Annotated in this window: 49 protein-coding genes (1 of these 49 running past the window's edge); 30 read left to right on the top strand and 19 right to left on the bottom strand. The window is 62.2% G+C overall.

Features of this window, described 5'->3' with window-relative positions; genetic code table 11:
- The 4 genes from AC1RJY_RS03130 to AC1RJY_RS03115 all read right to left on the bottom strand — a co-directional run.
- Positions 1 to 618 carry the 5' portion of an ABC transporter permease gene (locus tag AC1RJY_RS03130; protein WP_011774739.1) on the bottom strand. It extends 243 nt beyond the left edge of the window, so 618 of the gene's 861 nt are visible here — the first part of the coding sequence; its start codon is at positions 616 to 618; its stop codon lies beyond the left edge, outside the window.
- A complete protein-coding gene (locus AC1RJY_RS03125) occupies positions 602 to 1,606 on the bottom strand; it encodes an ABC transporter ATP-binding protein (RefSeq protein WP_498601291.1) in 1,005 nt (334 codons plus the stop codon). Before AC1RJY_RS03125 ends, AC1RJY_RS03130 begins: the two co-directional genes overlap by 17 nt.
- Complete coding sequence (locus AC1RJY_RS03120; protein WP_498601289.1) at positions 1,603 to 2,715, bottom strand: LolA family protein; 1,113 nt, start codon at positions 2,713 to 2,715, stop codon at positions 1,603 to 1,605. Before AC1RJY_RS03120 ends, AC1RJY_RS03125 begins: the two co-directional genes overlap by 4 nt.
- Before the next feature lie 113 nt (positions 2,716 to 2,828).
- Positions 2,829 to 3,737 carry an N-acetylglucosamine kinase gene (locus tag AC1RJY_RS03115; RefSeq protein WP_498601288.1) on the bottom strand — a complete coding sequence of 303 codons (909 nt, stop codon included), beginning with the start codon at positions 3,735 to 3,737 and terminating at the stop codon, positions 2,829 to 2,831.
- Between the two features lie 300 nt (positions 3,738 to 4,037).
- Here AC1RJY_RS03115 and AC1RJY_RS03110 point away from each other — a divergent pair, with 300 nt between their 5' ends.
- Positions 4,038 to 4,769, top strand: a complete 732-nt coding sequence (locus AC1RJY_RS03110) for a GntR family transcriptional regulator (protein WP_210063833.1) — start codon at positions 4,038 to 4,040, stop codon at positions 4,767 to 4,769.
- 173 nt (positions 4,770 to 4,942) lie between these two features.
- Here the strand turns inward: AC1RJY_RS03110 and AC1RJY_RS03105 are convergent, their stop codons facing one another.
- From AC1RJY_RS03105 to kynA, 3 genes are read right to left on the bottom strand one after another with little or no spacing between them, the layout of a single operon-like run.
- Positions 4,943 to 5,824, bottom strand: a complete 882-nt coding sequence (locus AC1RJY_RS03105) for a PaaX family transcriptional regulator (protein WP_498601287.1) — start codon at positions 5,822 to 5,824, stop codon at positions 4,943 to 4,945.
- 7 nt (positions 5,825 to 5,831) lie between these two features.
- Entirely contained in the window at positions 5,832 to 7,070 is a 1,239-nt protein-coding gene (kynU, locus tag AC1RJY_RS03100; RefSeq protein ID WP_498601286.1) for a kynureninase, read from the bottom strand.
- A gap of 46 nt (positions 7,071 to 7,116) precedes the next feature.
- Positions 7,117 to 7,986 carry a tryptophan 2,3-dioxygenase gene (gene kynA, locus AC1RJY_RS03095; RefSeq protein WP_498601284.1) on the bottom strand — a complete coding sequence of 290 codons (870 nt, stop codon included), beginning with the start codon at positions 7,984 to 7,986 and terminating at the stop codon, positions 7,117 to 7,119.
- A 108-nt stretch (positions 7,987 to 8,094) separates the two neighbouring features.
- Between kynA and AC1RJY_RS03090 the strand changes: the two genes are divergently transcribed.
- The 5 genes from AC1RJY_RS03090 (at position 8,095) to AC1RJY_RS03070 (ending at position 12,072) form a co-directional block, all read left to right on the top strand.
- Positions 8,095 to 8,613: an HAD domain-containing protein gene (locus AC1RJY_RS03090; protein WP_498601282.1), complete on the top strand. Its 519-nt coding sequence runs from the start codon at positions 8,095 to 8,097 to the stop codon at positions 8,611 to 8,613.
- Between the two features lie 181 nt (positions 8,614 to 8,794).
- On the top strand, positions 8,795 to 10,003 hold the full coding sequence (locus tag AC1RJY_RS03085; RefSeq protein WP_011774748.1) for an inorganic phosphate transporter: 1,209 nt from the start codon (positions 8,795 to 8,797) through the stop codon (positions 10,001 to 10,003).
- Positions 10,000 to 10,221 carry a hypothetical protein gene (locus tag AC1RJY_RS03080; protein ID WP_011774749.1) on the top strand — a complete coding sequence of 74 codons (222 nt, stop codon included), beginning with the start codon at positions 10,000 to 10,002 and terminating at the stop codon, positions 10,219 to 10,221. Before AC1RJY_RS03085 ends, AC1RJY_RS03080 begins: the two co-directional genes overlap by 4 nt.
- A 96-nt stretch (positions 10,222 to 10,317) precedes the next feature.
- Positions 10,318 to 11,502, top strand: coding sequence for a hypothetical protein (locus AC1RJY_RS03075; RefSeq protein WP_498601280.1), 1,185 nt, complete (start codon positions 10,318 to 10,320; stop codon positions 11,500 to 11,502).
- Positions 11,503 to 11,529: 27 nt separating this feature from the next.
- Positions 11,530 to 12,072: a dihydrofolate reductase family protein gene (locus tag AC1RJY_RS03070; protein ID WP_011774751.1), complete on the top strand. Its 543-nt coding sequence runs from the start codon at positions 11,530 to 11,532 to the stop codon at positions 12,070 to 12,072.
- Positions 12,073 to 12,091: 19 nt separating this feature from the next.
- On the opposite strand, the gene AC1RJY_RS03065 is transcribed toward AC1RJY_RS03070, so the two are convergent.
- Positions 12,092 to 12,556 carry a hotdog fold thioesterase gene (locus AC1RJY_RS03065; protein WP_081589172.1) on the bottom strand — a complete coding sequence of 155 codons (465 nt, stop codon included), beginning with the start codon at positions 12,554 to 12,556 and terminating at the stop codon, positions 12,092 to 12,094.
- Between the two features lie 160 nt (positions 12,557 to 12,716).
- Between AC1RJY_RS03065 and polA the strand changes: the two genes are divergently transcribed.
- The 4 genes from polA (at position 12,717) to rpsA (ending at position 19,421) form a co-directional block, all read left to right on the top strand.
- Entirely contained in the window at positions 12,717 to 15,359 is a 2,643-nt protein-coding gene (gene polA, locus AC1RJY_RS03060) for a DNA polymerase I (RefSeq protein ID WP_498601680.1), read from the top strand.
- Between the two features lie 84 nt (positions 15,360 to 15,443).
- Positions 15,444 to 16,757, top strand: a complete 1,314-nt coding sequence (locus AC1RJY_RS03055; protein WP_011774754.1) for a GNAT family N-acetyltransferase — start codon at positions 15,444 to 15,446, stop codon at positions 16,755 to 16,757.
- Positions 16,758 to 16,807: 50 nt separating this feature from the next.
- Positions 16,808 to 17,761, top strand: a complete 954-nt coding sequence (locus AC1RJY_RS03050; protein ID WP_498601278.1) for a polysaccharide deacetylase family protein — start codon at positions 16,808 to 16,810, stop codon at positions 17,759 to 17,761.
- A gap of 184 nt (positions 17,762 to 17,945) precedes the next feature.
- Positions 17,946 to 19,421 carry a 30S ribosomal protein S1 gene (gene rpsA / locus AC1RJY_RS03045; protein WP_011774756.1) on the top strand — a complete coding sequence of 492 codons (1,476 nt, stop codon included), beginning with the start codon at positions 17,946 to 17,948 and terminating at the stop codon, positions 19,419 to 19,421.
- 95 nt (positions 19,422 to 19,516) lie between these two features.
- Here the strand turns inward: rpsA and AC1RJY_RS03040 are convergent, their stop codons facing one another.
- Positions 19,517 to 20,206 carry an IMPACT family protein gene (locus AC1RJY_RS03040; RefSeq protein ID WP_011774757.1) on the bottom strand — a complete coding sequence of 230 codons (690 nt, stop codon included), beginning with the start codon at positions 20,204 to 20,206 and terminating at the stop codon, positions 19,517 to 19,519.
- Positions 20,207 to 20,228: 22 nt separating this feature from the next.
- Here AC1RJY_RS03040 and coaE point away from each other — a divergent pair, with 22 nt between their 5' ends.
- The 4 genes from coaE (at position 20,229) to AC1RJY_RS03020 (ending at position 26,172) form a co-directional block, all read left to right on the top strand.
- Entirely contained in the window at positions 20,229 to 21,467 is a 1,239-nt protein-coding gene (gene coaE, locus AC1RJY_RS03035) for a dephospho-CoA kinase (RefSeq protein ID WP_498601277.1), read from the top strand.
- Positions 21,468 to 21,496: 29 nt separating this feature from the next.
- Positions 21,497 to 23,596 (top strand): excinuclease ABC subunit UvrB, encoded by a 2,100-nt coding sequence (uvrB, locus tag AC1RJY_RS03030; RefSeq protein WP_011774759.1) that lies wholly within the window; start codon positions 21,497 to 21,499, stop codon positions 23,594 to 23,596.
- A 168-nt stretch (positions 23,597 to 23,764) separates the two neighbouring features.
- Positions 23,765 to 24,790: a TerC family protein gene (locus tag AC1RJY_RS03025; RefSeq protein ID WP_011774760.1), complete on the top strand. Its 1,026-nt coding sequence runs from the start codon at positions 23,765 to 23,767 to the stop codon at positions 24,788 to 24,790.
- Between the two features lie 29 nt (positions 24,791 to 24,819).
- Entirely contained in the window at positions 24,820 to 26,172 is a 1,353-nt protein-coding gene (locus AC1RJY_RS03020) for an MFS transporter (protein WP_498601276.1), read from the top strand.
- Here AC1RJY_RS03020 and AC1RJY_RS03015 read toward each other — a convergent pair.
- Genes AC1RJY_RS03015 through AC1RJY_RS03000 form a run of 4 tightly spaced genes read right to left on the bottom strand, consistent with a single transcriptional unit; the run spans position 26,169 to position 31,984 of the window.
- On the bottom strand, positions 26,169 to 27,512 hold the full coding sequence (locus AC1RJY_RS03015; RefSeq protein WP_498601274.1) for an alpha/beta fold hydrolase: 1,344 nt from the start codon (positions 27,510 to 27,512) through the stop codon (positions 26,169 to 26,171). The genes AC1RJY_RS03020 and AC1RJY_RS03015 overlap by 4 nt on opposite strands.
- Entirely contained in the window at positions 27,505 to 28,017 is a 513-nt protein-coding gene (locus AC1RJY_RS03010) for a GNAT family N-acetyltransferase (RefSeq protein ID WP_498601272.1), read from the bottom strand. The genes AC1RJY_RS03015 and AC1RJY_RS03010 overlap by 8 nt, the downstream gene beginning before the upstream one ends.
- 32 nt (positions 28,018 to 28,049) lie before the next feature.
- Positions 28,050 to 29,438 (bottom strand): CoA transferase, encoded by a 1,389-nt coding sequence (locus AC1RJY_RS03005; RefSeq protein ID WP_498601270.1) that lies wholly within the window; start codon positions 29,436 to 29,438, stop codon positions 28,050 to 28,052.
- An 11-nt stretch (positions 29,439 to 29,449) separates the two neighbouring features.
- Positions 29,450 to 31,984: a DEAD/DEAH box helicase gene (locus AC1RJY_RS03000; RefSeq protein WP_498601268.1), complete on the bottom strand. Its 2,535-nt coding sequence runs from the start codon at positions 31,982 to 31,984 to the stop codon at positions 29,450 to 29,452.
- A 71-nt stretch (positions 31,985 to 32,055) separates the two neighbouring features.
- Here AC1RJY_RS03000 and AC1RJY_RS02995 point away from each other — a divergent pair, with 71 nt between their 5' ends.
- The 15 genes from AC1RJY_RS02995 to AC1RJY_RS02925 all read left to right on the top strand — a co-directional run bounded on the left by AC1RJY_RS02995 (position 32,056) and on the right by AC1RJY_RS02925 (position 48,041).
- Entirely contained in the window at positions 32,056 to 32,835 is a 780-nt protein-coding gene (locus AC1RJY_RS02995; protein WP_498601267.1) for a trans-aconitate 2-methyltransferase, read from the top strand.
- Between the two features lie 157 nt (positions 32,836 to 32,992).
- A complete protein-coding gene (locus AC1RJY_RS02990) occupies positions 32,993 to 33,373 on the top strand; it encodes a GntR family transcriptional regulator (RefSeq protein ID WP_011774767.1) in 381 nt (126 codons plus the stop codon).
- Positions 33,374 to 33,438: 65 nt separating this feature from the next.
- Entirely contained in the window at positions 33,439 to 36,366 is a 2,928-nt protein-coding gene (uvrA, locus tag AC1RJY_RS02985) for an excinuclease ABC subunit UvrA (protein ID WP_011774768.1), read from the top strand.
- A gap of 113 nt (positions 36,367 to 36,479) precedes the next feature.
- Positions 36,480 to 37,196: an HAD hydrolase-like protein gene (locus AC1RJY_RS02980; RefSeq protein ID WP_498601266.1), complete on the top strand. Its 717-nt coding sequence runs from the start codon at positions 36,480 to 36,482 to the stop codon at positions 37,194 to 37,196.
- The gene (locus AC1RJY_RS02975) at positions 37,183 to 37,851 is read left to right on the top strand and encodes a lysophospholipid acyltransferase family protein (RefSeq protein WP_011774770.1); all 669 of its coding nucleotides are present in this window, start codon (positions 37,183 to 37,185) and stop codon (positions 37,849 to 37,851) included. The genes AC1RJY_RS02980 and AC1RJY_RS02975 overlap by 14 nt, the downstream gene beginning before the upstream one ends.
- 57 nt (positions 37,852 to 37,908) lie before the next feature.
- Entirely contained in the window at positions 37,909 to 39,924 is a 2,016-nt protein-coding gene (gene uvrC / locus AC1RJY_RS02970; RefSeq protein WP_011774771.1) for an excinuclease ABC subunit UvrC, read from the top strand.
- A 131-nt stretch (positions 39,925 to 40,055) separates the two neighbouring features.
- On the top strand, positions 40,056 to 40,979 hold the full coding sequence (rapZ, locus tag AC1RJY_RS02965; RefSeq protein WP_011774772.1) for an RNase adapter RapZ: 924 nt from the start codon (positions 40,056 to 40,058) through the stop codon (positions 40,977 to 40,979).
- Complete coding sequence (locus tag AC1RJY_RS02960) at positions 40,979 to 41,995, top strand: gluconeogenesis factor YvcK family protein (RefSeq protein ID WP_011774773.1); 1,017 nt, start codon at positions 40,979 to 40,981, stop codon at positions 41,993 to 41,995. The genes rapZ and AC1RJY_RS02960 overlap by 1 nt, the downstream gene beginning before the upstream one ends.
- Before the next feature lie 9 nt (positions 41,996 to 42,004).
- Complete coding sequence (gene whiA, locus AC1RJY_RS02955) at positions 42,005 to 42,985, top strand: DNA-binding protein WhiA (protein WP_011774774.1); 981 nt, start codon at positions 42,005 to 42,007, stop codon at positions 42,983 to 42,985.
- 173 nt (positions 42,986 to 43,158) lie between these two features.
- Entirely contained in the window at positions 43,159 to 43,782 is a 624-nt protein-coding gene (locus tag AC1RJY_RS02950) for a superoxide dismutase (RefSeq protein ID WP_043470256.1), read from the top strand.
- A gap of 271 nt (positions 43,783 to 44,053) precedes the next feature.
- Positions 44,054 to 45,064: a type I glyceraldehyde-3-phosphate dehydrogenase gene (gap, locus tag AC1RJY_RS02945; protein WP_014921872.1), complete on the top strand. Its 1,011-nt coding sequence runs from the start codon at positions 44,054 to 44,056 to the stop codon at positions 45,062 to 45,064.
- Between the two features lie 9 nt (positions 45,065 to 45,073).
- Positions 45,074 to 46,300: a phosphoglycerate kinase gene (locus AC1RJY_RS02940; protein WP_011774777.1), complete on the top strand. Its 1,227-nt coding sequence runs from the start codon at positions 45,074 to 45,076 to the stop codon at positions 46,298 to 46,300.
- Positions 46,301 to 46,374: 74 nt separating this feature from the next.
- On the top strand, positions 46,375 to 47,190 hold the full coding sequence (gene tpiA / locus AC1RJY_RS02935; protein WP_011774778.1) for a triose-phosphate isomerase: 816 nt from the start codon (positions 46,375 to 46,377) through the stop codon (positions 47,188 to 47,190).
- Between the two features lie 36 nt (positions 47,191 to 47,226).
- Positions 47,227 to 47,484, top strand: a complete 258-nt coding sequence (gene secG, locus AC1RJY_RS02930; protein ID WP_011774779.1) for a preprotein translocase subunit SecG — start codon at positions 47,227 to 47,229, stop codon at positions 47,482 to 47,484.
- A gap of 161 nt (positions 47,485 to 47,645) precedes the next feature.
- On the top strand, positions 47,646 to 48,041 hold the full coding sequence (locus tag AC1RJY_RS02925; protein WP_081589140.1) for an RNA polymerase-binding protein RbpA: 396 nt from the start codon (positions 47,646 to 47,648) through the stop codon (positions 48,039 to 48,041).
- On the opposite strand, the gene pgl is transcribed toward AC1RJY_RS02925, so the two are convergent.
- Genes pgl through tkt form a run of 6 tightly spaced genes read right to left on the bottom strand, consistent with a single transcriptional unit; the run spans position 47,994 to position 56,227 of the window.
- Positions 47,994 to 48,812 (bottom strand): 6-phosphogluconolactonase, encoded by an 819-nt coding sequence (gene pgl, locus AC1RJY_RS02920; RefSeq protein WP_498601262.1) that lies wholly within the window; start codon positions 48,810 to 48,812, stop codon positions 47,994 to 47,996. The two genes, AC1RJY_RS02925 and pgl, sit on opposite strands and share 48 nt — an antisense overlap.
- Positions 48,802 to 49,743 (bottom strand): glucose-6-phosphate dehydrogenase assembly protein OpcA, encoded by a 942-nt coding sequence (locus AC1RJY_RS02915; RefSeq protein WP_011774781.1) that lies wholly within the window; start codon positions 49,741 to 49,743, stop codon positions 48,802 to 48,804. Before AC1RJY_RS02915 ends, pgl begins: the two co-directional genes overlap by 11 nt.
- Positions 49,740 to 51,296 (bottom strand): glucose-6-phosphate dehydrogenase, encoded by a 1,557-nt coding sequence (gene zwf, locus AC1RJY_RS02910; protein WP_011774782.1) that lies wholly within the window; start codon positions 51,294 to 51,296, stop codon positions 49,740 to 49,742. Before zwf ends, AC1RJY_RS02915 begins: the two co-directional genes overlap by 4 nt.
- 15 nt (positions 51,297 to 51,311) lie before the next feature.
- On the bottom strand, positions 51,312 to 52,943 hold the full coding sequence (locus AC1RJY_RS02905) for a phosphoglucose isomerase-related protein (protein ID WP_011774783.1): 1,632 nt from the start codon (positions 52,941 to 52,943) through the stop codon (positions 51,312 to 51,314).
- A 6-nt stretch (positions 52,944 to 52,949) separates the two neighbouring features.
- Positions 52,950 to 54,068 carry a transaldolase gene (gene tal, locus AC1RJY_RS02900; protein ID WP_377673177.1) on the bottom strand — a complete coding sequence of 373 codons (1,119 nt, stop codon included), beginning with the start codon at positions 54,066 to 54,068 and terminating at the stop codon, positions 52,950 to 52,952.
- Positions 54,069 to 54,100: 32 nt separating this feature from the next.
- Positions 54,101 to 56,227: a transketolase gene (gene tkt / locus AC1RJY_RS02895; protein WP_498601259.1), complete on the bottom strand. Its 2,127-nt coding sequence runs from the start codon at positions 56,225 to 56,227 to the stop codon at positions 54,101 to 54,103.
- Between the two features lie 428 nt (positions 56,228 to 56,655).
- Between tkt and AC1RJY_RS02890 the strand changes: the two genes are divergently transcribed.
- The gene (locus tag AC1RJY_RS02890; protein ID WP_011774786.1) at positions 56,656 to 57,618 is read left to right on the top strand and encodes a heme o synthase; all 963 of its coding nucleotides are present in this window, start codon (positions 56,656 to 56,658) and stop codon (positions 57,616 to 57,618) included.
- The last annotated feature ends 53 nt before the right edge of the window (positions 57,619 to 57,671 follow it).

Raw genomic sequence — 57,671 nt, 5'->3', positions numbered from 1 at the left:
CGGAACGTCAGTGAAGGTTGAGATCAGCAGGCCGATCGCGGACAGGCCGAGCAGGGACACCGTAATGTAGGCGGCGATCAGCAGGGATCTCAACACCGACTCGCCAACGCTGATGGTGTTCCCGGACAGCAACGTCACCGGACCCACAGGAAAAAGTACGACGCCGGCCAAGGCGCCCGAGGCTGCTACGGTGGCTGTCGCAGCGAAACAGAAGGCAACGGCCCCGGCGTACTTCACCAGCAGCAAGCGAATGCGCCCGGCGGGAGCAAGGAGCAGGTACCGCAAGGTTCCCAGGTTCGCCTCCCCGGCGATCGTATCCCCGGCCACCACTCCGACAGTGAGTGGCAGGAACAAAGGAACACACACCACCAGGGCAGTGACCGCGACGAAGAGGCCGTTCTGGGTGATGCGGTCCAGAAACAAAGGCCCCCGGCCGGGAGTTGCAGGCCGGGCCGACAACTTGACTGCCACGGCAATCAGAATGGGCACCGCAGCGAGGGCGAGCAGCATGGCCCACGTGCGGAGCCTGCGGAACAGCACGGACAACTCCGAGCCCAATAGCGCCCATCCAACTCCAGCACGCTGAGGTGGTGCAGCAGTTTCAGCCGACAACGTCAAAACCCTCCCCGGTCAAGGACACGAAACGCTCTTCCAGGCTTGCGTTCTCCACGGTGAAGCCGCGGACCCGGACGCCGTCAGCAACCAATGCGGCCACGATCGCCTCGGGTTCATGTCCGTTGATGCCGGTACCCACCACCGCCGCGTTACCCCACGGGCTGCCGGTGCCTGGTGCTTCGCCGGGAACCAGGCCAAGGCGCGTCAACACACGGGACGCCAGTTCGACGTCGGGCGTTTGCACCACAACGTGTGCCTGCCCGGCAGACCGGAGCTCCTCCAGCGGCCCTTGGGCCACAAGTCGACCGGCGCTCATCACGCCCACATGGGTACACATCTGCTCCACCTCGGCGAGCAGGTGGCTGGAGACGAATACAGTGGTCCCGCCCGCAGCGAGGGAGCGAACCAGGCTGCGGACTTCACGGGTACCTTGGGGATCCAGGCCGTTGGTTGGTTCGTCGAGGACCAGCAACTCCCGCGGCCGGAGCATGGCGTTGGCCAGTCCGAGGCGCTGCTTCATGCCCAACGAGTAGGCACGGACCTTCTTGCCGGCTGCGTGGCTGAGTCCTACGCGTTCAAGGGCGTCCTGAACGCGCTGCCGCCTGGTGGAAGACGACGCATGACGGTCGGCGGCATCCAGGCGCATCAAGTTACCCGTGCCTGAGAGGAAAGGATAGAAGCCGGGGCCCTCCACTAACGCCCCGACATCAGGGAGTACAGAAGCCAAAGCCAGTGGCATCTCCCGGCCAAGAACGCGGATGTCTCCGCTGTCCGCCGAAGCCAAGCCCAGCAGCAATCGGATGGTGGTGGTCTTCCCCGATCCATTCGGACCCAGGAAGCCGAACACGGAGCCGCGGGGAACCGCCAGGTCGATTCCGTCGACGGCGGACCGGTGACCGAAGCGCTTCACCAACGCGCGCGTTTCTATGGCGAGATCAGACGAGCGGACGGGAGTCGCACCATGAGCGGCGGCTGTCCGGGGTTCGTTCACTGGGCGGCAGCGGCTGACTGAAGCCGTTCCAAAGGAACCATACCCGCATAGACGCGGCCGTCGTCGAGAATCAGCACGCTCAGTAGCGACGTCGTCAACGCCCGGCCACCGTCAACAGGCTGCAGGGTTTGGGAGAGCTCGGGATTGGACGTGAATTCTGCGGGGGCAGAACCAGCGGGCAACGCGACCACGGAATCCCAACCCATACCCGTGACTGTGGCCCCCCTCGCCGGCGCATCGGGGGAGGGCGCATCGGGGGCGGGCGCATCGGGTGCCGGGACAGGGGCATCGGCGGGGGGCTTCACCGGCAGTACCTTCTCAGTGACCGTTGCTCCCGGTGGCGGGGTGAAGTCAAACAACGCAGTATCCGGCGTGGACAGGTCCAGCTGGGTGTATTCCAGTGAATACGCTGGTTCGGACTGGCCTTTGGCCCGCACCTCGACACCCAGCGGCAGACCGGTTTCGGAGTCGACGTCGATGGTCACCGAATCAACCAGGGTTTCAGTACTGCGGGGGTTAAGAGTCAAAGAGTAAGCGCTGCGGCCAGCCACCGTTGAGGCCTCAGCAACGGTCACCTCCGTGCTGGCATCAATGGCTGCAATGAAACGGCTGGCCATGGCCTCCGGCGTCGGCATGTCCGGACGGGTCGGCTTGGCGGGAAGGGACTTCAGTTCCGCCAGGGACGGAACCGGCACGGTCAGATGCGTGGCGCTGTTGTCCCTTGAGTTGTAGAACCAGGCGACTCCGCCGTTGACTACCACGTCACGCTCGGCCATCTGGTCCAGGATTTGTACCCGCGCCCGCAGGGGCCCGTCTACATACACCCTGGCCGTGTGGGAGCCCGTCAGGAACTCAAGGGCAGAGGCGGCGCCCGAAATGATGCCCGGACCTGATGCGGGGACTTCCGGAAGCCCCAACTCCGCGGTCTGCTCCACCGTGCCGGACAACGCCCGCACCTCGGTGCGCGCCACCATGGCCAGAATCTCTTCAGCGGTCTTTAGCGGAAGGGAAACGGTAGCGCCGGCTTGCACTGAACCGAAGAGGACAGCCATTGCAAAGGCAAGGGGAATGAAGAGAGCTGGCAGCCACCGCTGCCTGGCCCGCGCCACTGCTACCAACCACCGCTCGTGAGAGGCATGAATCCAGACTACTCCGGTTGGGTGCGGCGATCACCTGCCCGTATCGGTCCTGAATAAGCCGGCCCAGTCCTGCATTAGCCGGCTCAGTCCTGAATCAGGCGACGGGCCAATTCCACCGCTCCACGGACCGGAGGCTGCGCCAGGATCCGGATCGTGGACGGATCCTCCAAGGAAACCTTGCGGGCCACCGCCCCGGCGAGTTGGCTCTGATTCACCAACAATGCACCAGCCATGACCAACGGCAGGTCCAGTCCCAGCTCGCCCATGACCTGCCGGGCAAGCGTGGCCAGCGAATGCGCGGCCTCCGCCTGGATGCGCAATGCCGCGGGATCGCCCTCCGCGGCCAGGTCCAGGACAAGCGGAGCCAAACCGGCCCAATGGTCGGGTTCGGGTTTGGCGTAGAAGGCGTCCATGAGCTGCAAAGCGTCCACGCTCGCCGTCGCTGCCATCACTGCCTTGACCAGGGTGCCGGGTTCCAGCCCGGCATAGTACTCCCGGAGCGCCTCACGGACGGCATCCCGCACCACCGAGTAACCGCCGCCCTCGTCGCCCAGCAGGTACCCGTAGCCTCCGCTGCGGGCCTCCCGTCCGTCACGGCTCCGGCCCCACGCCACCGAGCCGGTGCCCGCAACCAAGACGGCTCCGGCGTCGAGACCTGATGCTGCCAGCACAATGCGGGTGTCATGGACGACGTCGATCCTGGCACCGGGAAAATGCTCCGTGAGCAAGGCGGACAGGACTGCCCGGCTTGCCGGGGTATCCGCTCCGGCGGCTCCTGCACAAACGGCCTCGATTCCGCCGCCCACACTCGCCGCGATCCGGCGCAGCACGGCGTCGGCACCCTGGTGCCCCACGGAGGACAGGTTTGCGCTGGCTTCGGTAATTTCGACGCCGGAGCCTCCTTGGGAGCCCGCATCGCCTCGCGCTGCATCGGAGCGGACGGCGTGCGTCTTGGAGCCACCGATGTGAAGGCCCAGAACGGCGGGCGTCACAGGATTCCCGCCGGTTCAGTGGTCTTTTGCGATGACGCGTGTGTGGTCTCAACGTCAGGCCACTCGCGGCCGTTTCGCCGGAACTGCTGTGTTTTCTCCAACTGGCGTCCCTTCGTTTCGGATGCGAACCTTCGGATAAACATAAACCCGAGGATAGCCAGTACTCCGAACACTGCGTGCAGGATCGGCATCTTTGTCCTTGGTTGTGTGGAAAAGTATGGTCTTCGGGAGTGTTTCCGAGATTGGTTTAGACCAACGTGACAAGATTGGCATAGACCAATGATGTTGTCTAGAAGTAGGATGTCCAATATGCCCAGTGATGTCGCGCATGCAACCCCCAAGTACTACGTCCTCAAGACCGAGGTACTCCGGCTGATGGCGGGTCTTCAGCCAGGCACGCTCATTCCTACCGAGCGTGCCCTGGCCGAAAAGTACGGGACATCCAGGACCACCGTCAGGCAGGCCATCAGCGAGCTGGTGGCTGAGGGGAAACTGGGCCGCATCCAAGGTCACGGCACCTTCGTAGCACCGCCAAAGGTGACGCACGTCCGGCAGCTGACCTCATTTTCTGATGACGCCCGTACCCAAGGCATGCGGCCGGACTCCACCCTGGTTGCCCTCAACGTGGTTGGTTCCGATGCTGAGATTGCCGCCCGCTTAGGGCTCGATCAAGGCGAGCCGGTGACCCGGCTTGAGCGCATCCGTTTGATAGAGGGAGAACCGCTGGCGCATGAGGTCGCCTGGCTTCCCGGCAAGCTGCCGCGGTTCAAGTCCAACCTGGCCAAGGCGGGGTCGCTCTATGCCGTCCTGGCTGACGTCTACGGGGTCCATATAGCCGACGTTGAGGACACGGTGGAGACAGCACTTGCCGGTCCGGCCGATGTCAGGCTGCTGGGAATCGAGATGGGAGCACCACTGTTGGTGGTCCACCGCTTGGCCCGGGATGCGGCGGGAGCGCCGGTGGAATGGACTCGCAGCGCATTTCGCGGTGACAGGTTCCGGTTCGTGTCGCGCGTAAAGTCAGGGAGCTAAAGTGGCCAACTCATCCTCGGGCGGGTCGGTCATCGACCCCGTGGCCCACTTGGCGGGCGCGTTCGGGAACGTCCCGTAGGTCTTCGCAGCGGCAGTTGGGCTTCAAAACACCCATCGAAGATCTTGGGGAGCCGTATTGGTGGGGCGTCGCAGCCAGAAACGGGGTATAGCCATCAGGAGACGGCCACCCCGGCAGTTTCCTGAAGAATGCTCCGGACAAACTGCCCGCTCGGTTCCGCGTACGCCGCAACTATCCGACTGAACAAGGCTGTACCTTCGGCCCCGGGCCAGTCCGAGGGCAGGAAAGCCGACGGCAACCCGGGGTCGAGGTACGGGATGATCCGCCATCGGTCGATGCACTGGACGTACGCAGCAAAGGCCTCCGGGGAAGGCTCCACCGCTGTACCGCCGTTCGCGGGAGCGTCGGCGCCGTTTCCGCTGACCCATCCGTGCTCGCGGATAAAGTCCCTGTGCAGTTCGGCCACCGCGTCCAAGTCCCACCACTTGGACGCCGCATCCTGAAGGCTGCCGCCCACAAGCGGAGTCTCCGTCACGAAAATGGTGGCCATGGACCGCAGATCGAGATCGGCAAGAATTTCTTCCACCTCAACCCGCAGCGAATCAGGGCAGATCCACAGTCCGGCAGCCACCGTACCGCAACCGATCCAGTGGAGCCTGCGCCGTAATTGATGCCGCTTCTCGCGCTCTGTCTCCGGAATGGAAAAGGAGATCAGGCACCAAGGGTCCGACGCTGACATGCTCCGGGGGTTGTAGATCCGGCGGTCGCCGCGGGCCAGCATGGTCGCCGCGCCCTCGGTGAGCGTAAAGCCGGGGACGCCGTCCCGGGCCTCTTGCAACACCACGTCCTTCTTGCGGAGCCGCCCCAAGGCCGTCCGGGTTACTGTCCCGGACGTGCCTAAGGCTTCCATGAGAGTCACGATGTCCTTGGCGGACATCCACCCCCCGGCGTCACGCAGATAGAGGCCGATGACGGTGCGCAGCAGCGACGTTGTACTCCCGGGACGGGAGTCCATATCGTCAAGGACGGCACTCATTTCCGGCTCACTGGAGTTCCGAGAGGGCGTCGCGGATGGCTGCGACTCCCAGCTCAACCTCGGCAAAGCTTGTGCTCAGCGGTGAAAGGCCAATGCGCAAGCCGTGGGGTGGACGGAAGTCGGGGATGACACCTTTTTCCCACAGCTTGGCCGTGACATCGGCAAAGAGCGGGTGGTCCACCGTAATGTGCGAGCCACGCTGGGCGGGATTGCGAGGACTCACGATTTCGGCACCAAGCGGCACCAGGAGCTCCTCGGAAAGCGCGATTGCATATTCGGTCAGCTTGATCGACTTCTCGCGGACGGCGTCCATTCCCACTGTGGCGATCAGTTCCACCATGTCTTTGAGGGGCTGCATGGCCAGCACCGGAGGCGTTCCCGTGATGAACCTGCGCATGCCCTGTGCGGGTTTGTAGGACTCCGTCATTCCGAATGGGTTGTCTGCACCCATCCAACCCCAGATGGGCTGCTGCAAACGGTCCTGCTGCGAGGCGTTGACGTAGGCGAAGGCGGGCGATCCGGGTCCGCCGTTGAGGTACTTGTAGGTGCACCCGACGGCAAGGTCAACACCCCATTCGTCCAGCTCCAAAGGCACGGAGCCAACCGAGTGGCAGAGGTCCCAGAGCATGAGGGCTCCGGCTTGGTGCACCTTGGCGGTAATTCCCTTGGCATCGGCCAGGAACCCGGAGCGGTAGGCCACATGGCTCAGGACAACGACGGCGGTCCGCTCACCCAACAGCCCGTCCAGGTCTTCCGCGCACACGCCGCTGGCAGGGTTCGCAGCAATCCATTTGATGTTCGCCCCGCGCTCCTTGGCGATGCCCTCAATGATGAACCGGTCAGTGGGGAAGTTGTCGCGGTCGATGATGATTTCGTCGCGACCCGGCTGGGCATCCACTGCGGCGCGGATCATTTTGTACAGCATCACCGAAGTGGAGTCACCCACTGTGGTCTGTCCCGGCGCAGCACCCAAGGCCACTTCGCCGATGCGGTCGCCCACCACGGTGGGCTCGTCCATCCATTGCTCGTCCCAGCCACGGATGAGGCGGCTGCCCCAGGCATCGTGAACGAAAGACGCCAGATTCGCGGAGGTGACCTTCAGCGGGCGTCCGAGGGAGTTGCCGTCCAGATATGAGACGAGCTGATCGGCGTCGGGCGTGTAGAAGGCATCACGCTGGGCGGCGAGGGGATCAGCGGCGTCCAATTCGGCCGACGTTGGCCGTTGGGTTTGCTGTGCTGTGGTCATGGTTGCTCCTGCGGAAGTATTGGGCGGCAGCGGCCCGGTGATGTTGTTAGTTGCCGATCTCGGTGCGAACGGCGTAGAGCTCCGGGAAGAACGTGAGGTCCAAGGCGCGCTTCAGGAAGTCCACGCCGGACGATCCGCCGGTACCTACCTTGAAGCCGATGGTGCGCTGGACTGTCCGGAGGTGGCGGAAGCGCCAGGCCTGGAAGTTGTCCTCAATGTCCACCAGGTCCTCGCAGGCTTCATAGAGGCCCCACGGGGTATCGTCCGATTCGTAGATCTTCTGGAAGATGGGAACCAGGTCTTTGCGGAACGTCCACGGCTCGCTCGTGTCCCGGTCCAGAATGTCGGCAGCAATGTCATAACCGGCGCGGGCCAGAACCCTAAGGAAGGCGTCGTACAACGTGGGCTCCTCCAGAAGCGTGCTGAGCAACGCGTGAGCCTCCGGTTCGCTCTCGAAGACGCGCAGCATTCCACGGTTCTTGTTGCCGAGCAGGAATTCAACGCCGCGGTACTGGTAGGACTGGAAGCCGGATGAGCTCCCCAGGAAACCACGGAACTGCGCGTACTCGCGGGGTGTGAGCGTTCCTAGTACGGACCATTGCTCGGTCATGGTGCGTTGGATGGCCTTGACCCTGGCGATGCACTTGAGTGCCTTGCCAAGGTTGTCCGCGTCGAAAAGCCGGCGGGCTTCCAGCAGCTCATGCAGGACAAGCTTCAGCCAAAGCTCGCTGGTCTGGTGCTGGATGATGAACAGCAGTTCATCGTGGTGTTCGGGTTCGCTGAGGGGGTGCTGGGAGCTGAGCAGACGGTCAAGGTCCAGGTACCCGCCGTAGGACATCGCATGCCGGAAATCGGTGCGGACGGTGTCCTCGATGTCACGAACACTTTGGGCGGAATGGACTGTGGGCTTTTCCATGGTTTGAGGGTATCACTTCCATGACGAACGTCAAGAGTATGATTTTTCCGGCCGCGCCAAGCTGTTGTCCCGTAGGCTAAGCCACAGTCGTGGGGAAGGGGGAGTGTCATGGATTCCATCCAAGGCGCTGTCGCGCCGGTGTCTGTTTACCTGGACGTCGACGGCGTGGTGAACCCCTTCAGCCCTCTGGGTACCACCGACTGGGGTGGCGAATGGGCCATCGCCGATGCCGGGATCCTGGATGTCGCCTTTGCGCCGGAAGCCATAGCCGAACTGAATGAGTTAGCGGCCCATCCTGCTGCACGTTTTGTCTGGCTTACTACCTGGGAACGCCTGGCCCCTGAGTTCTTGTGCCCCGCGATCGGGCTGAACGGACACGATTGGCCCGTGCTTTCCAGCCAAGGTTGGGACGAGGGCCCGGAATGGTGGAAGCTGGTGGCCCTTCAACGGGATCTGGCAACTGTCGGCAGCGAACGAATCGTCTGGCTCGACGATCAGCTCAGCCAAGAGTCAGATGCCCGATCCTGGGCCGAGTACCAGCAGGATCGTGTGCTTTGCATCTCACCGGATCCCCGCAAAGGTCTGTCCCGTCGCGACCTCGCTGCTGTGAGGGCGTATTTAGGCTGAACCGGAACCCGCGCACGTTTGTCCGCTCACCGGTTGGCACGTAGGATTCTTAAGGTTTCAAGCCCGCCAGAGTGAATCCCGCAAGCCACTTCAGTTGAACAATGGCTGAACTATGCTGTGGATGGCAGGTATGGGGAAGTGAAACTGCTGAACGTCGTCGACTCTGCAGATTGGGCAACAGGTGGATATCACCTTCATGGTCGCGCTGGTAATAGCGTTGGCCCTATTCTTTGACTTCACCAACGGGTTCCACGACACTGCCAATGCGATGGCTACGCCTATCGCTACGGGGGCGATCAAGCCCAAAACGGCCGTCGCCCTGGCCGCCGTGCTCAACCTCGTCGGCGCGTTCCTCTCCACGGAAGTGGCAAAGACCATCTCCGGCGGACTGATCCGCGAAGGCTCGGACGGCATCCACATCACCCCGGACATTATCTTCGCCGGACTCATGGGGGCCGTTCTCTGGAACATGATCACCTGGCTCAAAGGCCTGCCGTCGAGTTCCTCGCACGCCCTCTTCGGCGGCCTCATCGGAGCAGCAGTGGTGGGCATCGGCTTCCACTCCATCAACTTCGAGACCGTGCTGCAGAAGGTGATCCTGCCCGCCATCTTCGCGCCGCTCATCGCAGGCCTTGTAGCGTACATCTGTACCCGCCTGGCCTATGCCCTTACCTCCCGGCACGATCCCGAAACCGGTGACAAGCTCACGCAGAAACGCGGCGGCTTCCGCACCGGACAGATATTCACCTCCAGCCTGGTGGCCCTCGCGCACGGAACCAACGACGCCCAGAAGACCATGGGCATCATCACCCTGGTCCTCATCGCAGGAGGTACGCAGGCTCCGGGCAGCGGTCCGCAGTTCTGGGTTATCGCTGCCTGTGCTTTCGCCATCGCGATCGGCACCTACGCCGGTGGCTGGCGCATCATCCGCACCATGGGCTCGGGCCTCACTGAAGTCAAGCCGGCCCAGGGATTCTCCGCCGAAACCAGCACGGCCTCGGCCATCCTGGCCTCATCCCACTTGGGCTTCGCCCTTTCCACCACACAGGTTGCCTCGGGCTCTGTCATCGGTTCAGGACTCGGCCGCAAGGGAACCTCTGTCCGCTGGGGCACGGCCGGCAAGATTGCCCTCGGTTGGTTGTTCACCCTCCCGGCCTCTGCCATCGTGGGAGCACTGACGGCCCTCCTGGTCAGCATCGGCGTTGTTGGCGTCGTCATCGCCGCCGTGGTGGGAACCGCGGCAGTCCTGTTCATGTTCGTGGTGTCACGCAAGTCCCATGTGGGCCACCACAACGCCGTCGAGGTCGAAGAAGCCGGCCACGCGGTGCGCTTCCGCAAGAAGAAAAAGTCCCGAAAGACCACCACCCCCAGCGAGGATGTGCAGCGATGAAATGGTTGGAATTGCTGCAGGTGGCCGGAGTCACTCTCTTGGCCGCTGTCACTTTGGTGGTGCTGTATTCCCTGGGCGTACGTCTCACGGCGATCGCCGGTGATGCCCAACAGAAATCGCCCGCCTTGGTGCGTTCACTGGCCTATATCTGCTTTGGTTTCTGCGCGCTGGGCGTCCTGTTCGGCATCTACCTGATCGTGCCCTACTTCGGAAAGTAGCTGCCTTTCTGGTCGTCAGCTCTGTTCGGGAGAATAATCAGCACTGTAGTTATGCACATAGCTGCGTGATTGAGAACCGCCAAAGGTGGGGCTGTCATGAAGAGCCGATCCCGGGAGCATCTCATCGGACTGGTGCTGTGCCCTGTCCTGATGCTGGGACTTTCGGCATGCCTTCCGCCTTCAACTGACGGTCTCTCGCCTGGCTCGAACCCCGCTTCGCCCCCTGCGGCCCCCGAGGCAAATGCCAGCGCATCTCCGAACAGCACCACAGCAAATAGCACCTCATCAAACAGCGCGTCCCAGGACACCCCGGCACAGGACACCTCGGCGTCGGCCCCCACAACACAGGAGGCCTCGACGCAAACGCAACCCGCCGGCGTCGACCCCACCGGAAGTTCCAGCATCTCCCAACAACCCGGGGAAAGCACGGGTCCCGTGGCAGCTCCCCAGGAGCCCACCGTGGTGAGCTGGCTACCCACTGGACCCATCGGGTCCGGCGATCCTGTCCCGGGCCAGCGGTACCTCCTGCTCCAGCAACTCCAGTGCGATGCCTTGGCCGAGCACGTGGAAGGCGCATCGGATGCCGCGCTCTGGCTGGCGGGCGCCGCCGTCTGCCGCGCCCTTCAGACCGGAAGCCAAGAGGACTGGCAGCGGGCGTCCATCGCCGTAGCCACCACTCCAAGGGTGTCCCAAAGGCAGTGCCTTGAATTCAGGGTGGCTGCCACGTTGACTTCTGTGGTGGCGCAGCACCGCCGCAGTCCCGGCAGTGTTTTCACGGCGGATCCGGCACCGGGAGAAGCGTGCCCCCGGCAATTGCTCGGGCTGACCGTAGTGGACGAGGACTTGCGACCCCTCATCGGCAGGCCCCGCGCCTCGGGTCCCAGGACAGGCGGCACCATTGTGCGCTTGGACGGCTACTACGTACGGGTAGGAGCTGTCCTGTTCGACGGCGTCCCTGCAGTCCCGGACATTGTGGCCGGGGGAGGGGACTACCAGGCGTTGTACCTGCGAATGCCGCCCGCCGATGGCAGGGACACCCTCCAGATTTCCATCACGGACACGGTGGAGGTGGCCGGGACGGTGACATTCTTCTACGACGATCCCGCCGTTTCCAGCAGCACCCCTCATCCATCGGAAGCCGCGGGCACGCCACCGGATAATGAGTCGGACAATGAGCCGGCCAACGGGCCGCCAAGTGAACCGCCCAACAACAGTCTCTCTCGACGGACAGGGCAAGACGCGCCCTCCCTGGGCAAGCGGACCCGTCCGTCCACTGACTAGTCCGGGGTCATGTCTTAGTCTGGGGCCATGTCGATTTTCCAGTACTACGTAGCTTCAACTGTTGATGGCTTCATCGCATCACCGGATGACGACCTTGGCTGGCTCCTGCAGTTCGACCGAGTCGAGGGCGTGAACGAGAGCATCGAGTCCTTCATGGCCGGTGTCGGCTGCATCGCCATGGGGGGCGAAACCTACCGATGGCTTATGGAACATGAACCCGGGAAGTGGCCGTATCCGGGCACCCCATGCTGGGTCTTCACCCACCACGAGTACTCCGCACCGGCCGGCTCGGATATCACTTTCGTCCGCGGTGACGTTCGTGAGTTCGCACCGGACCTGCTCAAGGACGCTGGAGACAAGAACGTTTGGCTCGTGGGTGGGGGCGACCTCGTGGCCCAATTCGCTAATGCCGGTCTGCTGCACGAGATGATTGTCACCATCATTCCCGTGGTGCTGGGCGCAGGAAAGCGGCTGTTGCCGCTCAACGGCCCCACGGCGCCGCTCGAGTTGGTTTCGTCCAAGATCCTTGGCGGGGCGGCGGCCGAACTGCACTACCGGCTTCCCCGGTAGTCACGTCATCTGGCTGGAGTCAGTGGCGATTGTCCCGGATCATATTGGTGATCCGGGCTGTTGAGAGCCTTCGCCCTTTGTCATCCGTAATGACAATCTCGTGGGTGGCCAGGGTGCCGCCCAGGTGGATGGCCGTGCAGGTGCCCGTTACGGTGCCGCTGGCGACGGATCGGTGATGGGTTGCGCCGACTTCAATGCCCACAGCGTGGCGTCCCTTGCCGGCGTGCAGCGAAGCAGCAAACGATCCCAGTGTCTCCGCCAGGACAACGTGCGCCCCGCCGTGCAGGATGCCCGCAACCTGGGTGTTTCCCTCCACGGGCATGGTGGCAACACTGCGTTCGGCGCCCAGTTCCGTGAAGCGGATGCCAAGTTTCACTACAAGGGCACCAACGCCGTGTGCTGAGAGCCAATCGTGGAATTCTTGCGGCACACCTGCCTCGTTGAGCTCGTCGACAAACCTGTTCGGCGTGAAATTGTCCATCATGCCAACTAGGCTGGCACCTGTGAGTGAAACAACCAAACCGGACCAGGTTCCAACGGCCCAAGCTGCTGCCATCGCTACAGCACCCACCCCCTCTGCCACAGCATCCACCAGCATCACGGGGGAGGGCCGGCCAAGGTTGCTGGTCCTGGACGGCCACTCCATGGCGTTCCGGGCTTTCTACGCCCTCCCCGCAGAGAATTTCTCCACAGCCAGGGGGCAATACACCAACGCCGTCCACGGCTTCACGTCAATGCTGATCAACCTGATCAAGGACCAGAAGCCCACCCACGTCGCCGTAGCCTTCGATGTCTCCGATGACACCACGTTCCGTAAGGCGGAATACAGCGAATACAAGGGCGGCCGTAACGCCACGCCAGCGGAATTCGCCGGCCAAATCGGTCTCATAGCCAAGGTCATGGAAGCTTGGGGCATCCGGACCATTGCCATGCCCGGATACGAAGCCGATGACGTCCTGGCCACGCTGGCAGCACAAGGTGACGCTGCAGGCTTTGAGGTGCTGCTTGTTTCCGGTGACAGGGACGCGTTCCAACTCATCAATGACAACGTCTTTGTGCTGTACCCCAAGCAAGGTGTCAGCAACATCCCGAAGATGGACGCAGCGGCCATCGAGGAGAAGTACTTCGTCAAGCCCGGTCTGTACTCGGACCTCGCCGCGCTGGTGGGGGAGACTGCGGACAACCTTCCCGGAGTTCCGGGAGTTGGCCCCAAGACCGCTGCCAAGTGGATCAACCTCTATGGAGGGCTCGAGGGCATCCTGGAAAACCTTGATTCGATCGGCGGAAAGGTGGGTGGCGCACTCAAGGAGAACCTTGAAAACGTCAAGCGAAACCGCCGGCTGAATCAACTTCTGACCGATCTTGACTTGCCTATCACTCTGGCGGATCTACACGAGCCCCGCCCGGACCGCCAAGCGATCGAGGAGCTCTTTGAAGAGCTTGAATTCCGTACCCTACGCACCAGGCTTTTCGATCTCTACGGCGACGACACCGCTGGGGCCGCGCCGGAGACCATCGAGGCACCTGAGTTCGCCAAGCTCACGGATGCTGCAGGACTCGAAGCATTCTTCGCCGCAGGATCCGGTGTCCGCTCAGCCCTCGCCGTGCAGCTGGTACCCGGACGCATCGGGGATGACGCGAGTGCCCTGGCTGTTGTCAGGAACAACGGAGCTGCCTACATAGAGCTGGCAGGCCTGGACGCGGCTGCAGAATCTGTCCTGGCCCGCTGGCTGGAGGATCCCGAGGAAGCCAAGGTCCTTCACGAATTCAAGTCGGCTCTCAAGGCCCTTCACAACCGTGGCTTGGGACTGGAAGGCGTGGTGGATGACACCTCCATCTCCGGCTACCTGATCCAGCCGGACCGCCGCAGCTACGACCTTGCTGAGCTGGCCCAAGTGCACCTGAAGATCTCCCTTGCCGCTGCTGCGGCCCAGTCCGGACAGTTGGAATTGGACCTTTCCGGTGACACCGACGAAGTTGCCGCAACAGCGCTCGTCCAGCATGCCGCCGTCGTGCACGCCCTGAGCAAGCACTTCGAAAAGGAACTTGCCGAGATCAAGGCCGATGCCCTGTTGACCACGCTGGAACTTCCGGTGGCACGCGTGCTGGCACAGATGGAACTGACCGGCATTTTTGTGTCCACGGACCGAATGGACGAGCAACTGGCTGACCTCACCAAGGTGATCGAGAATGCTCAGGAACAGGCTTTTGCTGCTATCGGACATGAGGTCAACCTCGGGTCCCCCAAGCAGTTGCAAACGGTGCTGTTCGACGAACTAGGCCTCCCGAAGACCAAAAAGATCAAGTCCGGCTACACCACGGACGCTGCGTCGTTGAAGGGGCTGTTGGAGAAGACCGGCCACGAGTTCCTGGTACAACTCATGGCGCACCGCGAGTCGTCCAAACTGGCCCAGATGGTGGAGACCCTCAAAAAGTCCGTGGCGGATGATGCGCGCATCCACACTACGTACGCCCAGAACATTGCAGCCACGGGCCGCATCTCGTCCAACAACCCCAACCTGCAGAACATCCCGGTCCGCAGCGAAGAGGGTCGTCGGGTTCGCAGCATCTTCATGGTCAGCGAGGGCTATGAATGCTTGCTATCGGCCGACTATTCGCAGATCGAGATGCGCATCATGGCGCACCTTTCAGGGGACCAGGCATTGATTCAGGCCTACAAAGACGGGGAGGACCTGCACCGCTTCGTCGGTGCGCGGATCTTCAATGTTGAACCGGCCGAAGTCACCAGTGCCATGCGCTCAAAAGTGAAGGCGATGTCCTATGGCCTGGCTTACGGCCTGACGTCATTCGGCCTGTCAAAGCAGCTGGAGATCTCCGTGGACGAGGCTCGCACGCTGATGAAGGACTACTACGACCGCTTCGGTGCCGTACGCGCCTACCTTGACGGCGTCAGGGACCAAGCCAGGGTAGACGGTTACACAGCCACCATCGAAGGCCGCCGCCGCTACCTGCCGGACCTGACCAGCACCAATCGTCAAGCCCGGGAAGCAGCCGAGCGCATCGCACTGAACTCACCCATCCAGGGTTCGGCCGCGGACATCATCAAGCGCGCCATGCTGGGCGTCTCGGCTGAGCTTGCCAGCCAAGGACTCAAGTCCCGCATGCTGCTGCAGGTCCACGACGAACTTGTCCTGGAGGTTGCCCCGGGAGAACGCGAAGCCGTGGAGAAGCTGGTGATCGAACAGATGGGCTCAGCTGCTGAATTGTCAGTCCCGCTTGATGTCCAGATTGGCGTCGGTTCCAGCTGGTACGAGGCCGGACACTAATCCGGGCAGAGCATTCACAGGAACGCCGGAGGGCGCGCCGCCGAGATGGTGGCGCGCCCTCCGGCGTCTGGCTAGGCTCGAGGCGTGGCTGATCCCATTGACAACAACTCCGGAAAATACACTGTCCAACGTTTCCCTGCCGTAGCCGATCCGGCTGACCCCGGCTACAGCCGCTGCACCACTTGGGTACAGGCCGTCTCCCACGGCTTCCACCAACAGCGGCGCGACGACGAATACCTGGCCAAGACCCTGACGGCCTATCAAACCGACAAGCGCGAACTGACAGGCGTCTATGTCAACGGCAGCGTGCCTGATCACTCGCTCGGCGCCGACGTTCCGGTGGCAACGTACGCCACCATGCGCAAGGCCTTGAACATTGGCTTCGGCCGCCAGTTGGAAGCCCACCTGGTCACCGCCGTCACAGTCCGCGGTACGCACCGGCGGAACGGGATCCTTCGCGGCATGATCACCGCCGATCTGGAAGCTGCCAAGGATGACGGCCTTGCCATGGCCGCCCTCACAGCGTCCGAGGCCTCCATTTATGGCCGCTTCGGTTTCGGCGTGGCAACTTTTGAACGAAGCATCAAGGTTGATACAGGCCCACGCTTCCGGCTGAGGGGTCTGCCGCAAGGCACTGTGGAAGTCGCCGATCCGTCTGTGCTCCTGGACGTGGCCCCACAGGTCTTTGAACGTCTCCAGCGGCTCTCGCCGGGTTCCATTGACCGGCAGGAGTACTACCGGCTGGTCGCTTCCGGTTCCATCGGCCATGACGGCAAGCCAGACACCTCCGTCCGTTGCGCCCTGCACTATGACCTTTCCGGATCTTTGGATGGCTACGTTTCCTACCGCTTCAAAGGCTGGGACCACAAGCCATACACCATGGAGATCGTGGATCTTGTGGCGGCAAGCAACGCGGCCTACCTTGACCTGTGGCGCTTCCTGGGCAGCATCGACCTCATTGACGAAGTGACGTGGGTTGAAGCGCCTGTCGATGACCCCCTTGCGTGGGCACTGGAGGATCCGAGGTGCATTGAGGCCTCTGAAATCCGCGACATGCTGTGGCTCAGGATCCTGGATACACCAGCCGCCTTGCAAGCCCGCAGCTTCCCCGTTGCCGGCAGGCTGGTGCTGGAGGTGACGGATTCTTTGGGTTTGGCGGGTGGCACCTGGGTTCTGGAGTCCGACGGCGGTGCTGCCGCCGTCGTGAAGGAAGCGGCCGGAGAGACGCCCGACCTCAGCCTCGACGCAGCGGACCTTGGCTCCATCTACCTAGGTGCGGTGTCGCCGGTGACCTTGGCCGCGGCCGGTCGGATCCAGGAGAAGACCCCGGGCGCAGCCTTACTGGCCCAGCAGCTCTTTGCAGTCGAACGATCTGCGCACTGCCTCACCCACTTCTAGACGGCATCAGATAGCCACAATCACATAGTCACAACCAGATAGGGACATCCATGGGGGATTCCAAGCGGCGGCCGTTGGCCGGCCGGCGATCAGTGCTGCTTGGAATGGCAGGGCTCGCTTCTGCTGCCTTGGCGGCGTGTGCGGACGGAGGCAGTGCCATCCCACGGGCGGCCTCAAACGCGACCCCTTCAGGGGCCCCGCGTACGGGTCCGGCCATAGCCCCACCTTCCATAGCTGCCAGGTCCAGCGAACAGGCCGCTGCTGCCCTTGCTCCGGCCGCAACGGCCACACCGAAGGCCAGGCCGGACAAGCAGCAGATCGTGGCGGAATTCGCCGGCAGGCATCCCAAGGAATGGGGGCTGCACGTGACGGGAGTCGTGAACAAGTCCCAGTCCCACAAGGTGGCACTGACCTTTGACGCGTGCGGCGGACCGGGCGGTACGGCCTGCGACCACAAACTCCTGCAAACCCTTCGGAAGCTCAGTGTTCCCGCAACGCTGTTTATCAACAGTCGCTGGATCCACGCCAACCCCTCTCTGTCCGCAGAACTGGCCGCTGACCCCCTGTTCGAACTCGCCAACCACGGCACCGCCCACCTGCCGTTGTCAGTGAATGGCAAGTCCGCTTATGGAATCCACGGCACCGCCAGCGTTGCCGCGGCCTACGACGAACTCATGGGCAACCAGGCGATCCTGCAGGAGATCGGCGGTAAGGTTCCGCAGTTTTTCCGCCCAGGGACTGCGTTCTACGACGACGTCGCGGTAGAAGTAACGCGAAGGCTCGGTATGATGCCGGTCAACTTCACGGTCAACGGCGACGGCGGAGCCACATATTCTGCAGGCACCGTCGCGGCGGAGGTGGGGCGGGTGGTGCCGGGTGACATCGTCATTTCACACTTCAATAGACCGGCTGCAGGCACTGCGGACGGCTATGCGCGCGCCTTGCCGCGCCTGCTGGACCACGGCGTCTCGTTTGCCCGTCTTGGAGACGTTCTGACGCTGTAACACTCCTTTTGACCCTGCTTTGCCAATGCGACTAGAATAAACGGGCGTGTACTACGTGCATGCATCCATTTTGTATTAATCCACAAATCAGGATGACCCGGTATTTTGCCGTGTTCTGCCGTCCGGACCCGGGCGGCAGCGGTTTGCCTGACCGACTATCTATCCACAACGGAGCCCCTACTACATGACCATCACCTCCACCGAGAAGCCCGGTACCCCCGTAGTCGCCATTAACGACATCGGTACCGCTGAGGACTTCCTCGCAGCTGTCGACGCCACCATCAAGTACTTCAACGACGGAGACCTCGTCGAAGGTACCGTCGTCAAGGTCGACCGCGACGAAGTTCTGCTCGACATCGGTTACAAGACCGAAGGTGTCATCCCTTCCCGCGAGCTTTCCATCAAGCACGATGTTGATCCCGGTGACGTCGTCGCCGTTGGCGATCAGGTCGAAGCTTTGGTTCTCACCAAGGAAGACAAAGAAGGCCGTCTGATCCTCTCCAAGAAGCGTGCTCAGTACGAGCGTGCCTGGGGCGACATCGAGAAGGTCAAGGAAGAAGACGGTGTCGTTACCGGTACCGTCATCGAGGTTGTCAAGGGTGGCCTCATCCTGGACATCGGCCTGCGTGGCTTCCTGCCCGCATCGCTCGTGGAGATGCGTCGTGTCCGCGACCTCGCTCCGTACATCGGTCAGCAGATCGAAGCCAAGATCATCGAGCTGGACAAGAACCGCAACAACGTTGTGTTGTCCCGCCGTGCATGGCTCGAGCAGACCCAGTCCGAGGTTCGCTCCACGTTCCTCAACAAGCTGGAAAAGGGCCAGGTTCGTCCGGGCGTCGTTTCCTCCATCGTCAACTTCGGTGCATTCGTGGACCTGGGCGGCGTAGACGGCCTCGTTCACGTTTCCGAGCTGTCCTGGAAGCACATCGACCACCCGTCCGAGGTTGTCGAGGTTGGCCAGGAAGTCACCGTCGAGGTCCTCGAAGTGGATCTGGACCGCGAGCGTGTCTCCCTGTCGCTCAAGGCTACGCAGGAAGATCCGTGGCAGACCTTCGCCCGCACCCACGCCCTCGGCCAGGTTGTTCCGGGTAAGGTCACCAAGCTGGTTCCGTTCGGTGCGTTCGTTCGCGTCGAAGACGGCATCGAAGGCCTCGTGCACATCTCCGAGCTGGCAGTCCGCCACGTTGAGCTCGCCGAGCAGGTTGTCTCCGTTGGCGACGAACTGTTCGTCAAGGTCATCGACATCGACCTCGAGCGTCGTCGTATCTCCCTCTCCCTCAAGCAGGCTAACGAGGGCGTTGACGCTGACAGCACCGAGTTCGATCCCGCTCTGTACGGCATGGCCGCTGAGTACGACGAAGAGGGCAACTACAAGTACCCTGAGGGCTTCGACCCCGAGTCGAACGAATGGCTCGAAGGCTACGAGACCCAGCGCGCCGCTTGGGAGCAGCAGTACGCTGACGCCCAGACCCGCTGGGAAGCTCACAAGAAGCAGGTTGCCCAGCACGCTGCTGACGACGCTGCTGCTGCAACGTCCGGTGAGAGCGATTCCGGCACCACGAGCTACTCCTCGGAGCCGGCTGCTGCTGAGTCCAACGCTGGTACCCTGGCGTCCGACGAAGCACTCGCCGCACTGCGTGAGAAGCTGACCGGCAACTAATTCCGCCTCCCTCACGGGATGTGCTGAATAGCCAAAGAAGGACCCCTGCCTCCGGGCAGGGGTCCTTCTTGCTTAAGCCGGAACGGGGCGATCGATTAGCAGGGAACGTCCACCCACTCGGTTCCCTGGAGCCGTAGCTCCAAGTTCCCGGACGTCAACGAAGCCAAGCGGGCGTGGGCCTCGGAGATGGCCGCATCATCATCAGGCAAGGCCACCCGAAGTATGGTGTGGCGGGGTTCGTATCCAGTTTCGGCCATCACATAGCCGGCGCTGCGCAGGTCATTTTCCAGGCGTCCTGCGTCAGCGTGGGGACTATTTATGGCGCACAGCCGCAGGCGTCGTCGCTGGACGAGCGGAGCGAGGTCCAAAGCAGTGGAGACCGACTCGGAGTACGCACGGACCAGCCCGCCCGCACCCAGCAGGATTCCTCCGAAATAGCGCACGACGACGACGCTGATGTCGCTGAGGTCAGTCACCGTTGCTGCCGTCTCACGTTTGATGAGGGCCTCCAGCATGGGGATGCCCGCAGTACCGGAAGGTTCGCCGTCGTCACTGGAGCGTTGAATCATGCGATCCGGACCAATGACGAAGGCGGAACAGTGATGGCGGGCGTCGTGAAATTCACGCCGCAGGTCTGTGACCAGTGAGCGGGCGGTTTCCTCATCGGGTGAACGTCGAAGAACTGTGATGAAACGGGACCGCCGGATCTCCAGTTCGTGACGGTGATCCGGACCCGCCGCGAGTGTTGTATACCTTGTCGCGCGGCTGTCTTCCTCATTGTCCACCGCTTCAGTCTAGTGTTGGAGGGTGCTGAAGATCGGGCTGACGGGCGGCATCGCCTCGGGGAAATCACTGGTGGCTTCCAGGTTGCAGGAACTGGGTGCGATCCTGGTGGACGCAGATGTCATTGCGCGGGAGGTGGTGGAGCCCGGGACACCTGGCTTGGAGCAGGTTATTGGGGCCTTCGGTCCTGGCATCCTCGACGCCAGTGGCAGGCTTGATCGGCCCAAGCTCGGTTCCATTGTGTTTCAGGACCCTTCTCAACGCGAAGTTCTCAACAGCATCATCCATCCGTTGGTCCGTGAGGTTGCTGCGTCGATCGTGGCCAGTGCGGGCCCTGGTGACATCGTGGTCCAGGACATTCCGCTTCTTGTCGAAACAAGGCAGGGCAGCAACTTTCACTTGGTAGTGGTGGTGGATGCTCCCGATGAAGTTCGCGTTCAACGCATGGTGGGCTTCCGGCGGATGTCCAAGGAGGACGCGCTGGCCCGTATGGCGTCGCAGGCTACGCGTGCAGAGCGCATGGCCGCTGCCGACGTTGTCCTGGACAACTCCGGAACTCGGCAAGAGTTGCTCGACGCGGTGGATGATTTGTGGGCGCGCCGCTTGATGCCTTTCGCGGAGAACCTCCGCCGAGGCACCAGGGCCCGCCGCGCAGTTTGCCCTGTCATGAGTGCTTCGAAGGGGGAGTGGGCAGCTCAGGCTGAGCGGCTCGCCGAACGAATTCTCGCCGTCGCGTCCCGGGACATTCTTGCGGTGGACCACATAGGTTCCTCGTCGGTGCCCGGGCTGGTGGCAAAAGACGTCATTGACCTCCAAGTCGCTGTCGCAGATCTTGAAACGGCGGATCGGATCTCGCCCCTCCTCGCCGCTTCCGGGTTTCCCGCAGTACCCCAAGCCGATCAAGACACGCCAATGCCCTCGCACCCGAAACCAGCAGAGTGGCAACAACGATTCCACGCCAACGCGGATCCGGGCCGGCCGGTGAACCTGCACGTCCGGGTGGCCGGCTCACCCGAATGGCGTTATGCGCTGCTGTTCCGCGACTGGTTACGGGCAGAACCGTCTGCCGCGGAACTGTATCAAGCACACGAGCACGAACTGGCGGCCTCGCACACGGGGGACCAAGGCGCTGCTGCCTACGCCGACGCCAAGGAGCCGTGGTTGACCGAGGTTGCCTGGCCGCTCATGGATGAGTGGGCCAACCGCGCAGGCTGGATGCCGCCGTCGTATATCTCTTCTGCTGAAGGCAAACGCGGACAGTAGCTGTCCTGGGGCGGGGGTAGATTGGTTTCATGAGCCTTGCCCAGGAAATCAACCGTGTCGTCGCGCCTTTCGAAGTGATCAGCGAGTTCAAGCCCGCCGGTGATCAGCCGACAGCCATTGCAGAGCTGACAGAACGAATCAACAATGGCGAAAAGGACGTCGTCCTTCTCGGCGCCACGGGTACGGGTAAGAGCGCCACCACGGCGTGGCTCATCGAACAGGTCCAGCGCCCCACCCTGGTGATGGTCCAGAACAAGACCCTCGCCGCACAGCTGGCCAATGAATTCCGGGAGCTGCTGCCCAACAACGCGGTGGAATACTTCGTTTCCTACTACGACTACTACCAGCCGGAGGCCTACGTAGCGCAGACGGACACCTTCATCGAGAAAGACTCCTCCATTAATGAGGAAGTCGAAAGGCTCCGGCACTCGGCCACCAACGCCCTCCTGACCCGCCGCGACGTGATCGTGGTGGCCACGGTGTCTTGCATTTACGGCCTGGGTACGCCGGAAGAGTACATCGCCGGCATGGTCACGCTCCGCAAGGGCGCGGAAATGAACCGCGACCATCTTCTTCGGAAATTCGTCTCCATGCAGTACGCCCGGAATGACATGGACTTCCACCGCGGCACGTTCCGCGTGCGCGGCGACACCGTGGAGATCATTCCGATGTACGAGGAACTCGCCATCCGGATCGAATTCTTCGGTGATGAGATCGAGAACATCCAGACACTCCACCCCCTGACCGGAGAGGTTCTGCGGGACGAGGAAGAGATGTACGTTTTCCCGGCCTCGCACTATGTGGCCGGGCCTGAACGGATGGCCCGTGCCATCAAGCGGATCGAGGATGAACTCGCTGACCGCCTCAAGGTCCTCGAAGGCCAGAACAAGCTCGTGGAAGCTCAGCGGCTTCGCATGCGCACTACGTACGACCTCGAAATGATGCAGCAGATGGGTTTCTGCAACGGCATTGAGAACTACTCCGTCCACATTGACGGCCGTAACCCCGGAACGGCTCCGCACTGCCTCATCGACTACTTCCCTGATGACTTCCTGCTCGTGGTTGATGAATCGCACGTCACCATTCCACAAATCGGAGCCATGTACGAAGGCGATATGTCCCGTAAGCGGAACCTCGTGGACTTCGGCTTCCGCCTGCCGTCGGCCATGGACAATCGGCCCCTGAAGTGGGATGAATTCCTGGAACGCATCGGCCAGACTGTGTATCTGTCCGCAACCCCGGGTAAGTACGAGCTAGGCAAAGCCGATGGCTATGTCCAGCAGATCATCCGTCCCACCGGACTCATTGACCCGGAGGTGGTGGTCAAGCCCACCAAGGGACAAATCGACGACCTCCTCGGTGAGATCAGGACCCGTACGGAAAAGAACGAACGCGTTCTGGTCACCACGTTGACCAAGCGCATGGCCGAGGACCTCACCGACTACCTGGTGGGTCATGGCGTCAAAGTGGAGTACTTGCACTCCGACGTCGACACCCTGCGGCGAGTGGAATTGCTCCGGGAGCTCCGGATGGGCGTCTTCGACGTCCTGGTGGGCATCAACCTGCTCCGCGAAGGTTTGGATCTTCCCGAGGTTTCCCTCGTCAGCATTCTGGACGCGGACAAGGAAGGCTTCCTGCGGTCCTCCACCTCCTTGATCCAGACCATCGGCCGTGCTGCCCGTAACGTTTCGGGCCAGGTACATATGTACGCAGACAGGATCACCGACTCCATGGCCCACGCCATTGAGGAGACCAACCGCCGCCGTGCCATCCAGGTGCAGTACAACACCGACCACGGCATAGACCCCCAGCCTCTGCGCAAGAAGATTGCCGACATTACCGATCAGCTGGCAAAGGAAGACGCAGACACCCAGGAACTGCTCAACAACAACCGGCTGGCCAAGGGTGGCAAACGTGGCAAATCAGCCGCCAAGGGCGCCGCCACTGTTCGGCAGGATGGCCTTGCCGCAGCTCCGGCCGAAGATCTTGTAGGTCTCATTGAGCAGCTGACAGAACAGATGCATGGGGCGGCCGCTGAGCTGCAGTTCGAAGTCGCAGCCCGGATCCGCGATGAAGTCAAGGAGTTGAAGCGCGAATTACGCCAGATGCAGTCCGCCGGGCACGCCTAAGGTAAGGTTGAGGTCACGTAGGGGAGTATCCCAAGCGCTACGTCCGTCAGCACGCAAGGCACAGATGCCTCGCCGGATCTAGCGGGCCGCCAACATCTGCATTCACCGCACCCTGGCAGGCCGGAGAGACTTACACCGCTTTCCCGTACCCTGCGAAAGGCACCTTTAATGCAGCTTCCCGTCTGGTTCGAGATCGGCTCTTTTGTCGCCCTCGGAATCATCCTGCTGATCGACCTCCTGTTGGTCGTCAAGCGTCCCCATGAACCTTCCATGAAGGAAGCCGGCCTGTGGGTCGGCTTCTACGTTGCACTCGCCCTGCTGTTTGCAGTGGCCATGTTCATCTTCGCCGGCCCGGAATACGGCGGGCAATTCGTCGCCGGCTGGGTCACTGAGTACAGCCTCAGTATCGATAACCTCTTTGTCTTCATCATCATCATGGCGCGCTTCTCGGTGCCCCGTAAGTACCAGCAGGAAGTGCTGATGGTGGGCATCATCATCGCGCTGATCCTCCGCGGTATCTTCATTGCCCTGGGCGCAGTGGTCATCGAGCAGTTCAGCTGGGTCTTCTACATCTTCGGCGCCTTCCTCCTCTGGACTGCTTGGAAGCAGGCCCGGGACTCCGGTGAGGACGAGGAAGACACTGAGAACCCGCTGATTGCCCGGATCCGCAAGGTCCTCCCGATGTCCGAGAAGTTTGATGGCAACAAGATCCGCACCGTGGTGGACGGCAAGAAGGTCTTTACCCCCATGCTGATCGTTTTCATCACCATCGGCCTCACTGACCTCCTGTTCGCCGTGGACTCCATCCCGGCGATCTTCGGCCTGACCCAAAGCGCCTTCATCGTCTTCACCGCGAACATCTTCGCCTTGATGGGCCTGCGACAGCTGTACTTCCTCCTCGGCGGACTCATGACACGCCTGGTGTACCTGAAGCACGCCCTGTCTGTAATTCTGGCCTTCATCGGCGTCAAGCTTGTCCTGCACGCCATGCACGTCAATGAGCTTCCGTTCATCAACGGCGGCCACCACATCGAGTGGGCTCCTGAGATCCCCACCTATGTTTCGCTGGCGGTCATCGTGGGCACCATCATCGTTGCTGTCGTAGCAAGCCTGTTGAGCCCTGCAGCACGCCAGGCGAAGCTGGATGCACGCTTGGAAGAAGATGCACGCAAGAGCATGAGCGAAGCAGAGTAACTGACCTCCAAAAGTTGTAGTCTCGTGAAGTGACTACCACTTCAACTACGGCGCTGGACCCACAACGGGTTCAGCGCCGTACTGTTTTCCTGCTCAGTTCCGCACAGCTGCTCAGCGGCGTTGGCAATGGGGCCACACTTTCCATCGGCTCCCTGCTGGCCGTGGACCTATCAGGATCCGAAGCATGGGCGGGATCCATCACCACCGTCCTGACACTCGCTGCCGCAGTTGCAGCACTGCCGCTGGCCAGATTGGCTGAGGCACGCGGCCGGCGCGTAGGTCTTGTCACCGGGTTGGTAGCTGCGATGGTGGGTGCGCTGCTCATCATCGCGTCAGTCATGAGCCAGTCGTTCGTGCTTCTTTTGCTGGGCGCAGCCTTCCTTGGCCTTGGGACCGCCGCGAACCTGCAGGCACGGTTCGCCGCCGTCGACCTCGCTGAACCGGAGCACCGTGGTCGATCATTGTCCACCGTGGTCTGGGCCATCACCATCGGAGCTGTGGCAGGGCCCAACCTGATCCAGCCCGGAGCCGCAGTGGGTGAGGCACTTGGCCTGCCGCCCATCGCCGGCCCCTTCGTCTTCTCCGCTGTGGGACTGTTCCTGGCAACCGGCCTGTTGTTCGCAGGCTTGAGGCCGGATCCGCTGCTGATGTCCCGTCGACTGGCCGCTCAGGCTGAGGCTGGTGACGAGCCAGGGGCGCAGCCTGTCCGGGGAACCATCCGGTCCGGTCTTCGCGCAGTCCGTTCATCACCGCAGGCGATGCTCGCACTGGCGGCAGTGGTCGCTGCCCACGGAGTCATGGTGGCTGTCATGTCAATGACACCGCTGCATCTTCAACAGCTTGTGGGTGGATCCCATGAAGGAAACCATGGAGGAACCACCGACAGCACGGATGCGCTGGTGGTCATCGGGCTCACGATTTCCCTCCACATCGCTGGAATGTTCGCCCTATCGCCCCTGTGGGGTTGGCTGACAGACAAGGCCGGCCGCTTTCAGACCATTGCCATGGGCCACGGGCTTTTGCTGGTTGCGGTGTTCATCGCCGGCTTCGGCCAACATGAACCTGCGTTGGTGACGGTAGGGCTGATTCTCCTGGGCCTGGGATGGTCGGCGGCAACCATTGCCGGATCAACGCTGTTGGCCGAGAGCCTCGCACCTGAGCAACGCGTCACCGTGCAGGGCGTCTCGGACACCCTGATGGGTGCCGCCGGAGCGGTCGGCGGTGCAACCTCCGGCCTCTTGCTTGCCTGGATTGGCTATCAAGGCCTCAACATCGCTTCCAGCGTTCTCGCCGCAGCTGTGCTTGCCCTGACGGTCATTATGGCAGCCGGCCGGCGGACACCGGCTTCGATGGGCGGCCAGCCGGATGGCACGTCTGCTTAGCGGGTGGCGCGCACCATGCCGAAGAGTCTCCCAAAGATGCCCTCACCGTCTTCGCCAATGCCGTCATGGTGGAAGTCCGAGGTGACCCAGGTTTGAAGTCCGCGCACCGCAGCAGCGGTTTCAAGGGAAAGATCATGATCCACGTAGATGTCGTCCTTGTATACGGCGGCGGCAACGGGGACTGTGTTGGACGCCAACCGGGTGGGGTCGTATAACGGTTTCCAATCTTTCCGGGCGGCAAGTTGTTCGGCCACATCGCGCAAGGGAACGAGTGCCGGATCCTGTTCGAAGTACCAGGGGTAGACCATTTCCCCCGTGAGCAGAGGCTCTTCCGCCTCAGGCTTGAACTCCGGGTAGTCCTCTAGAACACGCCAAGCGGCCCAGTTGGTTGCCTCGCCCTGACCATAGATTGATTCGTGCAGGACGGCGTAGAGCGGATTGGCTGCCCGGCTCACGAGCCCCCGTACTTGTTCCAGGAACGTTTCTGACAATCGCTCGCCCGAAGGCGTGTCGATAAAAGCATCCTCCAACAGGTAGTGCAAAGCATCCACCCTGGTGTTGCCGCCCAGGAAGGATCCCACCATTTGGAAACGCTCCGGTGTCAACCGTTCGCCACTGGCCATGAGTTCAGTGTGCTGCTCCAGATGACGGGCAATTCGCGTGACCTTTTCCCGGTCCTCCGGGTACCACGAGAAATACTCCGCATTCCTCGCGGCAACTCGACGGAATGTTGCCTGATACACGCGGTCCGCTGCACCGTGGAGGGGTGCCAAGCCACCGGTGATGAGCACTTCCCGCAGCCCCTCCGGGGCGAATGACAGGTACGTCAAAGCACAGAACCCACCGAAGCTTTGGCCCAGCACTGACCATGGGCCGGATCCCAGGACAGCCCGGATGTGCTCGGCGTCGGCCACGATGGAATCGGCACGGAAATGGGTCAGGTATTCGGCTTGCGCCGCGGCGTCGCCCTGGAGCTCAAGCGACTGCCGTTCAATCGGCGCGGACAATCCGGTGCCCCGTTGGTCCAGCATCAGGATGCGGAAATCCTTTGCCGCAGCCTTCATCCAGCCGGACAGCGAGGTGACACGGTTGCCTCTGCCACCGGGTCCACCCTGGAGGAACAGCAGCCACGGCAGCTTGGAGGCCTCGACCGCCGAATGGTCGGTGGAGGAGTATTCCCGGGCAAAGATGGTGATCGTCTCGCCGGGGACTTCCGCCTGATGCACCAAGGGAACCGTGAAGTAATGCTCCACTGTCCGGAGTCCACGGAATTCGTGGCGGGCTTGGGTGCGGTGCTCGCCGGCGGAGGGCCGCTGGTTAGCCATTGACCAGTCAGCCATGGGTAAGAGCCTCTTTCGCCTCACCGACGTTCGTCCCGTACGCCTGGAGCGCGTCGCCTGTCAGCCTGAACGTTGACCATTCCTCCATGGGGAACGCACCAAGGTTCTTGTAGAAGTTGATGGAGGGTTCATTCCAGTTCAGGACGCTCCACTCCACCCGGGCGTAACCACGCTCGACGGCGGTGGCGGCCAGATACTGCAAGAGCGCCTTGCCGTGTCCCTCGCCACGGGCATCCGGAACCACGTAGAGGTCCTCAAGGTAGATGCCGTGGACGCCTTCCCATGTGGAGTAGTTCTGGAACCAGAGCGCGAAACCCTGAACTGTGCCTGCGCTGTTTTCCGCAATGGTGGCGTATACCCGCGGATTCTCGCCAAAGAGTACTTCGGTGAGCATGGCCGGGGTGTTCTTAACGGCGTCCGGTTCCTTTTCGTAGATCGCAAGGTCGTGGATCATACGAAGGATGGCAGGGACGTCTTCAATGGTGGCGGGGCGGATTACACTCATGCATTCGAGCTTACTAGGGGCTCGCTGGCTTCCTACCGCCAGGCGAGCGTGGACGTTCCGTAAGGCACAGGTGGCTGCCGGTAACTGAGCGGGACGCCCTCAACCAGAAGGGGCGGCCCCACAAACGTGAGCTGGCCGTAGGGGCTGTCTGCTCCGAGGAGGTTCGGCTCCCGCAGTGAGCTCACAGGGATGCCCTGATAGCCGGAAGGCACGGCGAACAGCTCCTCGGCCGTCCGTGCCAAGGAGAGACTCGCAGATCCACCGGCTCCGGTCCTTGATCGCTCCGCCAATAAAGCCAGCACCGCCGCCGCGAGCCCGTAACCTGTGGCGTGGTCCAAGGCCTGTACCGGGAGCGCCCCGGGTTTCCACCCGTCGTCGTGCTTCTGTCCATACCGCTCCGCTATCCCGCAGGCTGCCTGAACCAGGCTGTCAAAGCCTCGCCTGCCCGTCCATGGCCCGCTGCTGCCCCAAGCGGTCAGTGTGACCACCACAAGGTCCGGCCTCGCAGCCAGCAGGGCATCCGGAGCTAAACCGAATTTGTCCAAGCCGCCGGCCCGGTACCCGGTGATCACCACATCCGCTGAAGCCACAAGAGCGTGAACAGCTGCCAGGTCGTCGGACTTCCTGAGATCCGCTTCGGCGCTGCGTTTGTCGAACCCGGCGTCGATGAATGCATCGCTCAGTTCCGGAAGGAGGGGCGGGTCGATGCGCAGAACGTCCGCGCCCAGCGCACCCAATAGGCGCGTTGACGTAGGTCCGGCGATGACCCGCGTCAGGTCGAGCACTTTAAGCCCGTCCAACGGCCGGAGTGGGTCCGCAGACGGCGTCCATGACGGGGCCTTCGAATCCAAGGACCCAATATTAGAGGGGGTCAGGCTGATCCAAGGGCCGGAGCTTGCCGCAGAGTGCATGGGTGAGGAGACCCATGCCTCGCGGCTCCGGACAGCGGCAGCCGCTCCCTTATGTGCCACGATTGCAGTCTCGGCCTCCAAGGAGGTCATAGACAGCAACGCGTTGTCCACGTCCTGCGGGACGGTGGCCGAGAGCGCTTCCATCAACCGGGCCGCATGATGGGGATAGTTGGCGTGAAGGCGGATCCAGCCGTCCGCAGTGCGCCGGAACCCGGATGCGGGTGCGAAGCCTTGGGCCGTCCGGCCCGCAATCCGGAGGTGGCCCAGCGAATCGAAGGATGCTGCCGTCAGCCCTGAGTCAACCGAGTATCTCCCGGGAGAACCTGTCAGTGCGTTGAGCGCTGTGGCGGCGCTTTGAACCGAACCGAGCGTCAAACCCTCGACGTCCAGGCCGCCACCCCACCACCGACGTGAACCGCTGCAGGCCGCCGGCTGTTCTTTGCGCAGGGCTTCCACCTCGCGCAGGCCGGCGGTCAGATCCGGGACGGATTCCATGGCACCGGGTTTCATTGCACGTGGACCTAGAGCCTGTTGACGTCTGTCACCCGGACCACGGCGGTGCCGGTCTCATCGGACGCCGCCAAGTCGATGTCGGCAGAGATTCCCCAGTCGTGGTTGCCCGCAGGATCGTCGAAGATTTGGCGGACCTTCCACGTCCCCGTTTCCTCATTGATGATGAGCAAACCGGGACCCCTCGCGTCAGGGCCCGTGCCAATGTCGTCATGTTCGTCGAAGTAATCGTCCAGGACCTCTTCCCACCTCTCCGCATCCCAGCCGGCATCGGCGTCGAGTTCGCCCAACGCGGCGGAGTCCTCGTCGGCAAAAAGCTCAACCCTGCGGAACATCTCGTTCCGAACCATGACCCGGAAGGCTCGAACGTTGGCGGTCAACAGCGGCGGCGGGGGCGGGGGAGCGTCATGGGGTGTGGGGGCGAGCCCGGACGTCAGCTCCTCCCACTCATCCAGCAGGCTGGAATCCACTTGGCGTACCAGCTCACCCAACCAGGCGATGAGATCTTCAAGGTCCTCACGGAGCGAATCCTGGGGAACCGTCTGCCTCAGCGCGCGGAAGCCGTCCGCCAGATAGCGCAGGACGATGCCCTCCGAGCGGGCCAAGCCATAGAACTGCACAAACTCGCCGAAGTTCATGGCACGCTCGTACATGTCCCGGATAATCGATTTCGGAGCAAGCTCGAAGTCGCCCACCCAGGGGGCTGCCTTGCGATAGACCTCAAAGGCCTCACCAAGAATCTCTGCCAGCGGCATGGGGTAGGTAACTTCGTCCAGCATGGCCATGCGCTGGTCATACTCAATGCCGTCAGCCTTCATGGCCGCAACTGCCTCGCCCCGGGCCTTCTTCTGCTGAGCGGAGAGGATCTGCCGCGGTTTCTCCAGGGTTGATTCAATGACAGAGACAACATCCAATGCGTAGGAGGGAGACTCCGGATCAAGCAGCTCCAGGGCAGCAAGTGCGAAGGGGGAGAGCGGCTGGTTGAGGGCAAAGTTGGCTTGAAGATGGACAGTCAGCCGGACTGAGCGTCCCTCAGCCTCTTGTTCCTCCTCGGGGATGCGTTCCACGACACCCGCGGCAAGAAGTTCCCGGTAGATCCCCAGGGCCTTCTTCATCAGCTTGAGTTGCGCCGGACGGCACTCATGGTTCTCACTAAGCAGGCGCCGGGTTGCCTGGAAGGGGTCGCCCGGGCGTTCCATGAGGTTCAGCAGCATCGCATGGGTAACGGTGAAGCTGGACGTCAAGGGCTCGGGCACAGACTCGACGAGTCGCTTGAACGTGGGTTCGCCCCAGGACACGAATCCTTCCGGAGGCTTTTTCTTCACCACTTGGCGCAGTTTCTTCTGGTCATCGCCGAACTTGGCTGTGGCCTTGGCCATGGCTTTCGTATTTTCAACCACGTGGTCCGGAGCCTGAACCACCACTGTGCCTGCGGTGTCGTAGCCTGCGCGGCCCGCACGGCCGGCAATCTGGTGGAACTCACGGGAGTTAAGAGACCTGGTGCGTACGCCGTCGTACTTGCTCAGAGCCGTCAACAGCACTGTCCGGATGGGCACGTTGATGCCCACCCCCAAAGTATCGGTTCCGCAGATCACTTTGAGGAGGCCGGCTTGGGCGAGCTGTTCCACGAGTCGGCGGTACTTCGGCAGCATACCGGCGTGGTGGACGCCAATGCCGTGACGGACCAGCCTGTTAAGGGTCTTTCCGAAGCCGGCGGCGAACCTGAATCCCGCGATCAACTCGGCGATGCGGTCCTTCTCTGCCCGGCTGCACATGTTGATGCTCATCAGGTTCTGGGCACGCTCAATGGCTTCCGCCTGGCTGAAGTGAACCACGTACACGGGAACCTGCTTGGTTGAGAGCAGTTCTTCCAGCGTCTCGTGAACAGGGGTCAGGTGGTAGTAGTGGTGCAGCGGAATGGGTCGTTCCGCTGAACTTACAGTCGTGGTAGTCCGGCCCGTCAGCTCAGTCAGACCGGTTTCGAACCGCGAGACGTCGCCCAACGTGGCCGACATCAGGAGGAACTGCGCTTGGGGCAGTTCCAGCAGCGGTACTTGCCACGCCCAACCGCGCTGCGGGTCGGAGTAGAAGTGAAACTCGTCCATGATCACGGAGCCCAGCTCTGCCGCCGAGCCTTCGCGGAGTGCGATGTTGGCCAGGATTTCCGCCGTGCAGCAGATGATGGGTGCATCCTGGTTCACGCCGGAATCACCGGTGATCATGCCGACGTTTTCAGCGCCGAAGATCTCGCAGAGTGCAAAGAACTTTTCGGACACCAGTGCCTTGATGGGAGCCGTGTAATAGCTCCGCTGGCCCCGAGACATAGCCTCGAAGTGCGCCGCGATGGCTACCAGGGACTTTCCGGAACCGGTAGGAGTAGCCAGGATGACGTTCGCGCCGGAGGCGAGCTCCATGATCGCTTCGTCCTGCGCCGGGTACAGCTGCAGCCCGCGGCTCTCAGTCCACTCCACGAACCGTGTGTAGATTTCGTCCGGGTCCAAAGGACCGGTGGCGGTGGAACCGGGGAGCTGCTCAAGAAGTTTCATTGGTTTCCAGCTTAGTGCCCGGACGGTTTAGGCTCGGCCCAGCAGGCATGCCCGATCCGAGGAGGCTTTTCGTGAAGTGGGACCCGTCCAAGTATGTGGAATTCGGCAACAATCGGGACAGGCCGTTCCATGACCTCGTGGCGAGGGTCCGGGCCCACGATCCACAGAAGGTTGTTGATCTCGGCTGCGGCCCCGGGAACCTGACCGCAACGCTGGCCGACCGCTGGCCGGAGGCACTCGTGGTGGGTCTGGACTCATCGGAGGAAATGCTCCTCAAAGCGGAGCCCCTCAGACAACAGTCCAATCGCTTGGCCTTCACTCAGGGCGACATCGCGGAGTGGGTTCCCGATGCTGATACGGACGTCGTGGTGACGAACGCCGCTCTCCAATGGGTTCCCGGTCATCAGGAGATGCTGGCCGGCTGGCTTCGCGCCCTCAAACCGGGCGCGTGGTTTGCCATGCAGGTGCCGGGAAACTTTACGTCCCCGTCCCACACGCTCATGCGGCAACTGGCAGAGTCGGGAACGTGGTCCACACGGCTTGGCGGCGTGCTTCGGCACGATGGCGCAGTGGGCAGTCCTGCGGACTACTTGGGAATCATGCTCGACGCCGGATGTGCGGCGGACGCTTGGGAGACCACCTACCAGCAGGTGCTGCCGGGGGAGGACCCCGTACTGGAGTGGGTCCGCGGTACGGGCCTGCGTCCCGTGCTGGCGGCCCTGTCTGCGCAGGAGGCAGCTGACTTCGAGGCAGAGTACTCAGCCCTGCTGCGCGAGGCCTACCCCCCGACGAGCCACGGAACGGTCTTCCCGTTCCGTCGCATTTTTGCTGTCGCCCAAAAGGCCGCATGAACCGGCAAGACGCTTCGCCCCCGCGCAGCACGCTCGGTTCCATGCAACGTCACGGCTTGTCCCTTGCCGACGTCGCTGGTCTAATTCTCGGCATGGACCAAGGACGCTTCGAACAGCAGATGCCCCAAGTGGAACCGGCACCAGGCCGGAGTTCCTCGTGACTCCCACAGGCGATTTTCCGGGCAGCTGGCGCCCCAACACCAGCAGTGCCGTTGCGCTCTTTGATCAATTGAGATTGCGGATCATCGAACTCGTGGATGCCGGAGTCCTTGCCGTTGGCGCCAAGCTTCCTCCTGTTCGCAACCTGGCCGGGGTGCTGGACGTCGCTCCGCACACGGTTGCGCGTGCTTACAAGGAATTGGAAGCAGCAGGGGTAGTGGCAACACGGGGCCGCAACGGCACCGTGGTCTGCGCACGGGATGATCGTTGGGGAGCGCTGGCCGGCGTCGCGGCACAATACGCCGCCGCCGCGAAGGCCCAGGGGGCTTCATTCGCCGAGGCAGTGCAGCTTCTTGCTGCGGCTTATGACGCCGACTGATACCGATCAGTAGCATGTGAGGCACGCCATGGAAATTCGAAGAAGTTTTCGATTAGCATTGGTAGGTGCCCAAAGCCTTAGCTGAAGATACCGCCATGGATGCCTCTAAAGGCGTCTCCGTCCTTCCCGTTGCCAAACCCGCCAAGCCGGATCTTTCCCGCTTGGTGGTCAAGGGTGCCCGGGAACACAACTTGCGAAACGTGGATCTCGATCTCCCCCGTGACGCCATGATCGTGTTCACGGGACTCTCCGGTTCCGGCAAGTCATCCTTGGCTTTCGACACTATCTTTGCGGAGGGCCAGCGTCGGTATGTGGAGTCATTGTCCGCGTACGCGCGCCAGTTCCTTGGCCAAGTGGACAAGCCTGATGTCGATTTCATCGAAGGCCTGTCTCCGGCAGTGTCCATCGACCAGAAGTCCACCAGCAAGAATCCGCGTTCCACGGTTGGCACCATCACCGAAATTTACGACTATATGCGTTTGCTATGGGCGCGCGTTGGCCGTCCGCACTGTCCCGTATGTGGCGAGCCCATCGCCCGGCAGACGCCGCAACAGATTGTGGATCAGCTCCTGGAACTGGATCCGGGCACGCGATTCCAGGTCCTGGCTCCTGTTGTTCGAGGGCGCAAGGGTGAATTTGTTGACCTCTTCAAGGAACTGACCGCGAAGGGTTATTCCCGCGCCCGTGTGGACGGCGAACTGGTTCAGCTGAGCGATCCTCCCAAGCTGGGCAAACAGTTCAAGCACACCATCGAGGTTGTGGTGGACCGTTTGGTGGTCAAGGAAGAGATCAGCCAGCGGCTCACCGATTCCGTGGAGACGGCTCTTGGCCTTGCAGAAGGCCGGGTGTTGGTGGAGTTCGTGGACCTCGATGCTGAGGATCCCGAGCGTATCCGCGCCTTCTCGGAGAACCTGGCGTGCCCCAACGAGCACCCTTTGGCCATCGACGAAATTGAACCCCGCTCGTTCTCGTTCAACAACCCCTTCGGCGCCTGCTCCGCATGTAGCGGCATTGGCACCCGGCTGGAAGTGGATGAAGAGCTGATCGTTCCCAATCCGGAGCTCTCCCTGGGTGAGGGCGCCATTGCCCCTTGGGCCCTCGGCACAGCGACGACGGAGTACTGGAACAGGCTCCTCGAGGGCCTGGCGCACGAGCTGGGCTTCTCCATGAAGACATCATGGGAGAAGCTGCCCAAGGACGTCCGCAATACCGTGCTTCATGGCAAGGACCACAAGGTTGTTGTCCAGTACAAGAACCGTTTTGGTCGTGAGCGTAAGTACAGCACCGGCTTTGAAGGTGCCATTCAGTACGTCCACCGTAAGCACGGGGAAACGGATTCCGACTGGGCCCGCGACCGGTACGAAGAGTACATGCGTCAGATTCCCTGCCCTGAGTGCAACGGTGCGCGCCTCAACCCGGCGTCGTTGTCCGTGCTCATCAACGGGAAGTCCATCGCCGAGGTTGCTGCCCTTCCGATGCGTGAGTGCGCCGAGTTCCTGGGCAGCCTTACCCTGACCAACAGGGAAGCCCAGATTGCCAACCAGGTGTTGAAGGAAATCCAGGCCCGCCTGACCTTCCTCCTGGACGTCGGCTTGGAGTACCTCAACCTTGAGCGCCCCTCCGGGACCTTGTCCGGCGGCGAGGCACAACGCATCCGATTGGCCACCCAAATCGGTTCCGGCCTGGTGGGCGTCTTGTACGTTTTGGATGAGCCATCCATTGGCTTGCACCAACGAGACAACCGGCGGCTGATCGAGACGCTCACACGCCTCCGGGACCTTGGCAACACCCTGATCGTGGTGGAGCATGACGAAGACACCATCCACGAAGCCGACTGGGTGGTAGACATCGGACCTGGCGCCGGCGAACACGGAGGCCAGGTGGTGCACTCCGGAACCTACAAGGAACTCCTGGAGAACACCGATTCGCTGACGGGTGACTACCTCTCCGGACGCCGGAAGATTGATGTCCCCGCCAAGCGCCGCAAGTACGACAAAAAGCGTGAACTCAAGGTTGTGGGCGCCAGGGAGAACAACCTCGACAACGTGGACGCCACGTTCCCCCTGGGACTCTTTACCGCCGTGACCGGCGTTAGTGGTTCCGGCAAGTCCACGTTGGTGAACGAGATCCTCTACAAGGTGCTCGCTAACAAACTCAACGGCGCCAAGCAGGTTGCAGGACGTCACCGCACGGTGGCCGGACTTGAGCACCTGGACAAGGTGGTCCACGTAGATCAAAGCCCCATCGGCCGTACACCCCGATCCAACCCGGCCACCTACACCGGCGTCTTTGACAACATTCGGAAACTCTTCGCTGAGACAACCGAAGCCAAGGTACGTGGATACCAGCCCGGACGGTTCTCGTTCAACGTCAAGGGCGGGCGCTGCGAAGCCTGTTCAGGCGACGGTACGTTGAAGATCGAGATGAACTTCCTGCCGGATGTCTATGTTCCTTGCGAGGTGTGCCACGGCGCCAGGTACAACCGGGAGACCCTTGAAGTTCATTACAAGGGCAAGACCATTGCCGACGTCCTCAACATGCCCATCGAGGAAGGCGCGGAGTTCTTCGCTGCTTTCACTCCGATCGCACGGCATCTGAACACCCTGGTGGATGTCGGCCTTGGCTACGTCAGGCTTGGCCAGCCGGCAACCACTCTGTCCGGCGGCGAGGCCCAGCGTGTGAAGCTGGCTGCCGAGCTCCAGAAGCGTTCCAACGGTCGCAGCATCTATGTCCTGGATGAACCCACCACGGGCCTGCACTTTGAAGACATCCGCAAGCTGCTCATGGTTCTTCAGGGCTTGGTGGACAAGGGCAATACCGTGATCACCATTGAGCACAACCTTGACGTCATTAAATCCGCGGACTGGATTGTAGACCTCGGCCCCAATGGCGGTTCAGGCGGCGGAAAGATCGTGGCCACGGGAACGCCTGAGCAGGTGGCAAAATCCACCGACAGCCACACAGCGACCTTCTTGGCTGAGATTCTGAGTTAGTTACTTACGGGACGGCCGGGAGGCCGTCAGAGGAATATCTCCGAGACCTTGGAAGTATTCCCCTAGCGGCATGCGAGTTTCAGGCATGCCGCTACTCGTGAGAAACTAACCCGGTGACTCAAACAACGGTGCCCGTAATATTCGATCTGGACGGCACCCTTGTCGATCCTGCCGGTGGTATCACGGGAGGCATTTCTGCGGCCCTCCGGGAAATGGACCTTCCTGTTCCGGAACAAGCAGTGCTGAATTCCATGGTGGGTCCTAAACTCAGCGATTCCCTTCTGCATTTGGCCGACGTCCCGGGCGAATTAGTGGATGAAACCATTGAGCGATACCGGCGTCACTACAAAGAAACCGGCATTGGCCAGAGCAAGCTGTACCCAGGCATCTTCGATCTCCTTGAGTATTTCGCGGAGACCGGCCGGCCTGTCGCGGTAGCCACCCAGAAGCCGCAGGCAATTGCACGGCTAGTGCTTGAGCACCACAAAATTGCAGACTTCTTCGTCTCCATCCGAGGTGCTGCGGACGACGAATCCCTCAAAGCAAATACGGCGTCCGGCAAAGTTGAGATCGTGGGCGCGGCCTTGAAGGATCTTCACTCCCAGCCGGCCGTCATGGTGGGGGACAGGCATCAAGACGTCGCGGGTGCTTTGGCCAACGGGTTGGATTGCATCGGGGTCAGTTGGGGTTTCGCCCCGGACGGTGAACTTGAGGAAGCCGGAGCAGTCGCCGTAGTAAGCACTGCCCTGGAGCTTCGCAGCAAAATTGAAGAACTTGACGCTGTCCGCGCGGCAGCCCTGAGCGAGGTACAAAACGATGGCAGTCTTTGATGCGATCCGCTGGACAACCCGTGGCCTGATTTCCTCCACGTGCCGTCCAACGGTCATTGGACTGGAGAACGTTCCCAAGGATGGGCCATTCATCGTAGCGCCGAATCACCTGTCCTTCCTGGACAGTGTCATTGTCCAGGCACTCATGCCCCGGCCTGTTGCCTTTTTTGCCAAGGCTGAATACTTCACCACCAAGGGCGTCAAAGGCGCCGTGATGAAGTCGTTCTTCGAGGCAGTAGGTTCCATTCCCGTTGAGCGCGGTGAACAGGCGGCCAGCGTGCAGGCGCTCAAAACATTGCTGGACATCTTGGAATCCGGGAAGGGCATCGGCATTTACCCTGAAGGCACCCGGTCCCGAGACGGCATTCTCTACCGTGGCAGGACCGGCGTGGGGTGGCTCGCCTTGACCACAGGTGCCCCGGTAATCCCGGTCGGTCTGATCGGGACCGAGAAGTTGCAGCCTGCGGACAAGAATGCGGTTCGCCCGCAGCACTTCACCATGAAGGTGGGAGAACCCCTCTACTTCGACAAGACGGGCCCGGACCATTCGCTGCCGGCCCGCCGCGAAGTCACGGATAAAATCATGGATGCCATTGCGTTGCTCAGCGGGCAGGAACGGTCCACGAGCTACAACCAAAGCAAATCGGTCGACTAAGGCCTGGCAACCCGGCTCCTGGCAAAGACTGTCGCTCCCGTTCACTAGACTGGAACAGTGGCAGATCCAGCAAGTTACCGGCCCCAAACGGGTGAAATTCCCACTACGCCGGGCGTCTATCGTTTCCGCGACCCCCACGGTCGGGTCATCTATGTGGGCAAGGCAAAGAACCTCCGCTCCAGGCTGAATTCTTACTTCGCCAACCCCGCAGGGCTTCTCCCCAAGACCCATGCAATGGTCCACGCGGCCAGCAGTGTTGAGTGGACCGTGGTGGGTAGCGAGCTGGAATCGCTGCAGCTGGAATACACGTGGATCAAGGAATTCAAGCCACGGTTCAACGTGGTGTTCAGGGACGACAAGACCTACCCCTATCTGGCTGTCACCATGGGGGAGAAGTACCCCAGGGTGCAGGTCATGCGTGGTGAAAGAAGGAAGGGCACCAGGTACTTCGGCCCCTACACAGCCGGTGCCATCAGGGAAACCATGGATACGCTTTTGCGGGTATTCCCTGTCCGGAGTTGCAGCGCGGGCGTCTTCAAGCGGGCTGAGTCCAGCGGCCGGCCCTGCCTTCTGGGATATATCGACAAATGCTCGGCACCCTGTGTGGGACGGGTCACCCCTGATGAGCACCGCGGCCTCGCTGAGGACTTCTGCTCCTTCATGGGCGGCGAAGCCAAGCGTTTTATCAGCCGCTTGGAAAAAGACATGGCTGCCGCCGTTGCCGAACTGGACTACGAGCGCGCGGCGGGGCTGAGGGACGACATCATTGCCCTCCGCAAGGTCTTTGAACGGAACGCAGTGGTGCTCGCGGAGGACACGGACGCTGACGTCTTCGCTCTCCACGAGGACGAGCTCGAAGCGTCCGTTCAGGTGTTCCACGTGCGCGGCGGCCGTGTCCGTGGGCAGCGCGGCTGGGTGGTGGAAAAGGTGGAGGATGCCACCACTCCCGAACTCATCGAACACTTGCTGCAGCAGGTCTACGGCGAGGACAGTGAAGTCCAAGGCCGCATTCCCCGGGAAGTCCTGGTTCCCGAGAACCCCAGCAACCATGCTGAATTGATGGAATGGCTTGGCGGCTTGCGTGGCGCCAGGGTGGACATCCGTGTCCCTCAGCGCGGCGACAAGGCCGCCCTGATGTCCACTGTGCGCGAGAATGCCGAGCAAGCCCTGAAACTGCACAAGACCCGGCGCGCAGGAGACATTACGGTCCGCTCGCTTGCCCTTCAGGAACTTCAGGAGGCCCTGGAGATCCCGGTTCCGCTCCTGCGGATCGAGTGCTTCGATATCTCCCATGTCCAAGGCACCAACGTGGTGGCTTCCATGGTGGTGGTGGAAGACGGACTGCCCAAAAAGTCCGACTACCGGAAATTCTCCATTACGGGCGCGGCAGCAACGGACGATACTGCGGCCATGCACGACGTCCTGACCCGTCGGTTCAGGCACTACCTGACGGATAAGGCTGCACAGGTCCCCATCGTTTCCGGCGAGATCGTCAACCCGACGCGGGCAGGCGCCAAGAGCGGCACTGAGCTGCCGCCGTCGGACCTTGACGTACCAGCGCCGAAGGCCAAGTTTGCCTACCCGCCCAACTTGGTTGTGGTGGATGGGGGGCAGCCGCAGGTCAATGCTGCGGCCCGTGCCCTTGCTGAGTTGGGTATTGATGATGTTTACGTGGTGGGTCTCGCCAAGCGGCTCGAGGAAGTTTGGCTGCCTGACAGTGACTTCCCCGTCATCCTGCCCCGAACATCGCAGGGGTTGTATCTCCTGCAACGGATCCGTGACGAAGCCCACCGCTTTGCCATTACTTTCCACCGGCAGAAGCGCGGCAAGGCGATGACAGTTTCCGTCCTGGACGGCGTACCGGGCCTGGGCGAGGCAAAACGCAAGGCTTTGGTAGCCCATTTTGGCTCGCTCAAGAAGATCAAGGCCGCGTCCGTGGAGGAACTCACCTCTGCCAAGGGCATCGGGCCCGCGCTGGCCGCTGCCGTGGTACAGCACCTTGGGTCCACTGAAGACGCAGGTGAAAGGGCGCCGGCGGTTAACATGACCACCGGCGAAATCCTCGAATCTTAGCTAGGGTAAGAACCTGGCCGGTCGGCGCACCATTGATGCCGGACGCCTTAAACGGGCCATATGCGACCTCCTTCCCAGGCGGCTGCCACGAGCTTTTCGAATGACCACTTCCGACGAAACGGGGACAACTGATGGATGAGGCTACGGCAAAGTCCGGCACGGAGCAGGACGGCCTGACGCCCGTCAAGCCACCTGAAGCGGAATTGTTGGTGGTAACCGGCATGTCGGGCGCCGGACGCAGCACCGCCTCCGATGCTTTGGAGGACCACGGCTGGTACGTCGTGGACAACCTTCCTCCGCAAATGCTGGGCACTTTGGCCGAAATTGTGTCACATGCCCCGAAGTCGATTCCCAAACTTGCCGTAGTGGTGGACGTTCGCAGCAAGGACCTCTTCACTGACATCCAGACGGCTTTGGGGGCGCTGAGCGCGAGCGGCATCACCTTCCGGGTACTCTTCCTGGACGCCAACGACGACGTCCTGGTCCGGCGCTTCGAGCAGGGGCGCCGCCCGCATCCGCTGCAGGGCGGGGGAAGGATCCTCGACGGCATCGGCATCGAGCGTGAGGTCCTCCGTGAACTGCGCGAACACGCCGACGTCGTTCTGGACACCTCCGAGTTCAACGTCCACGGCTTGGCTACGGCCATCACGGAACTGTTCAGCGATACCGGGCCGGTGACACTTCGCTTGAACGTCATGAGCTTTGGCTTCAAATACGGGCTGCCCGTGGACGCGAATTTCGTGGCCGACGCCCGCTTCATCCCCAACCCGCACTGGGTTCCCCAATTGCGGCCGCATACGGGCTTGGATGAGGATGTCAGCGATTACGTCCTGGGCGCGGAGGGTGTTCAGGAGTTCGTGGACCGCTATGTGCGGGCTTTGGAGCCTGTCCTGGACGGTTACCGCCAGGAGAACAAGCACTACGCCACGCTGGCAGTTGGTTGCACAGGCGGCAAGCACCGTTCGGTGGCAGTCGCCATGGAACTTTCGAAGCGCCTGGCGCAGTACCCGCGCGTCACCGTGACCACCACCCACCGCGACCTGGGACGCGAGTAGTGGGGGTTCTGACGGGCCCGCTGCCACTTATTCCGCCCAAGGGCGTCCCCGGCAGCCAGCAGAAGAAGAGCCCCTCCGTGGTGGCCTTGGGCGGCGGTCATGGCCTCGCGGCGTCTCTGTCTGCCTTGCGTCTGCTCACCTCGGAGCTGACGGCAATCGTCACAGTGGCGGACGACGGCGGCAGTTCCGGGCGTCTCCGCGATGAGTACGGCGTCCTCCCGCCCGGAGACCTGCGGATGGCCCTGAGCGCCCTGTGTGATGACACCGACTGGGGCCGGACCTGGCGCGATGTCATGCAGCACCGCTTTGAAGCGGGTTCGGCGAAGGGCGGCTCGCTGGACAACCACGCCATGGGCAACCTGCTCATCGTCACACTGTGGGAGCTTCTGGGGGACACCGTTGCCGGCCTGAAGTGGGCCGGAGCACTGCTGGGTGCCCGCGGACAAGTACTGCCGATGTCCAGCGTTCCCCTCACCATTGAGGGCAAGGCGCGCATGGAGTTGCCCGATGGTGGCCACGAACTGAGGACGGTTCGGGGGCAGGCGAAGTGTGCCGTGGCGGGAAAGCTGGAAGAAGTCAGGCTCCTGCCCGAATCCGCTCCTGCCTGCACCGAAGCACTCACCGCGATTGAGCTTGCTGATTGGGTCATCTTGGGCCCCGGCTCTTGGTATACCTCGGTTTTGCCGCATTTGCTGTTGCCCGAGCTTCGTCGGGCCTTGGGCGATACCGCTGCCAAACGCTGTCTCACCATGAACCTGGACGTTGAAACCAAAGAAACCTCGGGCATGACCGCTGCGGATCACTTGGATGTCCTGCGCCGCTATGCGCCTGAGTTCACGGTGGACGTCGTCCTGGCGGATCCCGCGGCCGTGCAGGATCGCAAGGCCTTTGAGAAGGCGGCCGCGATGATCGGCGCCGAAGTGGTGTTGGGTAGAGTAGGGGCGTCGAGGCGCCGCCCCGTCCATGATCCACTGCTGCTGGCAGCGGCGTACCACGATATTTTCGGGAACAGTTAGGAATACGCGATGGCACTTACTGCGTCGGTCAAGGACGAACTGTCCCGGCTGGACATCAAGAAATCTTCCGTCCGCAAAGCGGAGGTTTCGGCAATGCTGCGTTTCGCAGGCGGCTTGCACATTATTTCGGGGCGGATCGTCATCGAGGCTGAAGTTGACCTCGCCTCCACCGCCCGTCGTCTCCGGGCAGCGATCGCTGAAGTCTATGGGCATCAGAGCGAAATCATCGTTGTTTCCGGCGGAGGATTGCGCCGGGGGAGCCGCTACGTGGTCCGCGTAGTGCGCGACGGCGAGGCACTTGCCCGCCAAACGGGCTTGTTGGATGGCCGTGGACGTCCTGTTCGGGGCCTTCCTTCCGCAGTGGTCAACGGTTCAGCGGCCGATGCTGAGGCCGTGTGGCGGGGCGCTTTCCTTGCCCATGGCTCACTCACTGAACCAGGGCGATCGTCGTCACTCGAAGTGACGTGCCCGGGCCCTGAGTCCGCGTTGGCGCTAGTCGGTGCTGCCCGCCGGCTTGGGATTCAGGCCAAAGCACGTGAAGTTCGCGGCGTGGACCGTGTGGTCATCCGTGACGGCGACACCATTGCTACCCTCCTGACACGCATGGGCGCCCATGACGCCCTGATGGTCTGGGAAGAACGGCGCATGCGAAAGGAAGTCCGGGCAACGGCCAACAGGCTTGCCAACTTTGATGACGCCAATCTGCGTCGCTCGGCCCAGGCGGCAGTAGCAGCGGGCGCCAGGGTGGACCGTGCGTTGGAGATCCTTGGCGACGACGTTCCGGACCATCTCAAGTACGCCGGGGAGCTTCGCGTGGCCCACAAGCAGGCCAGCCTGGATGAACTCGGCCGCCTTGCCGATCCACCCATGACCAAGGACGCCATAGCTGGCCGTATTCGCCGGCTCCTGGCCATGGCAGACAAACGCGCCCTGGATTTGGGCATTCCGGGCACTGAGGCAAATGTGACTCCGGAAATGATGGACGAGTAGAGCACACCCATAGAATCGAAAAGTGTGAAGGAAATACTGCGAGGCCACCGCGGGTTGTTCCCGGTGGAGGCATGAACAGTCTTCTTCACCAAGGATTTCCGGCCGGCCCGCTGGCCGGATGACATAACGAGAGTTACCAACCCGGACGTGAGTCCATTACATTGGAGGATTTCGTGACAGAGTACGTTCTGCCCGAGCTCGGCTACGACTACGCAGCACTCGAGCCGCACATTTCGGCAAAGATCATGGAGCTGCACCACAGCAAGCACCATGCGGCATACGTTGCAGGCGCCAACAACGCCCTCGCTCAGCTGGCCGAAGCGCGCGAAAAGAATGATTTCGCCAACATCAACCGCCTCTCCAAGGACCTCGCGTTCCACACCGGTGGGCACATCAACCACTCCGTGTTCTGGAACAACATCTCCCCGGACGGCGGCGACAAGCCCGAAGGCGAACTGGCTGCTGCCATTGACGACGCTTTCGGCTCCTTCGATGCTTTCCGTGCCCAGTTCAGCGCGGCTGCACTGGGCCTGCAGGGTTCCGGCTGGGCCTTCCTGGCATACGAGCCCATCGGTGGAAACCTGCTCATCGAGCAGCTCTACGATCAGCAGGGCAACGTGGCAGTGGGCACCACCCCGCTGCTGATGCTGGACATGTGGGAGCACGCCTTCTACCTGGACTACGTCAACGTCAAGGCTGACTACGTCAAGGCCTTCTGGAACATCGTCAACTGGGCCGACGTCGCCAAGCGCTTCGAAGCTGCCCGCGCCAACGCCACGGGCCTCATCGTCCTCTAGTTGGTGAGTCCCGGTTCACGCGAATGTAACAAAAGTCACTTTTGGCGTGAATTGGGGCCAAATGCTGGAAAGCCTGCCTCCGCAGTTGCGGGGGCAGGCTTAGTTAAACGTAAGATGGATCACGGAAGGCGGTTAGCCTTCAGCAACGTGGCTGGTCGCCCTCCGATCTGATAATCACCTCTGCCCAAAGACGTGCGGGGTCTGTTAGTTGGAAATATTTGATCCGACTCACTAGGCGTGCTTGCAAGAGCACCAAGGAGATTGACACATAGTGACCACCCGTATTGGTATCAACGGCTTCGGCCGCATCGGCCGTAACTACTTCCGCGCAGCACTGGCCCAGGGCGCAGACCTTGAGATCGTGGCAGTGAACGACCTCACCAGCCCCGAGACTCTCGCCCACCTCCTGAAGTACGACTCCGTCGGTGGCCGCCTCACGCAGTCCGTGGAGGTTGTTGATGGCAACCTGGTAGTCGATGGCAAGTCCATCACCGTTCTGGCCGAGCGCGATCCCGCCAACCTCCCTTGGGGCGAGCTGGGCGTAGACATCGTCATCGAGTCAACCGGTTTCTTCACCAAGGCAGCAGCCGCGCAGAAGCACATCGATGCCGGCGCCAAGAAGGTCCTCATTTCGGCACCCGCCAGCGACGAAGACATCACCATCGTTATGGGCGTCAACCAGGATCTCTACGATCCCGCAACGCACAACATCATCTCCAACGCATCCTGCACCACCAACTGCCTCGGCCCGCTGGCCAAGGTTGTCAATGACGCTTTCGGCATCGAGCGTGGCCTGATGACCACGGTCCACGCCTACACCGCAGACCAGAACCTGCAGGACGGCCCGCACGGCGATCTCCGCCGCGCCCGTGCTGCCGCCATCAACATGGTTCCCACCTCAACCGGTGCAGCCAAGGCTATCGGCCTGGTCCTGCCGGAACTGAAGGGCAAGCTGGACGGTTACGCCATTCGCGTTCCCGTCCCCACGGGTTCCGCCACGGACCTCACGGTCACCGTTTCCCGCGAAGTCACGGTTGAGGAAGTCAACGCTGCCGTCAAGGCTGCCGCTGAGTCCGAGCAGTTCGCCGGAATCCTCAGCTACACGGATGCCCCTATCGTGTCCTCGGACATCGTCGGAGACCCCGCGTCCTCCATCTTCGATTCCGGCCTCACCAAGGTCATCGGCAACCAGGTCAAGGTTGTTTCCTGGTATGACAACGAGTGGGGCTACTCCAACCGCCTCGTAGACCTCACGGAGCTTGTCGCATCCAAGCTGGGCTAGGGTAGACACATGACATCTCACACCCTCAACGAGCTCATCGCTGAAGGTGTCCGCGGGCGGTACATTTTGGTCAGAAGTGACCTGAATGTGCCGCTCGACGGCTCTGCAGTGACCGATGACGGCCGCATCAAGGCCTCCCTTCCGGTCCTCAAGAAGCTCTCGGACGCCGGTGCCCGTGTGCTCGTAACCGCACACCTCGGACGCCCCAAGGGCGCCCCAGAGGACAAGTACTCGCTCAAGCCCGCTGCGGCCCGCTTGGCGGAGCTCGCGGACTTCAAGGTCCAGTTGGCCAACGACACGGTGGGGGACTCCGCGAAGGAGCTCGCGGCCGGTCTCCAGGACGGCGAAGTACTCGTCTTGGAAAACGTTCGCTTCGATGCCCGCGAAACCAGTAAGGACGACGCCGAGCGCGGCGCCTTCGCTGATGAGCTGGTTGCCCTGACGGGGACCAACGGCGCGTATGTTGACGACGCCTTTGGCGCGGTCCACCGCAAGCACGCCAGCGTCTTCGATGTCGCAACCCGGTTGCCGTCATACCTGGGCGATCTTGTGCACACCGAAGTAGAGGTTCTCCGGAAGCTCACAACGGATACGCAACGTCCCTACGTTGTGGTTCTTGGTGGCTCCAAGGTTTCTGACAAGTTGGCAGTCATTGACAACCTGTTGGGCAAGGCTGACACCATCCTTGTTGGCGGCGGCATGCTGTTCACCTTCCTGGCAGCAGCCGGGCATAAGGTGGCGGGCAGCCTCCTCGAGGAAGACCAGATTCCGGTGGTCCAGGACTACCTCAAGCGCGCATCCGATGCCGGAACGTCGTTCGTGATCCCAACCGATGTTGTGGTCGCCAGCCGTTTCGCTGCGGATGCTGAACACGAGGTCGTTAAGGCAGACGCCATAGAGGACAGCACCTTTGGTGCTTCCGGCATCGGCCTGGACATCGGCCCGGAATCCGCAGCGGCATTCGCGGCCCAGATCGAGGGGGCCAAAACCGTGTTCTGGAACGGCCCCATGGGCGTCTTCGAATTCGAAGCCTTCTCCAGCGGCACGCGCGCCATTGCGCAGGCACTTACGGATACGGTTGCGTTCACCGTGGTTGGTGGTGGCGATTCCGCCGCAGCCGTCCGCACCCTCGGCTTCGAGGATTCGCAGTTCGGCCACATTTCCACCGGTGGCGGTGCCAGCTTGGAATACCTTGAAGGCAAGGAACTTCCCGGTCTGAGCGTCCTGGACCGCTAAGCATCAACCGACCGGCAGGGCGCTACCGCGTCCTGCCGGTCGTTCCATATCTCAACGCATTTTTTGGAGTTCATGTGACTACCTCTGCTAACGGCAACTTCATCCGCAAGCCCTTCATCGCCGGCAACTGGAAGATGAACATGGACCACGTCCAGGGCATCACCTTGCTGCAGAAGCTCGCGTGGACACTGTCAGACGCCAAGCACGACTACAACCGTGCGGAGGTTGCAGTATTCCCTCCGTTCACCGACCTCCGCGGTGTCCAGACACTCGTACAGGGTGATGAACTGGAAATTGTCTACGGTGGCCAGGATCTGTCCCAGTTCGACTCCGGCGCTTACACGGGTGATATCTCCGGTCAGTTCCTCAGCAAGTTGGGCTGCGCCTACGTATTGGTGGGCCACAGTGAGCGCCGCACTATCCACAACGAGTCTGACGAGGTTTTGAACGCCAAGGTCAAGGCCGCCTTCCGCCATGGACTTACTCCCGTACTGTGCGTCGGTGAGGGCCTTGAAGTCCGTCAGGCGGGCACACACGTTGAACACACCTTGGCCCAGCTGCGTGCCGGTGTGGAAGGCCTCACGGCTGAGCAAGCTGCTGAACTCGTTGTGGCTTACGAACCCGTCTGGGCCATCGGTACCGGCGAAGTTGCTGGCCCGGAAGACGCACAGGAAATGTGCGCTGCAATCCGTGCCGAGCTTGCCGAACTCTTCGATGAGACTGTCGCAGGGAAGACGCGCCTCCTTTATGGCGGCTCCGTCAAGGCCAATAATGCTGCCGCCATCATGGCCGAAAGCGACGTTGACGGATTGCTTGTGGGTGGCGCCAGCCTGGACCCCGCCGAGTTTGCTAACATTGTCAGGTTCGAGAGCCACCTCGTCACGGACTAGTCCGGCTCCCGTTTTCCGCTTCTTCGAAAGGCCGTCGTGGACGTTCTTCAAGTCATTCTGCAGATCCTGCTGGGCATCACCAGCCTTCTGCTGACGCTGCTCATCCTCTTGCACAAGGGACGTGGCGGCGGTTTGTCCGACATGTTCGGTGGCGGAATGAGCTCCGGATTGAGTTCATCCGGCGTAGCTGAGCGCAACCTGAACCGCTTCACCATCATTCTCGGAATCACGTGGGGTGTTGTGATCATCGGTTTGGGCCTGATCATGCGATTCAGCTCGGGTGGCGACTCCTAGTCATTGCCAAAAGGGAGGCTCCTGGACAGGAGCCTCCCTTTTTCTTGCCCCCGGGCACCCAACCCTAGTGCCGTCGTCGAGCCCCTCGCATTAGACTGTCCCTGTTGGCCGTAAGGCCACAGGCCGTGACGGCCGACCACCGAGTCGCTAGGGGTTCGAAAATGGTTCATGGCACGTCTGGTTATCGGGGCACTCGCGTAGGCGTAACCCAGGGTTCAGAGCCGCGGCAACAAAGCGACCACGGATCCGGCGAACAGTTGCCGCGTATTCGTGTTCCCTATTGGTGCGCCAAGGGACACGAAACGCGGCTTGTTTTCCTTAAGCTGCCGGACGAGCAGATTCCCAGGACGTGGGACTGCCCCAAATGTGGTTCGCCCGCTACGCGGGATCCCGGCCATCCGGCCCCGGAAAGACCTGACGATGAGATCTTCAAATCGCACTTGGATTACGTTAAAGAACGACGCTCCAGCCAGGATGCCGAAGTGGTCCTGGCTGGAGCGCTGGATCGGTTACGCGCCCGCGGGGTCCTTCCGGACCAACTGCTGGGGGACGCGTGACGCCGCATTCTCGTCGATAAGCCATAGGGTCCTCGCCCGCCCCACAGGACCCGCTGCGGGGACCTGGACGGGGTTGGCGCCTGCGAGGGCCAAGCCCACAGCTCCTGCCTTGTCCTCGCCGGCAACAACCATCCAGATTTCTTGTGCGGTGTTGATTGCAGGAAGCGTCAATGAAATGCGCGACGGCGGTGGCTTGGGTGAGTTCTCGACGCCCACCACGGGACGGGACTTCTCGCGGATGCCGGCTTGCTCGGGGAAAAGCGATGCCACATGCGCATCGGGTCCCACGCCCAGGAGCAGGATGTCGAACCGGGGCAGAGTCCCGGGCTGCTCGGGCCTGTCATCAGACGTGTCTGCTGCGTGCTCGGCCTCTGCAGCTGCCTTGAGCTCTTCAGCGTAGGCAGCTGCTGCCTCGTCCGCCGTAGCGTACTGATCGGCGGAGCCGGGCTCGTGAACCCGGGCAGGATCTACCGCCAAGTGGGAAAGCAAAGCCTGGTGTGCTTGGCGGGTGTTCCTGTCGTCGCTGTCAGCGGCAACAAATCGCTCATCACCCCACCAGAAGTTGACCCTTGACCAGTCGACAGCGGGCGCCGCGGCAGAGTCTGCGACGGCCTTCAGGGTCCCAATGCCAACGGTTCCGCCGGTCAGGACTACTGTGGCCTCGCCATGCTTGTCCTGGACATCCACAAGCTTGGTGATGAGACGTGCCGCAATGGCGGCCATCAACACCTTTGAATCGGGGTGGATGCTTACTCTTGGCTCAGCGTGCACTGGTCTGGACTCTCCTCTGGCTGGTTAGTGGCAGTCCCATCGTAATCACTTCTCCGAAGACTTCGTCCGGATCGAGCCTGCGGAGTTCCTCGGCGAGGCAATCCTTGAGGCTTCTGCGGGGGAGCGTGATACGCTGCGCCGGCTGTCCGGGCTGTGTCAGCTCGGCCACGGACAGGCCGGGACGGAAGAGCTGCACGTCGCCACTGGCGCGGGTGAGGCGCACACGGCGGATGCCGGTTCCTGCCGGATCGGCAACGATCGTGACGGGAGCCTGCAGGGCCAAGCTCAGCCATGCGGCGAGGAGCAGCGTGCTGGGGGAGTCCGAGGCACCTTCCACGGCGACGGCTGATACCGGGTCACCATCAACCTGGTCGAACACGGCTGCGAGCTGCATGCGCCAATTGGTCAGGCGGGTCCAGGCGAGGTCGGTGTCGCCGGCTTTGTACGTGGCCCGGATGTTTTCCAGGGCGAGCCGGGGATCGGGTTCGTTGGCGGAATCCGTGATGCGTCGGTGGGCGATGCGGCCGATCGATGTCTCGCAGGCGCTTTCCGGTGCACCGTGCGGCCACCACGCCACGATCGGTGCGTCCGGGAGCAGCAGCGCAGCGACCAATGATTCGCTCTCGTGCGCCATGTGCCCGTGGCCGCGCAGGACGATGACCTCCGAAGCTCCGGCGTCGCCACCCACGCGGATCTGCGCGTCGAGGCGGTCCGGGCCTTCTACGCCTGCGTCTGCCAGGACAATGATCCGGCACGGGTGTTCCCGGCTGGCTTCATTGGCTGCCTCGATGGCTTCCTCTTCCTGCCCGGACTTGGTCACGACCACCAGGGTGAGGACACGACCCAAGGCGATGACGCCGCCTTGTTCGCGCAGCGACATGATCTTCTTGGAGATCTTGGAGGTGGTGGTATTTGGAAGATCTACGATCATGGCCTTCTCCAGGTTCGTCCGTCGCGAGCCAGCAGGGCGTCGGCCGAGGCCGGGCCCCAGCTGCCGGGTGCGTAGGGTTGCGGTTGTTCGTCCAGGCCGGCCCAGTATTCCTCGAACGGGTCAAGGATCTTCCAGGACAATTCCACTTCCTGGTGGCGCGGGAAGAGCGGCGGTTCGCCCAGGAGCACGTCCAGGATGAGGCGTTCGTAGGCTTCGGGGCTGGACTCCGTAAAGGAGTGGCCGTAGCCGAAGTCCATGGTGACGTCGCGGACTTCCATCTGCGTGCCGGGAACCTTGGAACCGAACCGGATGGTGGCGCCTTCGTCGGGCTGGACACGGATCACTACGGCGTTCTGGCCGAAGTCGTCCTCGCCGTGATCGCGGAAGAGCAGGTTTGGTGCGCGTTTGAAGACCACTGCGATTTCAGTGACGCGGCGGCCGAGGCGTTTGCCGGCGCGCAGGTAAAACGGCACACCGTTCCAGCGGCGGGTGTTGATGTCCACCCGGATCGCAGCGAACGTCTCGGTCTTCGAATCGGCAGGAATACCGTCCTCATCCAGGTATCCGAGGACTTCTTCGCCGCCCTGCCAACCACCGGTGAACTGACCGCGGGCCGAATGGGTGGAGAGGTCATCGGGCAGCTTGACCGCTGCGAGGACCTTTTCCTTCTCCGCCCGCAGATCGTCGGCGTTGAAGGAGATGGGTTCTTCCATCGCCGTCAACGCGAGCAACTGCAGCAGGTGGTTCTGGATGACGTCGCGGGCCGCACCCACGCCGTCGTAGTACCCTGCGCGGCCACCTGTTCCGATGTCCTCGGCCATGGTGATCTGGACGTGGTCTACGTAGTTGGCGTTCCAGAGCGGTTCGAACAACTGGTTCGCGAAACGCAGCGCCAGGATGTTCTGTACCGTCTCCTTGCCCAGGTAGTGGTCGATCCTGAACACGGCATCGGCCGGGAACACCGATTCCACGATGTCGTTCAGCTGCCGGGCAGACTCGAGGTCGTGCCCGAACGGCTTCTCGATGACCACTCGGCGCCACTGACCGGGCTTGGCCTGCGCCAGGCCGTGCTTGGACAGCTGACGACACACCTGCTCGAAGGCCTTCGGCGGGATGGACAGGTAGAAGCCGTGATTGCCGCGGGTGCCACGGGTCTCATCCAGCTCATCCAACACATCACCGAGGCGCTCGAAAGCGTCGTCGTCGTCGAACTCGCCCTGGACAAAGCGGATACCGGAAGCAAGCTGCTCCCACACGGCTTCATCGAACTTGGTCCGGGCGTGGGCCTTGACGTTTTCCTTGACCTCGGCCGCGAAGTCGGCGTTGTCCCAGTCGCGGCGGCCGAAACCCACCAGCGCGAAGCTGGGCGGAAGGAGGCCACGGTTGGCGAGGTCATAGACCGCCGGCATGAGCTTTTTACGGGCGAGGTCGCCGGTGACTCCGAAGAACACCAACGACGACGGCCCGGCAATGCGGTTCAGGCGCCGATCCCGCGGATCCCGCAAGGGGTTCCGGAGACCGGCGGCTTTCCTGCCGTTTTCAGTTTCTGGCATGTTTGGTTCTGTGCCTTAGCTTTCGAGTGCGCTGGCTTGGGTGGTCAGCGCAGCGACGACTTCCTGGAGTTGGGCGACGCCCGCAGCGCGCTCAGTGAGGTGCAGACGCAACACCGGCCGTCCATGGCCTTCCAGTACCTGGGCATCACCTGAGGCCTGTGCGGCAATGAGCTGGCCGAAGGTGAAGGGGCGCTCCGGGATGTCGAGGTCGGTGGAGGATGCCGCAGTGATCTGAAGGAACACACCGATTGCCGGTCCACCCTTGTGGAACTGACCCGTGGAATGAAGGAAACGGGGTCCCCAACCGAAAGTCACCGGACGTCCGCTGACAGCTGCGAGTTCGTCGCGGATTCCTTCGAGCGGTGCGTAGGAAATACGGTCAAAGTAGGCCTGAACGCTCAAGTAACCATCCGCGCCGAGCTGGGCCAGAAGTGCCTGAACAGCTTCCGAAACAGTGGACGCAGAACCAAGCCAGTCTCCGCCGCGAACCTCCACAGCACCGTCGGTGAAGACAGCGGGGGTGGGCTCCGGTCGTGCATCCAGCAAGCCGCGCGCAGCCACCTTCGCGGCTTCGACGTCGGGCTGGTCGTAAGGGTTGATGCCCAGAAGGCGACCAGCCACCGCTGTGGCGAATTCCCAGACGAACATCTGCGAAGGCAGGCCACCGGCAATGGCGACCTCGTTTTCGCGAAGTTCGACGTCGGCATCCGCGCCTACCAGCCGAACCACCAGGACGTCGTCGGCGCCGTTGGTGGCCTCGGGGGAATCCGGTCCGGCGACCACCGGCAGAACGCCAGTGCCAAGCTTGCCCGTGGATTCGGCGATGAGCTGCTCGGCCCAGTCGGCGAAACCAACAATGCCCGAGCCGTCTTCGGCAATGACGATCTTGTTGCGCAGCGGGCTGGTACCACCCAAGGCGATGCCCAAGGCAAGGCCAATGTTATCGGCTGAGTCCTCGTTAAGGATCTCCGCCGCCTCTTCTGCCTCGTCCAGGAATGCCTGAATATCGACACCCGCCAAGCCACTCGGGACCAGACCAAAAGCGGTCAGTGCGGAGAAGCGTCCACCCACGTTGGGATCGGCGTTGAACACCGCACGGTAGCCGGCCTCGCGGGACGCCTTGTCCAAAGGCGAACCCGGATCCGTGACAATGATGATCCGGCTCTTGGCATCTATTCCAGCGTCGTTGAACGCCTTCTCAAAGACGCGTCGCTGGGAGTCGGTTTCAACAGTGGAGCCCGACTTGGAGGAAACAACAATAGCCGTCTCCTCCAACCGATCAGCCAAAGCAGCACTGACCTGCTCAGGATCAGTGCTGTCCAGCACAGTCAGCTCGACGCCGGCAGTACCGGCAATGACCTCAGGAGCCAACGAAGACCCACCCATGCCACACAGGACAATGCGTGAGACACCGTCTGCACGGAGGGCATCACGAAGTTCCAGAATGTCCCCGACCAGGGCCTGGGACACGGTGGCAGCCTCCACCCAGCCCAGACGGATCGCAGACTCGGACTCCGCATCAGGACCCCACAACGTGTGGTCCTTCGCGAAAATCCGGGTCGCGATCTTGTCCTCGACCAGGCTGTCAATGTGCTGGGCGATGGCTTCTTGCGCGGCACCGCTGGCGTCGTAGCTGATTGTGCTCATGATGGGTTAGGAAGCCTTCCGTGCGGTGACCAGTGCGCCTTCGACGTCGGCGAGGAGTTCCTTCCAGGAGCCCACGAACTTCTCGAGGCCTTCGGTCTCGAGGAGGGTGACGACGTCGTTGTAGGAAACACCGAGAGCTTCCAGGGCGTTGAGGGTCTCGTTCGCTTCGTCATAGGTGCCGGTAATGGTGTCACCGGTGACTACGCCGTGATCGAAAGTTGCATCGAGCGTCTTCTCCGGCATGGTGTTGACCACGCCGGCCGCAACGAGTTCCGTCACGTAGAGGGTGTCCGGGTAAGCCGGATCCTTCACACCGGTGGAGGCCCACAGCGGACGCTGAGGAAGCGCGCCGGCCTCGGCCAGCACTGCCCAGCGCTCGGTGGAGAACAGCTCTTCGTAGACCTGGTAGGCCAGGCGAGCGTTGGCCACGCCGGCCTTGCCCTTAAGTGCCTTGGCTTCATCGGTGCCGATGCCGTCGAGGCGCTTGTCGATTTCGGAATCAACGCGGGAAACGAAGAAGGAGGCCACGGAGTGGATCTTGGAGAGGTCGTGGCCGTTCTCCTTGGCCTGCTCAAGGCCGGACTGGAAGGCATTGATGACCGCGCGGTAGCGTTCCAGGGAGAAGATCAGGGTCACGTTGACGCTGATGCCCTCGGCCAGTGTTGCCGTGATGGCTTCAAGGCCTTCCAGGGTTGCCGGGATCTTGATGTGGACGTTGTCCTTGTTGACCTTCGCGTAGAGGTGCTTGGCCTCGGCGATGGTGCCGGCGGTGTCCCAGGCGAGGCGGGGATCAACCTCGATGGAGACGCGGCCGTCCACACCGTTGGTGGCGGCGGCGATCGGCGCGAAGAGATCGCAGGCGTCAGCGACGTCCGTGGTGGTGATTTCGAAGATGGTCTCTTCAACGCTGGCGCCGGCGGCAGCCTGTGCCGCGATAGTGGCGTCGTAGTCCGTGCCGGAGGTGATGGCGGCGTGGAAGATGGACGGGTTGGTGGTCACACCAACAACGTTCTTTTCGTCGATGAGCTTCTGCAGGGTGCCAGTGTCCAGGCGGGTGCGGGAGAGGTCATCGAGCCAGATGGAAACGCCGGCATCAGAGAGCTGCTGCGTGGGAGTGCTAGACATGTTTTTTTCTCCTGTGAGAGGGGAGCAGACTGTTATGCGTTGACGTCTGCGAGGGAGTCTTTGGCTGCGGCTGCAACGGCTTCGGCGGTGATGCCGAATTCGTTGAAGAGCCGCTTGTAGTCGGCCGAGGCACCGAAGTGCTCCAGGGAGATGGAGCGGCCGGCGTCGCCGACGAATTCGCGCCAGCCCAGTGCAAGGCCGGCTTCAACAGAAACGCGGGCCGTCACGGAAGCGGGGAGCACCGATTCGCGGTAGGCCTCGTCCTGCTTGTTGAACCACTCAACGCAGGGCATGGAGACGACGCGCGCTGCGACACCTTCGGCCTGGAGGGCTTCGCGGGCCTGGACTGCCAGCTGGACTTCCGAGCCGGTGCCGATCAGGATGACCTGGGCGTCAACGGTTTCGCCGTCCTTGGAGGCTTCAGCCAGAACGTAACCGCCCTTGGCCACACCTGCGGTGGAACCGAAGGTGTCACCAGTGGCTTCACCTTCGCCGCGGGCGTAGGTGGGGATGTTCTGGCGGGTCAGGACAATGCCGGCCGGGTTCTCGTGGTTCTCCAGCATGGCCTTCCAGGCTGCCGAGACCTCGTTCGCGTCACCGGGGCGGACGACGTCCAGGCCCGGGATGGCACGCAGGGACGCGAGCTGCTCCACCGGCTGGTGGGTGGGGCCGTCTTCGCCCAGGCCGATGGAGTCGTGCGTCCATACGTACAGGGACGGGACACCCATCAGCGCGCCGAGTCGGATGGCCGGGCGCTGGTAGTCGCTGAAGATCAAGAACGTGCCGGAAAACGCGCGGGTGCGGCCGTGCAGGGAGATACCGTTCACGATCGAGGCGGCAGCGTGCTCGCGGATACCGAAGTGCAGCACGCGTCCGTACGGGTTGCCCTTCCAGGCGTCCGTGGAGCGCGAGGTCGGGATGAACGACGGCGAGCCTTCGATGGTGGTGTTGTTGGACTCCGCGAGGTCAGCCGAACCGCCCCAGAGCTCCGGAAGGACCGGGCCGATGGCGTTCAGGACCTTGCCCGAGGCCGCACGGGTGGAAACATCCTTGCCGGCTTCAAACACGGGAAGGGCAGCGTCGATGCCCACAGGAAGCTTCTTGGCTTCAACACGCTCCAGCAGGGCAGCAGCATCCGGGTTGGCGGACTGCCATGCTTCGAACGAGGTCTGCCAGGCAGCGCGTGACTCGGCACCGCGGTCCAGGACCTTGCGGGCGTGCGCCAGAACTTCCTCGTCAACGTCGAAGGACTTGGCAGGATCGAAACCGAGCACGGTCTTCAGTGCTGCGACTTCTTCTGCGCCCAGGGCGGAGCCGTGGATCTTGCCGGTGTTCTGCTTCTTCGGGGCCGGGTAGCCGATGATGGTGCGCAGTGAGATGATGGACGGCTTGTTCGTCTCAGCCTTGGCTGCCTGCAGCGCGGAGTACAGCTCCTGCACGTCTTCGACGTAGTCGCCGGTCTTGGTCCAGTCCACGCGCTGGGTGTGCCAGCCGTAGGCCTCGTAACGCTTGAGGACATCTTCGGTGAAGGCGATGTCGGTGTCGTCTTCGATGGAGATGTGGTTCTCGTCGTAGATCACCACGAGGTTGCCCAGTTCCTGGTGCCCGGCAAGCGAGGACGCCTCGGAAGTCACGCCTTCCTGAAGGTCGCCGTCGGAGGCGATAACCCAGATGGTGTGGTCGAACGGCGACTCGCCGGCGGGAGCGTCGGCGTCGAACAGGCCGCGCTGGCGACGCTGGGAGTAGGCGAAACCAACAGCGGAAGCCAGGCCCTGACCCAGCGGGCCGGTGGTGATTTCCACACCGGCGGTGTGCTTGTACTCCGGGTGGCCCGGGGTCAGCGAACCCCAGGTGCGCAGCGCTTCGAGGTCCTTCAGTTCCAGGCCGTAACCGGAGAGGAACAGCTGGATGTAAAGGGTCAGCGAGGTGTGACCGGGGGACAGGACAAACCGGTCACGGCCGATCCAGTCCGGGTTCTTCGGGTCATGACGCATCAGCTTCTGGAACAGCAGGTACGCTGCCGGAGCCAAGCTCATCGCCGTACCAGGGTGGCCGTTGCCGACCTTCTCCACGGCATCAGCGGCCAACACGCGAACGGTGTCAACAGCCTTCTTGTCCAGATCGGTCCATGACAGTTCTTGCTCTTCCAAATGTGGCACGAAAACCGAGCCCCTCTCTGTGCTGACGGCAGGCTTACGGACACGGCACGCAGGAAGCACAGGATGGCGCCCGCTGCAATGTGTCTACCAGCCGTTCACCATTGAAACGTTGATCTCTCATCCAGACGCACGGATATCCGAGAATACGGTTTCCCGGATCGTCAACGTGTGCTGATCTGCTCAACAGCTTAGCCCTAAACGTGTCGCGGAACTCAGGGAATCCCACTAACTGGACAGAAATTCCCTTATATGAATCACGATTGCTCGCCTTGGCAGTGAAGATTCGGAAACATTGACGTATTTTGCGGACATCGGGCCACTTCCGGCCACGGTATGATATTTGGAGGCCACCAGCGGTTCATGCGCCCGTGTTTGCTTTCGACAACAGGGACGGCAGCCGCTGCGAGAACCCCAGAGCATAGAACAGAGTGACTGCCGCCGTGAGCACAACTGATACGCCCCTTAACGCGTCCCCGGCCCGGGGAAGCATCGGTATTTCCCGTAAGTTCAAGGCGTATCTGGCTCTGACCAAACCCCGTGTCATCGAGCTGCTCCTGGTCAGCACACTGCCCACCATGATCTTCGCGCAGCGCGGTTTTCCCTCCATCGGACTGATCCTGGCAACCCTCGTTGGCGGTGCCTTCGCAGCCGGCAGCGCCGGCGTGTTCAACTGCTACATCGACCGTGACATCGACAAATTGATGCACAGGACCGAGAAACGGCCGTTGGTGACCGGCGAAGTGACACCACGCGAGGCCCTGGTCTTCGCATGGATTCTTGGCGCCGCCTCCATTGCGATCCTGTGGTTCGGTGCCAACCCTCTTTCTGCTTGGCTTGGCCTCGGCGCCATCGTCTTCTATGTGGTCATCTACACGATGATCTTGAAGCGCCGCACCGCCCAGAACATCGTGTGGGGCGGCGCTGCGGGATGCTTCCCGGTGCTCATCGCATGGGCAGCTGTCACCAACACCGTTGAGTGGCCCGCCATCGTCCTGTTCATGGTCATCTTCCTCTGGACGCCCCCACACTACTGGCCGCTCTCCATGCGTTACGGAGAGGACTACCGCAACGCGAAGGTGCCCATGCTCGGCGCAATCGCCGGCGCGAAAGTGGTTTCGGTGCAGGTTGTCCTCTACGCCTGGGCCATGGTTGCCTGCTCCTTGCTGATGGTCCCCGTAGGCGGTGCCGGCTGGGTCTACACCATCGCGGCTGTTGCTGCGGGCGCATGGTTCCTCTACGAGAGCCACGCACTGTACAAGCGCGCACAGGGTGGCGACGTCTCCAACAAGGGCGCCATGAAGGTCTTCCACGGCTCCATCAGCTACCTGACGCTACTCTTCATCGCGTTGGCCGTTGACCCCTTCGTCGGCTCGGCGATCGTCGGCAGCTAGCCCCGGTTCCTCAAGTCTTCACGCAAAAGCGCGACGTCGGCACTCACTCCGGG

Source organism: Arthrobacter sp. GW822-FHT05G07 (genome assembly GCF_058799755.1).
The sequence above is the reverse complement of the archived record's forward strand: the minus strand, read 5'-3'. Positions and strand labels throughout refer to the sequence as shown.

What these genes read in the sequence shown, in the direction of transcription:
- AC1RJY_RS03110 (WP_210063833.1), top strand. Translation starts at nt 4,038, where the DNA reads ATGTCCAATATGCCCAGTGATGTCGCGCATGCAACCCCCAAGTACTAC.
- AC1RJY_RS03105 (WP_498601287.1), bottom strand. Translation starts at nt 5,824, where the DNA reads ATGAGTGCCGTCCTTGACGATATGGACTCCCGTCCCGGGAGTACAACG.
- kynU (WP_498601286.1), bottom strand. Translation starts at nt 7,070, where the DNA reads ATGACCACAGCACAGCAAACCCAACGGCCAACGTCGGCCGAATTGGAC.
- kynA (WP_498601284.1), bottom strand. Translation starts at nt 7,986, where the DNA reads ATGGAAAAGCCCACAGTCCATTCCGCCCAAAGTGTTCGTGACATCGAG.
- AC1RJY_RS03090 (WP_498601282.1), top strand. Translation starts at nt 8,095, where the DNA reads ATGGATTCCATCCAAGGCGCTGTCGCGCCGGTGTCTGTTTACCTGGAC.
- AC1RJY_RS03080 (WP_011774749.1), top strand. Translation starts at nt 10,000, where the DNA reads ATGAAATGGTTGGAATTGCTGCAGGTGGCCGGAGTCACTCTCTTGGCC.
- AC1RJY_RS03075 (WP_498601280.1), top strand. Translation starts at nt 10,318, where the DNA reads ATGAAGAGCCGATCCCGGGAGCATCTCATCGGACTGGTGCTGTGCCCT.
- AC1RJY_RS03070 (WP_011774751.1), top strand. Translation starts at nt 11,530, where the DNA reads ATGTCGATTTTCCAGTACTACGTAGCTTCAACTGTTGATGGCTTCATC.
- AC1RJY_RS03065 (WP_081589172.1), bottom strand. Translation starts at nt 12,556, where the DNA reads ATGATGGACAATTTCACGCCGAACAGGTTTGTCGACGAGCTCAACGAG.
- polA (WP_498601680.1), top strand. Translation starts at nt 12,717, where the DNA reads ATGGCGTTCCGGGCTTTCTACGCCCTCCCCGCAGAGAATTTCTCCACA.
- AC1RJY_RS03050 (WP_498601278.1), top strand. Translation starts at nt 16,808, where the DNA reads ATGGGGGATTCCAAGCGGCGGCCGTTGGCCGGCCGGCGATCAGTGCTG.
- rpsA (WP_011774756.1), top strand. Translation starts at nt 17,946, where the DNA reads ATGACCATCACCTCCACCGAGAAGCCCGGTACCCCCGTAGTCGCCATT.
- uvrB (WP_011774759.1), top strand. Translation starts at nt 21,497, where the DNA reads ATGAGCCTTGCCCAGGAAATCAACCGTGTCGTCGCGCCTTTCGAAGTG.
- AC1RJY_RS03025 (WP_011774760.1), top strand. Translation starts at nt 23,765, where the DNA reads ATGCAGCTTCCCGTCTGGTTCGAGATCGGCTCTTTTGTCGCCCTCGGA.
- AC1RJY_RS03015 (WP_498601274.1), bottom strand. Translation starts at nt 27,512, where the DNA reads ATGGCTGACTGGTCAATGGCTAACCAGCGGCCCTCCGCCGGCGAGCAC.
- AC1RJY_RS03010 (WP_498601272.1), bottom strand. Translation starts at nt 28,017, where the DNA reads ATGAGTGTAATCCGCCCCGCCACCATTGAAGACGTCCCTGCCATCCTT.
- AC1RJY_RS03005 (WP_498601270.1), bottom strand. Translation starts at nt 29,438, where the DNA reads ATGAAACCCGGTGCCATGGAATCCGTCCCGGATCTGACCGCCGGCCTG.
- AC1RJY_RS03000 (WP_498601268.1), bottom strand. Translation starts at nt 31,984, where the DNA reads ATGAAACTTCTTGAGCAGCTCCCCGGTTCCACCGCCACCGGTCCTTTG.
- AC1RJY_RS02975 (WP_011774770.1), top strand. Translation starts at nt 37,183, where the DNA reads ATGGCAGTCTTTGATGCGATCCGCTGGACAACCCGTGGCCTGATTTCC.
- rapZ (WP_011774772.1), top strand. Translation starts at nt 40,056, where the DNA reads ATGGATGAGGCTACGGCAAAGTCCGGCACGGAGCAGGACGGCCTGACG.
- whiA (WP_011774774.1), top strand. Translation starts at nt 42,005, where the DNA reads ATGGCACTTACTGCGTCGGTCAAGGACGAACTGTCCCGGCTGGACATC.
- AC1RJY_RS02940 (WP_011774777.1), top strand. Translation starts at nt 45,074, where the DNA reads ATGACATCTCACACCCTCAACGAGCTCATCGCTGAAGGTGTCCGCGGG.
- AC1RJY_RS02925 (WP_081589140.1), top strand. Translation starts at nt 47,646, where the DNA reads ATGGTTCATGGCACGTCTGGTTATCGGGGCACTCGCGTAGGCGTAACC.
- AC1RJY_RS02915 (WP_011774781.1), bottom strand. Translation starts at nt 49,743, where the DNA reads ATGATCGTAGATCTTCCAAATACCACCACCTCCAAGATCTCCAAGAAG.
- zwf (WP_011774782.1), bottom strand. Translation starts at nt 51,296, where the DNA reads ATGCCAGAAACTGAAAACGGCAGGAAAGCCGCCGGTCTCCGGAACCCC.
- AC1RJY_RS02905 (WP_011774783.1), bottom strand. Translation starts at nt 52,943, where the DNA reads ATGAGCACAATCAGCTACGACGCCAGCGGTGCCGCGCAAGAAGCCATC.
- tal (WP_377673177.1), bottom strand. Translation starts at nt 54,068, where the DNA reads ATGTCTAGCACTCCCACGCAGCAGCTCTCTGATGCCGGCGTTTCCATC.